This is a genomic window from Pseudomonas tohonis, assembly GCF_012767755.2.
Taxonomy (GTDB): Bacteria; Pseudomonadota; Gammaproteobacteria; order Pseudomonadales; family Pseudomonadaceae; genus Metapseudomonas; species Metapseudomonas tohonis.
On sequence record NZ_AP023189.1, the window covers coordinates 3885098 to 3940534 of the forward strand.

Here is a 55437-nt window from a genome sequence, read left to right on the forward strand (position 1 = left end):
GCATCCTCGAAGACCTCGCCACCCCGCCGCTGCAACGCCTGCGCACCCTGGTCCACGCCTTCCTCCACTCCGAATGCGAGGAGGCCGACATGCGCATCGCCCTCGACGACGCCGCCCCCCTCTACCGCGACGCCCCCGAGGCACGGGAAGCCAAGGCCGCGACCGGGCGCATCTTCGAAACCTTCATGGAAGAGGTCCTGCCCCACGCCTCCGAAGCCGCCCGCACCCTGGCCAGCGAGCTGATCACCACCACCCTCGGCACCGTGGGCAAGCGATTCTCCGAGCGTCCGCGCACGAAGGAGGAGATCGAACGCTACGCCGACGCCATGGCCGACATGTTCGGCGCCTACCTGGAAGCGGCCGCTGCGCGGGGATAGAGGGAGCGGAACACCGCAGTGCAGGGCCGGACATCGCCGCGTTGGGCCTCGCCGCGCTCGGTGGGCTGAAGCCCACCCTACGAAAGCGCCGTGCCACCGCGCGGGCATGACCACCTGTAGATACCGTCTTGATTTCTAGTGAGCAAGGGCCAGTTTTGCGTCAAATGGCCGGCCTGATTTCAAGACGCCGTAGGCGATGCTCAGCAGCTTGCGCATGGCGGCGCAGACGATCTGCTTGCCGGTCTTGCCCTTCGCCCTCAATCGTTCGCTCAGGGCCCTGACAGCCTCGTTGTACGTCAGGGCACTGATCGCGGGCATGAACAAGCCGGCCCGCAGGCGCGATGAGCCCGTCTTGGAGATACGTGTCTGTCCCCGGTGGTTCCCGGACTCCTGCAGCCGCGGATTGAGCCCGGCAAAGGCAGTGACGGCGCGGCTGTTGGCAAAGCGCAGTGGGTCGCCCAGCTCCGCCAGGAGCAGGGCGGCGGTCTTGTCGGCGATCCCGTCAATGCTGGTCAGCAGGTCGCGCTTGCCGCGCAGATCCGGGTCGTTGTCGATGTGGTCGTCGATCGCCTTGAGGGTCTCTTCGATCTCCTGACCGATATGTTCCAGCACCGACTGGATCGAGGCCTGGACGCTGGCATCGGCCACTTCCAGGCGGTTGCGCTCCATCTGCTCGATTTCGCGCAGGTCCTCCAGGCGCCGTACCAGGGCTTTCAAACGCCGCACGGCACGGGGCTCGGGTTGCCAGGGACGCAGACTGTCCTGATGGCGCTCGCCGTATTCGGCGATCAGCTTGGCGTCGACCTTGTCGGTCTTCACCCGCTGCAACTGACTACGGGCGTAGTGGGCGATTTGTGCCGGGTTGAGGACACAGACCCGATAGCCTTGCTCCAACAGCCATTCGGCCAGGGCTTCATGGTGGATGCCGGTGGCCTCCATCACGACCCAGGCTCCGGGTTCGCTGTGTTTGTTCAGCCAGTCGCGCAAGACGGCGAAGCCCGCTTTGTCGTTGGCCAGCTTGGCCTTGGTGCGGTACTTGCCGTTGGGTTGCAGGGTGGCGAGGTCAAAGGTGTGTTTGGCGATGTCGATGCCGATGACGCTGGGCATGGATTCTCCTCTCGATCCGTTCAGACGCGATCATCACTGCACCCGGCCCAACCTTGTGAATGCGAGCTCGAGGCTCTGGATACCGTTCGGGCTGTTCGAGTGAGTGTGGAGGGGCGGAGCACTATCTACGTTGCAGGCTCGTGGCCTAAGGATGGATACGACTTCCAGCCCCTCCCCCGATGATCAGTCGGGGACTATTACCCCTGTGGAGGTATTAGTCGAGATACAAGGGTGGATGGCGCTCTTTTCATCCACCAGGCGGGGTCGGTCCTGCACATCCGAATTAACCAATGAGCACCGGACGGTGGGCTGAAGTCCACTCTGCAAGAGCCGGACAGGCAACTTACGGCCGCCAACTGCCGCGCGCAGACATGCATCCGAAGTTGCCACTCTCGATGCGTTACTTGCTCAAATAATGTTGCCCCGACAACAACTTCCAGAGCGCCTATTCCATATCGATATGGCCTGCATCGTACTGTTGTATTGGTGGCGCGAGAGTTCGCTTGGATAGCATCGGCGCACTTTTCCTGCCGATGAGAACAATAAGGTGAATTTAGGAAAGATCATCAGCCGCAGCGCGCTGTACTGGCCCGACCACGAAGCGCTGATCGACAGCCGGCAACGCGTCACCTTCGCCCAGCTCGAACGCCGCACCAACCGCCTCGCCTCCGGCCTCCTGGCCCTCGGCCTGGCCGAGGGTGCGCACGTGGCGATCCTCGCGCTCAACCGCGTGGAGCTGGTGGAGGCCGAGGTGGCCTTCTACAAGGCCGGCATGGTCAAGGTGCCGATCAACGCCCGCCTCTCCCTGGACGAGATCATCCAGGTGCTCGACGACTCCCACAGCCAGGCGGTGATCGCCGACGGGCGCTTCGCCGCCGCGCTGCATGCCCGCCGTGGCGAGCTGCCGCGCCTGCGCCTGATCGTCTCGCTGGACGACGCCGCCGGCGACGCCGACTACGCCAGCGTGCTGGAACGCGGCAGCGAGACCCCGGTGCACTGCGACCCGGCCGACGACGCCCTGGCGGTGCTGCACTACACCTCCGGCAGCTCCGGCGTGCTCAAGGCCGCCATGCTCTCCTTCGGCAACCGCAAGGCGCTGATCCGCAAGAGCATCGCCAGCCCCACCCGCCGCGCCGCGCCGGGCGACGTGATGGCCCACGTCGGTCCCATCACCCATGCCAGCGGCATGCAGATCATGCCGCTGCTGGCGGTGGGGGCCTGCAACCTGCTGCTGGAGCGCTACGACGACCAGTTGCTGCTGGAGACCATCCAGCGCGAGCGGGTGACGCGCCTGTTCCTGGTGCCGGCGATGATCAACCGCCTGGTCAACGTCCCCGGCGTCGAGCGCTTCGACCTTTCCAGCCTGCGCCTGGTGATGTACGGCGCCGCGCCCATGGCACCGGCCCTGGTCAAGCGCGCCATCGCCCTGTTCGGGCCGATCCTCGCCCAGGGCTACGGCGCCGGCGAGACCTGCTCGCTGGTCACGGTGCTGACCGAGCGCGACCACCTGATCGAGGGCGACGACCACAGCCGCCTGGCCTCCTGCGGTCGCTGCTACTTCGAGACCGACCTGCGCGTGGTCAACGAGGATTTCGAGGACGTGCGCCCCGGCGAGATCGGCGAGATCGTGGTCAAGGGCCCGGACATCATGCAGGGCTACTGGCAGGCGCCGGAGCTCACCGCCGAGGTGATGCGCGACGGCTACTACCTCACCGGCGATCTGGCCAGGGTGGATGAGCGCGGCTACGTCTTCATCGTCGACCGCAAGAAGGAAATGATCATTTCGGGCGGCTTCAACATCTACCCCACCGAAGTGGAGCAGGTGCTCTACACCCTGCCCCAGGTGTTCGAGGCGGCGGTGGTCGGCGTGCCCGACGAGCAATGGGGCGAGGCGGTGCGCGCGGTCATCGTGCTCAAGCCCGGCGAGAGCCTCAGCGCCGAGCAGGTCATCGAGCACTGCGGACGCTCCCTGGCCGGCTTCAAGAAGCCGCGCGCGGTGGACTTCGTCCGGGAACTGCCGAAGAACCCCAACGGCAAGGTCGTGCGCCGCCTGATCCGCGAAGCGTACTGGCAGAACAGCGAACGACGGATCTGACGGGAAACACGCACATGATCGAACCAAGCGAAAAGGCCGCGCGCATCATCGCCGGCATCCAGGCCTTCGTCCGTGACGAGCTGGCCCCGCTCGCCGAGCGCGAAGGCATCCTCTGGGGCGAGCCGGTGCCCCGGCCGCTGCTGCGCGACATCTGGCGCCGCTCCTGCGAACTGGGCTTCTACAACGTGATGCTGCCCGAAGCCCTGGGCGGTGCCGGGCTCAACGTCGCCGAGCTGTGCGCGGTGAAGGAAGCGGCGGTGCTCACCGGCTCGCCCCTGGCCCCGCACGTGCTGGGCGAGCTCTCCGGGCCGCCGCGCATCGGCCACCTGTTCCGCGTGGCCAGCGAGCACCAGGTCGAGGCCTTCCTGCGCCCGGTCTGCCGCGCCGAAAAGGCGGTGTGCTTCGCCCTCACCGAGGCCGAGGCAGGCTCCGACGCCACCGCCATCACCACCGAGGCGCGCCTGGAAGGCGATCACTACGTGCTGCGCGGCGCCAAGCGCTACATCTCCGGTGCCTCCTATGCCGACCTCGCCGTGCTGCTCGCCGTCACCGGCCCCGGTCGCGGCCCGCAGGGCATCTCGGCGTTCTTCGTCGACCTCGCCGCGCCCGGCGTGCGCGTGGACAGCGACTATTCGGTGATGTCCGGCGGCGGCGCCCATGGCGACATCGTCCTGGAGGACGTGCGCGTGCCGGTGGCCAACCGCATCGGCGGCGAAGGCGAAGGCTTCAAGCTGGCCATGGGGCGCATCACCCTCAACCGCCTGCTGCACTGCCCCACCATGCTCGGCATGGCCGGCCTGGCCTTGCAGCTGTCGCTGGACCACGCCCGCACCCGCAAGCAGTTCGGCCAGCCCATCGCCATGTTCCAGGCGGTCAACCACATGCTCGCCGACATGGCCACAGAGCTCTATGCCGCGCGGGCCATGATGTACGCCACGGCGGCCAACAACGATGCCGGCGGCGACATCAAGGTGCAGGCGCCGATGTGCAAGCTGTACGCGTCGGAGACCGCCTTCCGCATCATCGACAAGGCCGTGCAGGTGCATGGCGGCGCGGGGCTGATCAAGGGGCATCCCGTCGAGTGGCTGTTCCGCGCGAGCCGTATGATGCGCATCCTCACCGGCACCAGCGAGATCCAGCGCAACACCATCGCCAAGGGCATCCTGATGCCGGGCTGAGCCCCGACGCGCACTCCCGGGGGCGCGCCGGCCACGAATCCGGCCGCCCCCGTGGGCTGCGCCCTTGCGCGTTTTCCGCCCTGCACGGCCCCGGGCCGTCGCAGCCCCGTCCGCCAGGGAAGCCGGACGGGCTTCCAGAACAAGAACAACGAGAGTTCCCATGACCCGAGAAGACACTGCCTTCCGCCCCGGCCCCGCCTGGACGATCGCCTTCCTGCTGGCCTTCATGATGCTGGTCAACTTCCTCGACAAGGTCGTCATCGGCCTGGTCGCCGTGCCCATGACCGAGGAGCTGGGCCTGTCGCCCACCGAGTTCGGCCTGATCGGCGGCGCCCTGCACTGGCTGTTCGCCGCTTCCGCCGTGGTCGGCGGCTTCCTCGCCAACCGCCGCCCGACCCGCACCCTGCTCCTCGGCATGGGCCTGTTCTGGGCGCTGATCCAGCTGCCCATGCTGCTGGCCAGCTCGCTGTGGATGATCGTCGCCTGCCGCGTGCTGCTCGGCATCGGCGAGGGCCCCGCGTCCCCCGTGGCCACTCACGCGCTGTACAAATGGTTCCCCGATGATCGCCGCAGCCTGCCGGTGGCCCTGCTGCACTCCGGCAGCGCCATGGGCCTCCTGGTGGCCGGCGCGATGATCCCCTGGGTCAGCCTGCACTACGGCTGGCGCACCAACTTCGCCGTGCTCGCCGTGATCGGCCTGGTGTGGTGCGGGCTGTGGCTGCTGCTGGGCCGCGAGGGCACGATCGATTCCCTGCGCCGCGGCCAGCTGGCGACGCCCGACGCTCACCGCCTGCCCTACCGCCGCCTGCTCGGCGACCCCAGCGTGCTGGGCAACTACCTCTGCCATTTCGCCGCCAACTGGTCGCTGGCCCTGACCCTGACCTGGGTGCCCAGCTACCTGCAGGTCGGCCTGGGCATGGACCCGCTGCGCACCGGGCACATGTTCGTGCTCTTCGTGGTGGTCACCACCCCGCTCAGCCTGTTCATGGCCTGGGTCTCCCAGCGCCTGCTGCGCCGCGGCCTGCCCTCGCGCCTGGCGCGTGGCGCCTTCGTCTCGCTCTGCCTGATCGCCGGCGGGCTGTTCTCCGCCTCGCTGATGCTGGAGCTGCCGGTCGCGGTGCGCATCGTCAACCTGACCCTCAGCGGCGGCCTGGCCCTGGTGATGTATTCGGTGGGGCCGGCGATGCTCGCCGAGTTCACCCCGGCCAGCCAGCGCGGCGGCATCCTCGCCATCGGCAACGCCGTGGCCTCGCTGGCGGGCCTCTCGGCGCCCGTGGTCACCGGCCTGCTGGTGAGCGGCGCGGGTGCCGCCCATCCGCAGGGCTACGCCCAGGGCTTCCTGGTCTGTGGCGCGGTGCTGGTGGTGGCGGGCCTGGTCGGCCTGGTGACCATGAACCCGCAACGCTCGCAGGAGCGCCTGGCTCAGGACGAGACGTCGGCCGCCTGCTCGCGGGCCTGATCGCCCTCCGCGCCGCGCTCGATCAGGGCGCCGCGCCAACGCCCGCTGTTCACCGCCTCCACCAGCAGCGATCGCACCAGGTCGCGCATGCAGGAGGCCGCGAAGGACAGCGGCCGGTGCACCGAATAGGCGATGGACACGGTGCGGGTGATGCGCGGCTCGACGATCAGCCGCGCGGTGGTCGGCTGGAACAGCTCCAGCAGCGGCGGCCAGTTGCTGATGGTCGCCGCCAGCCCGCTGCGCACCAGGCTGGCGATGCCCGGCGTCGACTGTTGCTCGTAGGCCACGTTCAGCACCACCCCCGCCTCCATCGCCGCCTGCTCGATGCGCCGCCGCAGGTGCAGCGCGCGCGGCGGCATCACCAGGCGCGTGGCGCCCGCCTCGGCGAGGCTGATGGGCGTCTCCTCCCCCTCGCCGTGCCCGACCCAGTAGAGGTCCTCGACGAAGATCGGCTCGGCGGCCACGTGCTGCAGTTCCTCGGCATTGGGCAGCACGCCGAAATCCACCTTGCCCAGCTCGATGGCCTGGCCGCCCTCGCGGGTCAGCCCGTCGCACACCGTCAGGGCGATGCTGGGGAATTTCTCCGCCGCCCGGGAAATGATCTCCGGCAGCAGCAGCGCCGAGGCCGTCGCCGGGATGGAGATGGACACATGGCCCTTGGGATCGCCCCGCGTGGAGGCCAACTCGTCCTTCACCGAATCCAGCTTCTGCACCACCGAACGCGCCACCTCGTAGAGCTGGCGCCCGGCACCGGTGAGCGCCACGCCGTCGTGCTGGCGCTCCAGCAATTGCACTTCCAGTTCGTCTTCCAGCAGGCCAATCTGCCGGCTCAGGGCCGGTTGCGCGATGAACGAGCGGCGCGCCGCCGCAGAGAAGCTACCCGCCTCGGCGATGGCGATCAGGTAGCGGAGCTGCTTGAGGGTCATGGAGGTCTCACCTATGCCGAACTGATATGGCTGCCATCTGGAATCGCTATGGGCGGCGTTTCTTAAGGCGCGCCTAGTATTCCTGAAAAACCGGCAAGACGGGATGCCCATGCACACAGCATCCGGCCCCCAGGGCCAACAACCCTATCGAAAAAAGCGCTGAAAGCCTTGCCAGGCAATGGACACAGATCGAAGAAGGGGAAATCCACGCCCCCCCGCACGCACCACGGGAACCTGCCCGGGAATCACACCTTCACGCCCCGGGGGGCACGCCGCAGCCCTGCGCCGGGATCGACTCCGCGAGCAAGCCATAACAGGATTGGATGGTTAACCCCGAATCACTCCGGGTGCATCGCCTCGACGCCGAAGTTACCCTTGGCGATCTCCTCCCCGAACAACTCGATGGCCCGGCGGCAAACCGGCGAGAGAAAGCCGTGGGTGCGGGTCGCCATCCCGATGTGGCGGTTCAGGTTGATCTCCCCCGGCGCCAGGTCCAGCGCCGCCATGCCGGTGCCAAGGAACTCGCGGCTATAGCGGGCCAGGGTCAGCATGCGGCTGCCAACGATCAGCTGGTAGGCGTTGGGGCTGCTGAAGTCCGCCTCCACACGCGTGGCGGGCACCGGCAGGCCGCGCTGGCTGAAGGTCTCGTCGAGCATGCGGCGTACCGTGATATGCCCCGCCGGCAGGGCCCAGTCCTCGCCCACCAGGTCCTCCAGGCGCAGCTGCTTGCGACGGCACAGCGGGTGGTCGGCGTCGGCCGCCACCACCAAGCGGTCTTGGTACAGGGGCTGGATGTCCAGGTCCGGCTCGAAGGCCTGGATCGGCACGAAGACAATGTCCAGGTCCCCCGCTCGCAGGGCGCTCAGCAGTTCCTGGGCCATGCGGCAGAAGAGCTTGAGCTTGGCCGCGGGGCGCTCGCGCAACAGCCGCTTGCAGGCGATGTGCAGCAATTGGTCGGGGAAGGTCAGCGAATAGCCGATGCGCACCATGCCCTGCTCGCCGGTGAGCAGGCAGCGCATTTCCGCCATGGCGTCGTCGTAGTCGCGGCGCAGCTTCTGGGCGCGCTCCAGAAACAGCTCGCCGGCCTGGGTGGGGCGCATGCCCTGGGGCACCCGCTCGAACAGCTGCAGGCCCAGTTGCTCCTCGACCCGGCGCACCGCCTTGGTCAGCGCGGGCTGGGAAATGCCTAGTGCCTCGGCGGCCTTGCCGATGGAGCCGCTGTGGCGGACGGCGACGACGTATTCAAGATCACGGGTGTCCAAAGGGCATTCCTTCTGGTTATGACTTCGACCTCAGAGGTTCATTGTATCTATGCCTGGTGCTGCCTAACATCCGCAAAAAAGCCCCCCGGGCACAACCCGCCAATGGGATAACAACAATGACGCCATGCCCCTCCCCGTCGCGCCAGCGGCACGCCCTCGGCCTGCTGCTGGGCACCGGCCTCCTGCTCACCTGCACCCTGCAACCGGCCCAGGCCACCACCGCGCCCAGCGCCGGTGTGATGCAGGGCTTCCCTCCCGCTCCGGAGCTCCGCGTGAACAAAGCCAACGCCTTCCTGCCGCCGTACCTGCGCTGGTCCATGACCCATGCCCGCGAAGTGTCCGCCACCCGCAATCTGGCACGGGCACGCACGCCCCTGGTTCTGGCCGCCGGCCAACCGCTGGACCTGGCCGCGCTGAGCTTCAAGGCCGGCGATGAAACCCTCGACCTCGACCGTTACCTGCAGGAAACCGTCACCGACGGCTTCATCGTCCTGCATCACGGGCGGGTGGTCTACGAGCGCCACCTGGACGGCCTGGGCGAACGCCAGCCGCATATCTGGGCCTCCATGACCAAGTCGGTCACCGGCCTGCTGGCCGCGCAGTTCATCGCCGAGGGCACCCTCGACCCGCAGGCCCGCCTGGCCCGCTACGTGCCCGAGCTCGAAGGCACGCCCTTCGGCGAAAGCAGCGTGCGCGCCAACCTCGACATGCTGGTGGAGGTGGCCTACCCGGAGAACGTGCCGCCGGACCTCGGCCTGTTCGCCGCCACCGGCCTGATCCCGCGCAAGGCGGGCATGCCCGAGGACATCTACGCCTTCCTCAAGATGGCCCAGCGCAGTGGCGACAACAGTGGCGCGGCGCCGTTCTTCTACCAGAACGGCTCCCCCGAAGCCCTGGCCTGGGCGCTGCGGCGCATCTCCGGCAAGACCTGGGCGGAACTGGTGGAGGAACGCATCTGGTCGCGCTTCGCCGAAGAAGACGCCTACGTGCAGGTGGACGCATTGGGCACAGAGATGGCCAGCGGCGGCATCAGCTGCAACCTGCGGGACACCGCGCGCTTCGCCGAGCTGGTACGCCGCGAACTGGGCCGCGAGACGCCCGGGGACAGCTTCAACCAGGCGGTGCGCAGCCTCCTCCAATCCGGTGACAAGGCAGCCTTCGACCGCGGCAACCTGGCCCCCGGCCGCCCGGGCTACACCTACCGCAACTACTGGTTCCAGAAGAACGATGGCGACGGCTCTCTCGAAGCCAGCGGGCGCTTCGGCCAGAAGATCTACATCAACCCCGCGCGCGAAGTGGTGATCGTCAAGCTCTCGGCCACGCCGGACCAGGCCCGCCGCGCCACCAGCGTCAGCGGCGAAGACCGCGCCGGCACCCGCGCCATCGACTCGGCCACCACCTTCAACAACCTGGTCAGCGCCCTGCTCGGCCAACTGCCGCACTAGACCCCACCCCGGCCACGCCAAAGGCTGCGCAGGCGACTGCGCAGCCCGGGCGGCGCTTTGCCCCGTGCACAGCCCAGGCCGGCCACCGACCCGACAACAACAACGAGAGGGTTACATGAACGATTCGACCTCACCCCAGCGCGACCGTATCCGGCGCGCCTTCCGCCCCACCGCCCTGGCCCTGGGCGTCGCCCTGGCCGCAGCGGGCCCGCTGTCCCAGGCCGCCACCTGGCAGCTGGACGACGACTGGAGCCTGACCAGCAACACCTCGCTGTCCCTGGGCACCAGCTGGTCGCTGGAGAACGCCGACAAGCACCTGATGAACAAGGCCGACGCCGCGACCATCGGCAAGACCGGTACCGGCACCAACTACAACGGTGACGACGGCAAGCTCAATTACGAAAAGGGCGACACTATTTCCACCCTGTTCAAGGGCCTGACCGACTTCGACCTCAACGACGGCTCCCAGGGCGCCTTCGTCCGCGTCAAGTACTGGTACGACCACGCCATGGAGACCGGCAACGGCGACTTCACCCGCTTCGATGATTCCGGCTGGCAGGACCTGGCCCGCTTCAAGGGCTTCGAAGTCCTCGACGCCTACCTCTGGAAGGACCTCGAGCTGGCCGGCCGCCCCCTGAGCCTGAAGCTCGGCAAGCAGGTACTGAGCTGGGGCGAGGCGCTGTTCCTGCAGAACGGCGTGAACGCCATCAACCCCCTGGACGTCTCCGCCTTCAACCGCCCCGGCACCGAGCTCAAGGAAGGCCTGCTGCCGGCGGAAATGTTCAGCTTCAACTACGACCTGACCGACGCCGTCAGCCTCGAGGGCTTCTGGCAGTACAACTTCCGCCCTTCGGTGCTCGAAGGCTGCGGCACCTTCTTCAGCTCCAACGATTCGCTGCAGGAAGGCTGCGGGGCCGACAAGCTGATCGCCGGCGGCATCTCCAGCACCGCCAACTCCAGCGTGGAGAACGCTCTCGATGTGCCCGCGGCGCTGCGACCGGCCTCCGAGCGCTACCTGCAGCGCACCGCCACCGACTGGGCCAGCGACAACGGCCAGTACGGCCTGGCCATGCACTACCTGATCGACTCGCTGAACAACGCCGACCTCGGCCTCTACTACTTGAACTACCACAGCCGCACGCCAGTGCTCTCGGGGGTGATCGCCCGCCAGGCGCCGAACGCCGGCGGCAACCCCGGCCCCAACATCAACACCGGTGACTACTTCACCGTCTACCCGGAGAACATCCGCCTGTTCGGCGCCAGCCTCAGTGCGGTGGTCGGCGACACCGCCGTGTTCAGCGAGTTGAGCTACCGCCCCAACATGCCGCTGAACCTCAATTCCTCCGACCTGGTCAACCTGCTCGCCGGCCAGGCCAACAGCTGGATCATGCCCATGAACGCGGCGCAGCTGGCCGGGGCCCGTGGCAGCCGGGTGGATGGCTACCGGCGCAAGGAAGTGTGGCAATTCAGCCTCGGCGCCGCCGACAGTCTGTCCAACGTGCTCGGCGCCCAGCGCCTGGCCTGGGCCGTGGAGGCCGGCGCCAACTGGATCGGCGGGCTCGACCCGCAGGACGAGCGCTTCGGCCGCTCCGGTGCCTTCGGCCGCACGCCCACCTCCGATGGCACGCCATGCTTCACCCCCTCGGCACAGAACGCGGCGGGCCTCACCGCCGAGGAGCTGGCCGCGGCCAACCACTGCAACACCCACGGGGTGATGACCGCCTTCTCCTGGGGCTATCGCCTGCGCATGGGCCTGAACTACGAAGGCGTGCTGCCGGCCACCGTCATCACGCCCTCGATCAACTGGCGCCACGACGTCGAGGGCTATGGCCCCAACTTCCAGGAAGGCCAGCAGGCCGTAGGCCTCGCCCTCACATTCGACTACCGCAACGACTACTCCCTCGAGCTGGCCTACAACAGCTTCTTCGGCTCGAACAAGTTCTCCGTCATCGATGACCGCGACTTCGCCTCGGTCACCCTCAAAGCGAGCTTCTGACCATGACTCCCGCCTTCAAGCACCTCACCCTGGCCATCGCCCTGCTGGCCGCCGGCTCCCTGGCCCAGGCCAAGGAAAACGACCCCGCCCGCCTGGACGGCCCGCTCACCCCGGTGGGCGCCGAACGCGCCGCCAACGCCGACGGCAGCATCCCCGCCTGGGACGGCGGCATGAAGCCTGGCGCGGCACCGGTCAGCGCCAACGGCGACTACAGCGACCCCTTCGCCGCCGAGCAGCCGCTGTACGAGATCACCCGGGCCAACCTGGAGCAGTACCGCGATCAGCTCAGCCCGGGCCAGCAAGGCATGCTCACCCGCTACCCGGACTACCGCATGCGCGTGTACCCCAGCCACCGCAGCGCCACCGTGCCACAGGCCTACCTCGACGAGACCCGTGCCAACCTCGCCAAGGTCAGCCTGACCGATGGCGGCTACGGCCTGGACGGCTACAACTTCGGCGTGCCCTTCCCCCAGCCCACCGAGGGGCTGGAGGTGATGTGGAACCACCTGACCCGCTACCGCGGCGGCTCCATCCGCCGCCAGTTCGCCTCGGCCACCGTGCAGGAACGAGGCGACTACACCCTGGTCAACTCCGACGGCCTGACCGCCTTCCGTGAACGGGTCAGCGACCTCGAACCCGGCGAGAACCTGCTGTTCTTCAACCGCGTGCGCACCACTGCGCCCTCCCGCTATGCGGGCGAGGTGACCCTGGTGCACGAGCCCATCAACCAGGTCTCCGGTCCGCGCTCGGCCTGGCAGTACAACCCCGGCCAGCGCCGCGTACGCCGCGCCCCCACCGTGGCCTATGACAGCAGCGCGCGCTACAGCTTCGGCCAGGTGGTGGCGGACAGCGTCGACGGCTACAACGGCGCGCCCGACCGCTACGACTGGAAGCTGCTCGGCAAGCGCGAAATGCTCGTGCCCTACAACGCCTACCGCATGGCCAGCAAGCAGGTGCGCTACGCCGACCTGCTCAAGCCTGGCTACCTCAACCCAGACTACGCACGCTACGAGAAGCACCGCGTCTGGGTGGTGGAAGCCACCCTCAAGCCCAACAGCCGCCACGTCTATGGCAAGCGCCGCTTCTATCTCGACGAGGACACCTGGCAGATCCTCGCCTCCGACATGTACGACGCCCGTGGCGAGTTGTGGCGCAGCTACGAATCGCACCTGGCCATGCTGCATGACATCCAGCTGCCGCTGACCGTGGCCGAAGCCACCTACGACCTGATCTCCGGCCGCTACGCGGTGAACTACCTGACCAACGAGGTCACCAGCAAGGCGCAGTATGGCGAGTCCATGTCCAAGGCCGAATTCACCCCGGCGCAGCTCAAGCGCCTGGGCAAGTGAGGGCACGCGCCATGACAGAAGCCGTCATCCTCTCCACCGCCCGTACCCCCATCGCCAAGGCCTTCCGTGGCGCCTTCAACGCCACCCGCTCGCCGAGCATGGCGGCCTTCGCCATCCGCGCCGCGGTGGAGCGCGCCGGCATCGAGGCCGGCGAGATCGAGGACCTGGTGATGGGCACGGCGATGCCCGCCGGCACTGCCGGCTGGAACCTCGGCCGCATGAGTGCCCTGGCCGCCGGCCTGCCGGTCTCGGTCAGCGGCCAGACCCTCGACCGCCAGTGCGCCTCCGGGTTGATGGCCATCGCCACCGCTGCAAAGCAGATCACCGGCGACGGCATGCAGGTGACCCTCGGCGCCGGCCAGGAGCACATCAGCCTGGTGCAGCATCGCCACAACGAGTGGATCGCCGAGTACCAGGACGAACAGGTCATCGCCCATGCGCCCCACGCCTACCTGCCCATGCTGCAGACCGCCGAGCAGGTCGCCCGGCGCTACGGCATCAGCCGCGAGGCCCAGGACGCCTACGCGCTGCAGTCCCAGCAGCGCACCGCCGCCGCCCAGCGCGAGGGGTTGTTCGCCAGCGAGATCGTGCCGGTGCGGGTGCGCAGGCAGGTCGTCGACAAGCACAGCAGTGCCACAGGCTTCGAGGAGGTTGCCCTCAGCCAGGACGAGGGCAACCGCCCGCAGACGCGCCTGGAAGACCTCGCCGCCCTGAAGCCGGTGATCGACGGCGGTTGCGTCACCGCCGGCAACGCCAGCCAGCTGTCCGACGGCGCCAGCGCCTGTGTGCTGATGGATGGGCGCCTGGCCGAACGACGCAACCTCGACCCCCTGGGTGCCTACCGCGGCATCGCCGTGGCCGGCCTGGCGCCGGAGGAGATGGGCATCGGCCCGGTGCTGGCCGTGCCGAAGCTGCTCAAGGCCCACGGCCTGCGGGTGGACGACATCGGCCTGTGGGAGCTGAACGAGGCCTTCGCCTGCCAGGTGCTGTACTGCCGGGACCGGCTCGGCATCGACAACGACCGGCTCAACGTCAACGGTGGTGCCATCGCTATCGGCCACCCCTATGGCATGAGCGGCGCGCGCATGGTCGGCCACGCTTTGCTGGAGGGCCGCCGACGCGGCGTGCGCTACGTGGTGGTGACCCTGTGCGTGGGGGGCGGCATGGGTGCCGCCGGCCTGTTCGAGGTCTACGGATGAATGCCTTTGCCGGCCACGCCTCGCTGCCCGCCGGCATCCCCTGAAGCCCCCCCTGCGACCGCTCAGCCTTGCGCCCGGCGGTCCTTCACTTTCGCCGAGTAGCCATGCCCAGATCCGCACCACGCTCCCCGCTCAGCCAGCGCCTATTGGGCGGCGACGAACCCGACCCACGCTTCACCCTGGCCAACGAACGCACCTTCCTGGCCTGGATACGCACCGCCCTCGCCCTGCTGGGCGGCGGCATCGCCGTGGAGACCTTCGCCGGGCACGCCTTCGAGCCCCGCCTGCGCCTGGTCATCACCCTCGGCCTGCTGTCGCTGAGCCTGCTCGTCAGCCTGGGCGCCTGCCTGCGCTGGCTGGCGGTGGAGCGCGCCCTGCGTCATCGCCGCGCCCTGCCCCTGCCGGCCCTGGTGCCGGCGCTGGCGCTCGGCTGCTGCGTGGCGGCGCTGATCCTGGCCGGGCTGTTCTGGCCGCGCTGGCATGCGTGAAACCCAGGCCGAACGCACCGAACTCGCCTGGCGCCGCACCCAGCTCTCGCTGCTGGTGATCGCCTGCCTGGCCCTGCGCGGAGCCGAACCGACGCTGGCCCTGCTCGCCCTCGGCAGCGCTGCCGCCCTCTGGCTCGGCCAGCGCCCGCGCTACCGCCACGGCCTCGCCATGCTCCGCGACGAACGCGGCCAACCCCGCGCCGCCGCCGTGTTCGGCACCGGCCTGGCGATGGTGGCGATGACGCTGCTGGCGATGGTGAAGGCCGTGATCACGGGCTGACCCGCATCCGCGGGCTGAAGCCCGGGCTACGCAGGCGGATGCGATGGGCAGTAACCGGACCGCGGAGCGTGCACCTGGAGCTCGCCGAAAGCAGCGTGCGGTGGTCTCGAGAACGGCGCTTTCAAGGCCATTCTGGATGCCTGGAACGCCCATCTGCGTTAAGTGTTGCTGGAAGATTTCGAGTCCAGCTGATTGCCGAGCTTTGCTGATGTTTCTGGTTTCGCCCCCCCGGGCGAGTCCCTTTTTTCAGTCGCCAAAAAAGGAACCAAAAACGCTTGCCCCTCCATACGGGTCTGGCTGAAGCCAGACTTCCCTCGCTCCATCATCATTTCAGGGGCACGGCGTAACGGGCCATCCATGGCCCGGTACGCCTTTCGCGACATCCATGTCGCTCAACCCCTGAAACGACGATTGCGCTCGGCCTCCTGAAAGGGGCGTTTGGCGATTGCTCCAACGTCGGTGCTCGATACTTCACATTGATGTGCGCGCCACCACCGAGTGAACGCTGCGGCTGGCGGCTTTCGTAGGATGGTGTAGAGCGAAGCGAAACCCATGCGGTGGGTGTGCCAGGAATCCAGAAAGGCCCTGAAAGCACCGTTCTTGAGCCTTTCGTTGAATCCGCAACAGCTAACGCAACCAACACCAGAGAATTCGCTCCTGCATGTTTCCCCAATGCGCGCAAACACCCTGCCCACCGGCCCGGCGGGCAGGCCGCGCGTTTCAGGGGGTGACGAGGTTGAACTGCGGGTTGGGCTCGTCCAGCCCGCCGAGCAGCCGCAGCAGCTTGATCCGCCCCTGGTCGATCTCGATGCCGCCGATCATTGACTCCTTGAGGAAGCCCGTCTCCTTGAGGGCGATGCGGTCGAGCAGCGCCTTGGTCATGCTCAGGCTGACGTCCGGCTTGGCGTGGCGTGCGCCGTTGCGGTGGGTGAGCACGCCGTTGCGCAGGGTCAGGGCGTAGTCCTCACCCAGGTCGCTGAAGCGCCAGTTGATCAGCAGGTCCTCGTCGGCCGCCTTCATCGCGTCGATGCGCACCGCCAGGTAGTCGAAGAACAGGCTCGGGGTCAGCGCACGGATCATGTCCGGCGCGCTGTTGCGCGCCTTGGCCCGGGCCACGCCCTGGCGCAGTTCCAGCGCGCCGCTGAGGTAGACGTTGCGCCAGGTGGCGTTCTCGCTCTGGTAGCCGAGCTGTTCCAGGGTGTCGGCCTGCAGCTCGCGCGCCGCCTGGTTGTCCGGTTCGGCGAAGACCAGGTGGTTGAGCAGTTGCGCCGCCCAGCGGTAGTCGCCGCCTTCGACCGCCTTGCGGGCGCCGGCCAGCACCGCGTCAGGGCCGCCCATGGCCTCGACGTAGCGCTTGCCCGCCTCTTCCGGCGGCAGCGGGTCGAGGTTGGCCGGGTTGCCGTCGTAGAAGCCCATGTAGCGCTGGTACACGGCGCGCACGTTGTGGCTGAGGGAGCCGTAGTAGTCGCGGCTGTACCACTTGCCGGCCAGGCGCGGCGGCAGGGTGGCGAGCTTCGCGGCGATCTCGGTGGGCGTCAGCCCCTGGTTGATCAGACGCAGCGTCTGGCTGTCGAGGAAGGCGTACATGTCGCGCTGGTCGGCCAGGTACTCGCGGATGCGCGCGCCGCCCCAGGTCGGCCAGTGGTGCTGGGCGAACAGCACCTCGGCCTTGCCGCCGTAGCGCACCAGGGCATCGTCCAGGTACTGCGCCCAGACCTTGGCGTCGCGCACCAGGGCGCCGCGCAGGGTCAGCACGTTGTGCTGGGTGTGGGTGGCGTTCTCGGCCATGCACAGGGTCTTGAACTGCGGGAAGTACATATTCATCTCGGCCGGCGCCTCGGTGCCGGGGGTGAGCTGGAATTCGATCTCCACGCCGTCGACGGTGCGGGTCTCCAGCGCCTGGCCGATGACCTCGCTGGGGGCGATCAGGGTCACCGTGGCGTTGCTCGGCGTGCCCTTGCCCAGGCCCGCGTCCACCTGGCCCCGCTCGCCACGTGGCAGCAGCGAGCCGTACATGTACTGCGCCCGGCGCATCATCGCCGGGCCGGCCAGCACGTTCTCGCTGACCGCGTGCTCGAAGAAGCCGTCCGGGGCGATCACCCGCACCTTGCCGGCCTTCACGTCGGCCTCGTCGATCACCCCGCGCACGCCGCCGAAGTGGTCGACGTGGGCGTGGCTGTAGATCACCGCCACCACCGGCTTGCGCGGGCGGTGCCTGTAGTACAGCTCCAGGCCGGCGCGGGCGGTCTCGGCGCTGATCAGCGGGTCGATGAGGATCAGCCCGCTGTCGCCCTCGATGACGGTCATGTTCGACAGGTCCAGCCCCCGCACCTGGTAGATGCGCTCGCCGACCTGGAACAGCCCGGCGATGTTGTTCAGCTGGGCGATGCGCCACAGGCTGGGGTTGGCGCTGGCCGGCGCGGCGTTGCCATCGAGGAAGTCATAGGCCCGGCGGTTCCATACCTCGCGGCCCTCGGCGTTGGCGATGACGCCCCCGAAGGGCTCCAGCAGGCCGCGCCGGGCGTCGTCGAAATCGGCGGTGTCGGAGAACGGCAGGCGCTGCAGCCAGGCCTGGTTCAGCTCGGCGGTGATGGCCGTGGCGGGCTTGCCGGGGGCGACGGAGTCGGCGTGCACGGTGCCGCAGGACAGGAGCGCCAGGGCGACGGCGCTGAGACGGGAAATGGGCATGAAGGGGCTCTTTCTGGTCTTGTTGGAATGAGCGACCGCAACGGACGCCGCCCGACTGTAGGGAGCACGGCGCGCGCCGACCAATACCAGAGGCGCATGCCCCCCATGCCGCACCGCGATGGCCCGCAATGCACGACGCCTCCCGAAGGAGGCGTCGTGGTCAGGCCCTGGCGATGTTCAGCGCAGGTCGAAGCGGTCGAGGTTCATCACCTTGGTCCAGGCCGCGACGAAGTCCCTGACGAACTTGTCCTTCGCATCGGCGCTGGCATACACCTCGGCGATGGCGCGCAGCTGCGCGTGGGAGCCGAACACCAGGTCGACGCGGGTGCCGGTCCACTTCAGCTCGCCGGTCTTGCGGTCGCGCCCCTCGTAGCTGTTCGCCGAGGCCGGCTTCCACTCCACGCTCATGTCCAGCAGGTGGGTGAAGAAGTCGTTGGTCAGGGTTTCCGGCCGCTGGGTGAACACGCCGTGCCGGCTCTGCCCGACGTTGGCGCCGAGCACGCGCAGGCCGCCGACCAGCACGGTCATCTCCGGCGCGGTGAGGGTCAGCAGTTGCGCCTTGTCCACCAGCAGCTCCTCGGCGGAGACGCTGTAGCGCCCCTTGAGGTAGTTGCGGAAGCCATCGGCGATGGGCTCGAGGAAGCCGAAGGACTCGACGTCGGTCTGCTCCTGGGAGGCGTCCATGCGCCCCGGCGCGAACGGCACGGTGATGCTGTGCCCGGCGTTCTTCGCCGCCAGCTCGACGCCGGCGCCACCGGCCAGGACGATCAGGTCGGCCAGGGAGATCTTCTTGCCACCGGCCTGGGCGGCGTTGAACTCCGCCTGGATGCTTTCGAGGACGGCCAGCACGTTCTTCAGCTGCTCCGGCTGGTTGGCTTCCCACGAGCGCTGAGGCTCCAGGCGCAGGCGCCCGCCGTTGGCGCCGCCACGCTTGTCCGAACCGCGGAAGGAGGACGCGGCGGCCCAGGCGGTGGACACCAGTTGCGACACCGAGAGCCCCGAGCCCAGCACCTTGGCCTTGAGCGCGGCGACGTCGGCATCGTCCACCAGCGGGTGGTCGACGGCCGGGATCGGGTCCTGCCACAGCAGTTCCTCGGCGGGCAGCTCCGGGCCCAGGTAGCGGGCCATGGGGCCCATGTCGCGGTGGATCAGCTTGTACCAGGCGCGGGCGAAGGCATCGGCGAGCTGGTCCGGGTTGGCCAGGAAGCGCCGCGAGATCTGCTCGTAGGCCGGGTCGAAGCGCAACGCCAGGTCGGAGGTGAGCATCGAGGGCGCGCGGCGCTTGGCCGGGTCGTGGGCGTCGGGGATCTTGCCGTCGCCGGCGCCCCCCTTGGGCCGCCACTGGTGCGCGCCGGCCGGGCTCCTGGTCAGCTCCCACTCGTAGCCGAAGAGGTTCTCCAAGTACTCGTTGCTCCAGCGCGTGGGCGTCGAGGTCCAGGTCACCTCCAGGCCGCTGGTGATGGTGTCGCCGCCCTTGCCGCTGCCGAAGGCGTTCCTCCAGCCCAGGCCCTGCTCCTCCAGGCCGGCCGCTTCGGGCTCGGGCCCGACGTTGTCGGCCGGGCCGGCGCCGTGGGTCTTGCCGAAGGCGTGGCCGCCGGCGATCAGCGCCACGGTCTCCTCGTCGTTCATCGCCATGCGGCCGAAGGTCTCGCGGATGTCCCGCGCGGAGGCCACCGGGTCCGGGTTGCCTTCGGGGCCTTCCGGGTTCACGTAGATCAGGCCCATCTGCACGGCGGCCAGGGGGTTCTCCAGGTTGCGCTGGCCCTGGTCGGTGCGGCTCTCTTCCTGGCCGTGCTTCCCGGGCTCGGCCACCAGGGTGCCGTCACCCGGCTCCTGCACCGCCTTGGTGTTGCCGTAGCGCTCGTCACCGCCCAGCCAGACGGTCTCGGTGCCCCAGTAGACGTCCTCGTCCGGCTCCCACACATCGGGGCGGCCGCCGGAGAAGCCGAAGGTCTTGAAGCCCATGGACTCCAGCGCGACGTTGCCGGTGAGCACGATCAGGTCGGCCCAGGACAGGTTGCGCCCGTACTTCTGCTTGATCGGCCAGATGAGCCGGCGCGCCTTGTCCAGGCTGACGTTGTCCGGCCAGCTGTTGAGCGGGGCGAAGCGTTGCTGGCCGGTGCCCGCGCCGCCACGGCCGTCACCGGTGCGGTAGGTGCCGGCGCTGTGCCAGGCCATGCGCACGAACAGCGGGCCGTAGTGGCCGAAGTCGGCGGGCCACCAGTCCTGGGAATCGGTCATCAGCGCGTGCAGGTCGCGCTTCACCGCCTGGAAGTCGAGGCTCTTGAAGGCCTTGGCGTAGTCGAAGTCCGGGTCCATCGGATCGGACAGGGAGGAATGCTGGTGGAGGATCTTCAGGTTCAGTTGCTTCGGCCACCAGTCACGGTTGCTGGTGCCGCCGCCAGCGGCATGGTTGAACGGGCATTTCGATTCGGTCGACATCTGGATCCACCTCGGGTCGCGTGTGCCCCTCTGCCCGGAGGGGTCGGAACGGGCGCGCCGGCCACCGCCTGCGGAGCGGCGGTCGACGGATCGCCACGGCTCCACGGATGCACGGCACAGCGATGTTCCAACAGCGGGCAGCAGGGCTCTGTTGTTATCCCTTCATCAGGTTTGGCGCGGGACCGAGCCCAACGCTAGAGCAAGACTAGACCTCCATTGGAGGAGGTCTAATAGAGGCAGCGTTGGGGGTCGATAGTCTGGCTCTTTCAGCCGTCCCGCCCGTGAAGTCGGGCCTTGGGCCGGGCGCCGACGAGCGGCCACCGGCATGCCGATGGTGGGCCGTCCCGGTGCCGGTAAATTGTACCGTTGTGCGGTTTTTCGCGACGCGCCCTTCAGGCCGCCCCGCTCCCCGCCCGTTGCGTGAGTCGCACCCCCGCGCGCGCCTTCAGGGCCAGCGACAGATCCAGGAGCAGCGCCAGGACGATGGCGCCCAGGGCGACGGCGAACAGCGCCGGGTACTGGCCGCCGCTCGCCGAGAACAGCATCGAATAGCCATAGCCGGCCAGTGCCTGGAAGGTGGCGAAGGACACCGTCGCGCGGCTCCAGGTGGCGGTCTGCCGAGGGTGGTCGGCCACCAGCTGGTGCACCCGCGCCAGGGCCAGCGGCACGATGCCCGGCGGGAAGGAGCCGATCAGCAGCGCCGCCCCTGCCAGCACGCGCAGATCGCCGGACGCCAGCAGCACGCCGAGGGCGACGGCCTGCACCGCCAGCACCAGGCGGATGGCCCTGCGCGCGCCCAGGTGGTCGGCGAGGAAGCCGTACACCACCGGGCCGAGCGTCGCACCCAGGCCGTACAGCGTCCACAGCAGCGCCCCGGCGTGGTGGCCGGCCCCCAGGCTGCGGCTCACGTAGTCCACCAGGAACATCATCGGCGCCACCAGGCCGACCGCCATCAGCGCGTACTGCGCGAACAGCAGGTGGACGCCGCCTGCGCCACCGGGTGCGGGCGACGGCGCCGCGTCGGCCAGGTGCACCCCCTCGCGAGGCCAGGCCCACCAGCTGGACAGCGTCAGCAACGCCGCCACCGCGCCGAGCCCGACCCAGGCCTGGCGCAGGCCGGAGGACAGCAGCAGCGGCACCAGGGTCCCGGAGCCGGCGATGCCCAGGCCCAGGCCGAGAAAGATCGCGCCCCCCGCCACGCCCCGGCGCTGCGGCGGCACCCGCGGCAGGATGGTGCTGGCGGCCAGCACCATGATCACGCCACCGGAAATGCCGGAGAACAGCCGCCAGGCGAAGAACCAGCCCAGCGACAAGGGCACCGCGCAGGCGAAGAACGACAGGGTCACCAGCAGCATCATCGCGCGCAGCACGGCAGGGCTGGAGAAGCGCCGGGCCAGCGGCCGGCCGGCCAGGGCACCAACCAGATAGCCCGCGAGGTTCGCCGCGCCGAGGTAGAACACCGCCGAGGCGGAGAACCAGTGCGCCTCGATCAGCGAAGGCACCAGCGGTGTGTAGGCGAAGCGGGCGAGCCCGATGCCCACCAGGCTGGCGCACATGCCCGCCCAGATGGGCAACCAGGGCGAGCGGCGGGAGGATGCGTGAGACGGGGCGGAATCCATGATGACCTCTCAGGTGACGGAGTCGCGATGAGAGGAGGATAAGCGCGCGGAAAGATGAAATAATGCAGCGTTTTCAAACCACTGCAATGCATTTTTGCATCACACAGGAGCCCCGGATGAACTGGGACGACGCCCGCATATTCCTCGCCCTGTGCCGCGAACAGACGTTGCGCGGCGCCGCCCGCGCGCTGGTGGTCGACCAGGCCACCGTCGGCCGCCGGCTCGCCTCGCTGGAACAGTCCCTGGGCGCCACGCTGTTCCTGCGCACCTCCGCAGGCTACGCCCTGACCGCCGCCGGTGAGGTGGCGATGGCCGCCGCCCTGGACATGGAAGCCTCAGCCGCCGACCTGCAGCGGCGCATCCTCGGCATGGACGACCGCCTGGCCGGCGTGGTGCGGGTCACCACCACCGAGTCCTTCGCCGCCGACTTCATCATTCCGGCCATGGCGCGCATGCGCCTGGAGCACCCGAACATCGAAGTGCAGCTGCAGGCCTCGACGCAGATGCTCAACCTGACCAAGCGCGAAGCGGACATCGCCGTGCGCAACCAGAAGCCGGACAACCCCGACCTGGTGGTGCGCCGGGTGGCGCGCTGGAGCGCAGGCCTGTTCGCCACGGCGGGCTACCTGCAGGCACGCGGCACCCCCGAGCCGGGAGCGGCCTTCGCCGGCCACGACCTGGTGCTCTACCAGCCCTACCTGGACAGCGGCAAGGACGTGACCCTGGCGTCCGAGCCCATCAGCCACGGCCGCATCGCCATCACCTGCACCTCGGGCCTGATGGTGCGCCATGCCGTCGCCAGCGGCCTGGGGCTGGGCGAGATTCCCCTGCCGCTCGGCGCGCGCGATGGGCTGGTGCGGGTTTGGGAAGAACGCGAGATCCGCCCCTACGACGTCTGGCTGGTGACGCACAGGGACGTGCGCCACACCGCGCGGGTGCGGGTGGTGATCGACGCCATCGCCGAGGCCTTCGCCACGGTGACGGCCTGAAGCCCCGAGGGCCGGCCACCCCTGCGGGCGGCCGGCGGCAGGGTCACTGCGCGAGGAACGCCAGCAGGTCCTCGTTCAACTGCTGCGCGTGGGTCACGGCGAAGCCATGGGGGGCGCCTGCGTAGACCTTGAGCACCGCGCCGGGGATCGACTCCGCCGCCAGTTTGCCGGTGGCCTCCAGCGGCACGATCTGGTCGTCGTCGCCATGGATCACCAGGGTGGGTACATCGACCTTGGCCAGGTCGCCACGGAAGTCGGTGCCGGCGAAGGCGGTCACGCAGTCGATAGTGCCCTTGAGCGACGCCAGCAAGGCGATGTTCAGGGTCTGGGTGAGCACGCCCTGGGAAACCTGCTGGCCGTGGTTGATGCCGTAGAACGGCGCGGCGAAGTCGGCGATGAACTGTGCGCGGTCCTTCAGCAGGCCGTCCTTGATGCCATCGAACACGGCCTGCTCCACGCCCAGCGGATGGTCGGCGGTCTTGCCGAAGATCGGCGTCACCGCGCCCAGCAGCGCCAGCTTGGCGACCCGCCCGGTGCCATGACGGCCGATGTAGCGGCTGACGTCGCCACCGCCCATGGAGAAGCCCACCAGGGTCACCTCGTGCAGGTCCAGGTGCTCGATCAGCTGGGCGATGTCGTCGGCGAAGGTGTCGTAGTCGTAGCCGTTCCACGGCTGGCTGGAACGACCGAAGCCACGGCGGTCGAAGGCGATGGTACGGTAGCCGCGGCTGCTCAGGTACTGCATCTGGTATTCCCACATGTCGGCATCCAGCGGCCAACCGTGGCTGAACAGCACGGGCTTGCCGCTGCCCCAGTCCTTGTAATAGATCTCGGTGCCGTCACGGGCCACGAACGTCGTCATGCAAACCTCCAGGAATGGTCATAGGTGGGCTTGGAGCGGGCCATGTCCGGCCCTCCAAGCCCACACTATCCCCCCGCGAGCCACGCCGGGATTGCACGGATGTGCTGTGCTCGCCAGCATCCCGACCCGGCCCAGGCAACCTGCCCCGGCGCCCTGCAACGGGGCCCCAGCGGGTGCTTGATGGCCGATGAGCTCGGCACCGGTGGCGGCCAGGGTCTCGCGACGCCAACCCAAGAGCGGGTTGAATCGCGAATGAATTCGCTCCCACAGGCAATCCTCACCGTGGCACTGCCCTGTAGGGGCGACTTCAGTCGCCAAGCGGCGCGCAGCGCCGCCGGCTGGACCACGCTCTACGGTCCACCAACCGGAGCCATGCCGGGTACCGCCGATCAACCCCGGTTGCGCTGCCTGTACCCCGCCGGTGATTCGCCCAGGTGCTGGCGGAACACGCGGCTGAACGACGCCTGGCTGGGGTAACCGACTTCCAGCGCGATGGCGCCGATGCTCATTGCCGTGCCTTGCAGCAATTGCTGCGCGCGCTCCAGGCGCAGGCGCGTCACCAGGCTGGCGGGCGGGGTGCCGGCGAGCTGGGTGAAGGCGCGCATGAAGCTGGAGCGCGACATGTTCGCCTCGGCCGCCAGTGCCTCCACCGGCCAGTCGCGCGAGAGGTCCGCCAGCAGCGCCAGCGCCGCCTTGCCCAGGCGCCGGTCGCGCAGCAGGGCGAAGATGCCCGGCAGGTCCTGGCGCTGCCGCAGGTAGGCGCGCATCACCAGGGTGAAGAGGATCACCGAGAGCCCGTCGACCATCGCCTGGTTGGCCACCTCTTCGCCCTCGGCCTCCAGCCGCATCAGTTCCACCACCGCAGCCAGGCGGCCCTCCGAGGTGGCGCCGGCCTGCACCACCAGCACATCGGGCAAGGCCTCCAGCAGGGTCGCGCGCGGGTTGTAGTGGATGCGCCCGCAGAGCATCTCGAAGCCCTCCCCGCCCTGGCCGATGCGCAAGAGCGGAATGCGCCCGGGCTCTTCGTGCGGGGGCGTCGGAGTGGGCAGGCGGCCCGGCTGGCCGGCCTGCAACAGGTGCGAATCGCTGCGCGGCAGCAGCAGGATCTCCCCCGCGTGCAGGCGTCGGGGCGGCTGGCCGGCGAGTTCCAGGCGGCACTCGCCGCGCAGCAGGATGTGGTAGCTGGCCTGGCCGGCCGGCAGGCGCGGGTGGTCGAGGGACCAGTTGCCGTGCAGCTGGCAGCGCAGGTCCAGCACGCCACGGAGGTTGGCCAGGTCGATCAGGTGGTCGAATGCGTGCATCGGGACGTTTCGGCAAAGGGATGGGCAGGAATGCAAAACGCCGGGAACGCGCCGGCGGGACACTCTCCTCACCGGCCGATGACCGGCACCGTGCAAAGCTAGGAGAAGCCATCATGCTGTTCAACTGGTCCGACTACGTTCCCGCCGTGAAGAAAGCCTTCGGCAAGCTCGGCAAGTCCCACCCGAAGATGCTCGCCGCCTACCAGGCCCTGGGCGCCGCCGCCAGCGACGGCGACGCGCTCGACGCCAAGACCCGCGAACTGATCGCCATGGCCGTGGCCATCACCACTCGCTGCGACGGCTGCATCGGCGTGCATGCCGAAGCCGCGCGCAAGGCCGGCGCCACCGAGGCCGAACTGGCCCAGGCCCTGGCCACCGCCATCTCGCTGAACGCCGGCGCGGCCTACATCTACTCGCTGCGCGCCCTGGAGGCCTTCGAGCAGACGGCCTGAGGCCCGGCGCGTCACCCGCGCTAGAGCAGCACGCCCTTCACCGGCTGTGCCGGCTCGGGCGCGGGTTCGCCCAGCAGCTCCAGCACCGTGATCTCGATGTTGCGACACATGGCGTTCAGCGGCAGGTCGTTGGGCTGGGTGTCGAAGGGGTCGGAAATCTGGTCGCCGAGGGCATCCAGGCCGAAGAAGGTGTACGCCAGCACGCAGACCGCGAAGGGCGTGAACCAGCCGATGGCGTCCACCAGGCAGAACGGCAGCAGGAAGCAGTACACGTGGACGATGCGGTGCAGCATGAGGATGTAGGGATAGGGGATGGGCGTGTTCTTGATGCGCTCGCACCCACCCAGCACATAGGACAACCGGGTCAGTTGCTCGTCGAGGGTCGCCTGGACCCTCTCGCCCGCCCCCGCCTCGCGGCTCGCCGCCATCACGCGCTGGCCGATCAGCCCCAGCAGTGCGCTGGGCACGTTGCCCTTGCCGGCCAGCTGCGCGCGGGCCGGCGCGTCCAGCAGGCGCTGCACGTCGGCGCCATCGCCCGCGCCACGCAGGTGATCGCGCAACGCATGGCTGAAGGCGGCCAGCGCATCCACCAGCCGGCGGCGCTCGGCTGGCGGCATGGCCGGGGTCAGGCTCAGCAGTTGCCGGGTCAGGTTGCGGGTGACGATCAGCAGCTCGCCCCACAACGTGCGTGCCTCCCAGAAGCGCTGGTAGGCCACGGTGTTCCTGAAGCCGAGGAAGATCGCCAGCGTCAGCCCCCAGAGGGTGAAGGGCGTGGCCGTGAGGATCACCTTGTAGTGATAGAGCGTGCCGTGGGTGGCCACCACCACCGAACTGATCAGCACGGTGAACACCACCTTGCGCCAGATGGCCGGGATGATCGACCCCTTGAGGGAGAACAGCAGGACCGGGATCGAAGGATTCTGGGGACGGGTGATCATCGGCTAGGGCTCGGCAGGCAGGACGGGGATGGGCGCAACTATAGAGCCTGGCGACCCCGTTTGGCCTGCGCCCCACAGCAAATACCAGCCCGCTCGCAACCCTGTGCCGGCGGCAGGTCCTTCGCAGCTGAAGCCGCTCCCACAAGGAGAGCCTCTGCGGTTGGGCCCGATATCGCCGCGTTGGGCCTCGCTACGCTCGGCACCGACCTACGACGCCGTGCCCAACTCGAACCAGGGCGCCAACCGGTGTGGTGGATGACGCTCCTTTCATCCACCAAGCGACCTTGCAGCACACACGCATGCCTGCCTCAGAAGTCGTACCGCGCCGTCATCCCCAGCGTCCTCGGGGTGCCGAGCACGCCGGTGTAGGCGCCGTTCGGCGAGTTCCACAGGGTGGTGTAGTAGGTCTTGTCGAAGGCGTTCTTCAACCACAGCGACACGTCCCACTGGCCGTCCCCGAGGTCGCCGCGCACGCCGGTGGCGAGGTTGACCAGCGCGTAGCTGGGCAACTGGGCGTAGCGCGAGTCATCGATGGTGCCCACCGCGTGGGAGCGGAAGGCGTAGCTGGCGTTGAGGTACGGGCGCACCGTCTCCAACTGCCACTCGTAGGTGCCGTTACCGTTGAAGATCCACTTCGAGGCGCCGACCACGTTGTGCCCGCTGAGGTCGCACGAGGCCGGGGCGCCGGGGCGCAGGGCCACTTCCGCCGGGCAGGGAGCGTCCTCGTAGGCGAGGTAGCGCACGTCGTTGTACGAGCCGTTGGCGTTCAGGGTCAGCCCGCGAATCGGGCGCAGGGTCGCCTCGAACTCCACGCCCCGGCTGCGCACGCTGCCGGCGTTGGTGAGGTAGCTGGTGAGGTTGGCGTCGTCGTAGGCGTTGGCCTGGTAGCCGTGGACCACCGTCCAGAACAGGTTGGCGTTGAGCTGCAGGCGGTTGTCCAGCAGCGTGCTCTTGACGCCCAGCTCGGCATCGTTGGCGCGCTCGGTGCCGATCAGCAGCGAGTCCGCCCCCGCCACCGGGGCGCTGGCGACGCTGAGGTTCACGCCGCCGGATTTCTCGCCGTGGGACAGCGAGGCGTAGCCCAGCACCCGGTCGTCGAAGCGGTAGGCCAGGCTGAGCAGCGCCGAGGGGCTGAAGCTGTACTGCGCCAGGTCGCCCGAGTCGTAGGCGCCGACCCGCGCATTGCGTACCGAGGCCGCCGCACCGCTCACGGCAGCGCCGCCCACGGGGGCATTGCGCCCGACCCGCGCCTGCTTCTCCTCGTAGGTGCCGCGCACCCCGGCGGTGAAATCGAGGCGCTCGGTGAGGTGCCAGGTGCCCTGGGCGAACAGCGCGAAGCTGTCGGTATCGATCCGGCCCTTGCCGATGCTGGTGACGTCGTTGAGCGCGCCGGCCGGCGTGCCGTTCCAGGTGTCGGCCAGGGGATCGTAGTACGTGAACACCTCGTTGCGCATTTCCTGGCGGAAGTAATAGGCGCCGAGCACGTAGTCGAAGGCGCCGCCGGTGGGCGATGCCAGGCGCAGTTCCTGGGAGTACTGCTTGTCGCGGGCGGACTGGCCGACGTTGTCCATCACCCGCACATTCAGCTCGTCGTCGTTGCGCGGGGTGAAGTCCCACCAGCGGTAGGCGCTGATGGAGGTCAGGGTGAAGTCGTTGGGCAGCGTCCAGTTGGCCTCCAGCGAAGTGCCGCCCTGGAACACCTTCACGCTCTGGTCCGCGTCCAGGTTGACGTGGCGCCCGCGCACCAGGGTCGCGCCCACGGCGGCGGCGCGCTGCTCGTAGCGGTTGACGCCGTTGATGGTCGGCCCGGTGCTGAACAGCGAGCGCGTCCCGGCGCTGGAATCTTCCTCGTTGTAGTCGGCGATCCAGCGCAGGTTGAAGGCCTCGTTCGGCTCGAACAGCAATTGCCCACGGAAGCCCTGGCGGGTGCCGCCGCCCAGGGTGTGGCCATCGTGCTCGTTCTCCACGTAGCCGTTCTCGCGGGTGCGGTAGGCCGACAGGCGCCCGGCCAGGGTCTCGCTCAGGGGGCCGGAGAAACTGCCCTGGTTCTGCACGTAGCCGTCCTCGCCTAAGGAGGTGGAGACGCTGCCCTCGGCGGTGAAGCTCGGCTTGCGGGTGCCGATGTTGAGCACGCCGGCGGTGGTGTTCTTGCCGAACAGCGTGCCCTGCGGGCCGCGCAGCAACTCCAGCTGCTCGATGTCCAGCAGGTCGAACACCGCCATCCCCGGGCGGCCCAGGTAGACGTTGTCCAGGTAGATGCCGGCGCTGCCTTCCAGGCCGTCGCTGGCCGGGTTGTTGCCCAGGCCACGGATGGACAGGCTCGACTGCCGCGCATGCATGAAGGCGACATTGAGGCTGGGCATCGCCTGCTGCAGGTCCTGCACGCGGTACAGGCGCTGCTCTTCCAGGGTCTGTGCCGAGAGCACGGTCATCGGTGTCGGCACCGACTGCGCCTCCTCGGTGCGGCGGCGGGCGTTGACCGTCACCGCTTGCAGGGTGGTGTCATCGGCCGTGGCGCCGGGCGTGCGCTCGGCCGCCGAGGCCTGGCCCGGCGCGCAGGCCAGGGCGACGAGGGTGGGAACCAGCATCCGCAGGGCGGACGCGCAGGGGGGCCGGTTGAAGGGCGTGGTCATCATGGACTCCGGTCATGAGTGGACCCTCGCTGCGCGTGGTCTGCGTAAGCGTGATCGGGTGGTGGTCGTGGGTGGGTGGGTGAAGCCGCGCGGTCAACTGCGCAGCCAGGGGATGTCCCGCGCCAGGTAGCGGTGCGCGCGGAAGATGGCGTTGTTCTCGCCCGGCAGGTAGGCCCGCGAGGCGGCGTCCGGGTAGGCGGCGAAATGCGGGTTGATGTACTCCCACACCACGGCGCCTTCGCGGGTGACCTCGAACAGCCGGCCGAAGTTGGCCTCGGTGATCAGCGTGTTGCCGTTCTCCAGGCGCTGGGCACCGCCCATGAAGGGGGTGAAGAAGGCGTAGCCGGGGGTGTCGGCGTACTGCCATTCGATGCGCTGGGCGATGGGGTCGACCTCGATCACCCGCGAATGGGGCATGGAGATGTGCGGGCGCGAGATGCCGTTGTCGAACACCAGCACGCGGCCGTCCTCCAGCTCGCTGGGGCAATGCTGCTGGGCGACGATGTCGTGGCCCAGGCGCCAGAGCACGCGGCCGCTGGCCCGCTCGACGGCGATCACCGAGGAGACGCTGCGCAGGCTGAGGATCACCTTGCCGTCGCGCCCCGGGGTCACCGCGTTGGTCATCGGCCAGTGGTAGCGCTCGAAGCAGTCGTGCAGCGGGTAGTCCTCCGGCGCCAGGTGCTCCCAGCTGCGCCATTCCCAGAGGGTGGCGCCGGTGCGGTCGACCTCCTTGACCACGTCGCCATAGATCACCCCGCCCGGCGCCTCGCTGCCGGGAATGCCGCCCAGCACGCGCGCGGCGATGGCCTTGGGCAAGGGCTCGGCGGTGGTGTAGAGCAGGTTGCCGTTGGCCAGCCACTGGGCGTCGTGGTGGTGGGCGAGATCGGTGTGCTGCCAGACCACCTCGCCCTCCGGGGTCACCTCGGAGAAGGCGCCGCCGTGCCACACCGACCAGCCTGGGAACAGCTCGGGCGAGTCCGGGTGGTTGCCGTTGTAGCCGAGGTTGCCGTTGGCCAGCAGCACCGCATCGCGGCCGGGGCGCTGCGGCAGTTGCCAGCGGTGCACCTCGTTGCCGTCGATGTCGATGAGGAAGACCTTGCCGCCGGCGGTCTGCGGGGCGAACAGGGTGTAGCCGCCGGCGGAGCGCTCGCGGTCGACGGCGATCAGGCCGGTGGCGTGGCGGCGCAGGGTGGTGGAATCGAGTGGGGGCATGGGGTTTCTCCGGGTGAGCGCCGCCCTGCCGGCGGGTGCGGCATGGCGGTCGGGCTGGGGGTCAGTGGGCGCTGGGCAGCAGGCGGTTGTAGCGGTCGTCGAAGGCCTCGCCCACCTGCAGCGGCCGGGGGATCAGCCGCGCCTCGGCGAAGGCGTCGGCCAGGCGCTGCTGCAGGGCGCTGACGCGGCCGTCCAGGGGCACGTAGCGCAGGCTCTGCTGCTGCAGCATCTCCTGCACCAGGGGCAGCGGCAGGCGGGTGACGCCGGCCAGGTGCTCCGCCCAGGGGCCGGGGTTGGCAGTGGCCCAGGCCTGGGCGCGGGCCAGGCGCTGGACGAAGTCGCCCAGCAGGTCGGCCTTCAGCGGGTCGTTCAGGGCAGCCAGGCTGGCGACGGTGAAGTTTAGGCCAGTCTCGGGCCAGGGGCTGCCATCCACCAGGCGTCGCGCGCCCCGCGAGGTGGCCTGGCCGACGAAGGGGTACCACACCGCCCAGGCGTCGAGGCGGCCGCTGGCGAAGGCGTTCTGCGCATCCACGGGGCTGGCGTAGAGCACCTGGATATCAGCGGTCTTCAGCCCCGCGCCGGCCAGCGCGGCCAGCAGCAGGTAGTGCCCGCTGGAGCCCTTGGCCACGGCGACGCGCTTGCCCTTGAGCTCGGCGACGCTGTGCAGGGACGAATCCGCCGGTACCAGCAGCGCGTTGTTGTTCTGCGCGCCTTCGGCGGCGGCGATGATGCGCACGTCGAAGCCACCGGCCTGGGCGAACACCGGCGGCGCATTGCCCACCACGCCCACGTCCACGGCGGCGGCGTTGAGCGCCTCCATCAGCGCCGGCCCGGCGGTGAAGGGGTGCCAGTCGAGGCGGTACGGCAGGTCGCGGTCCTCACCCGCCGCCGCCAGCAGCGCCTGGACCAGGCCGCTCTGGTCGCCCACCTCCAGCTCGGCGCCGGCCAGTTCGGTGGCAGGCCGGGCCGCCAGGGGCGACGGCTCGGCGTGGGCCGGCCCGGCGCACAGCAGGGCGAGCAGCGGCAGGTGCTTGGCAGCGGAAAGGAATCGGCGCATCGTCGCGGGTCTCTGAATCAAGGCTGGCTCCAGTATGTCGACGCCCCGCGCTCGCCTCCATGTCAAACACCCCACCTTTTCTGCCATCGCGGCGCCCCGCTCCGTGCTGGTCCTGGCCTTCCCCGGCGCCCTGCTGCTGAATGCCGCCGGGCCCCTGGAGGTGTTCGCCGCCGCGCCCCGCGTGCTCGGTGGCGAGCTGGCCGAGCACCCGCCCTACCGCGTGGTGCTGGCCTCCCCCGAGGGCGGCGAGATCGAGACCATTTCCGGCATCCAGGTGTGCACCCGCTCGCTGGAGCAGGTGGCGCGCGAGGTGCCGGACATCGACACGCTGATCGTCATCGGCGGCCCGGGCGTGTCGCGGCTGGAGACCGATGCCGACGCCATCGCCTGGCTGCGCCGCCATGCCCCCAGCGCCCGCCGCCTGTGCTCGGTGGGCACCGGCGCCTTCGCCCTGGCCGCCGCCGGCCTGCTGGACGGACGCCGCGTGGTGACCCACTGGAAGTTCGCCGAGGACCTGCAACAGGGCTACCCGGCGCTGCGCGTGGAACGCGACGCGCTGTACCTGCACGACGACAACCTGTGGACCTGCGGCGGCGCCTCGGCGGGCATCGACCTCGGCCTCGCCCTGCTGGAGCAGGACCTCGGCCCCCACGCCGCCCTGGCGCTGGCGCGCTACTTCACCCTGTTCATCCACCGTTCGGCCGAGCAGCCCCAGCTCAGTGCCTCGCTCAAGGCGCAGAGCGACGCCCTGCGCAGCGACCGTGACCTGCGCCTGGTGCGCCTGCACGCCTGGATGGCCGAGAACCTCGACGCCGATTTGCGCGTCGAACGCCTGGCCGAACGCATCGGCATGAGCCCGCGCCACTTCGCCCGTGCCTATGCCGCCGCCACCGGCGGCACCCCGGCCCAGGCCGTGGAGACCCTGCGCCTGGAAGCCGCCTGCCGGCTGCTGGAAACCAGCGCCGAGCCCATCAAGCGCATCGCCGAGACCACCGGTTTCGGCAACGAGGAACGCATGCGCCGCAGCTTCCAGCGCCAGCTCGGCACGAGCCCCCTCGCCTACCGCGCCCAGGCCCGCGCCCCGCAACAGACCGACAGCCTCCCCGCCCAGGGCCAGACCGGCTACCGCCATGACAACCGCCTCGCCATCGCCCTGGAGCAGCTGGCGCAATAGGGGCCGGCAGCGGCAGCACCCCGTGGGAGCGAATTCGTTCGCGAAGGAGCGGCCAGCCACTCGCGGCCCCGTGCCTGCGGGAAATCTTTCGCGGCTGAAGCCGCTCCCACAGGGCGGACGCCGACCTACGGCACGTGCGCAACCCGAGCCACGGAGCCAACCGGTGTGTAGGGTGGATGGCGCTCTTTTCATCCACCAGCGGGGTGGCCGGCGAGCACCCGCAATGCCTCGGGGAACACCGTGGGAGGGCAGCCCTGCGGGCTGCTTGGCGACTGAAGTCGCCCCTACAGTCGCCCCGGCAGACGCCCCGGCAGTCGCCGTACGATCGCCCCTGCGCGGCACGTGGCGGTAACAGCGAACCATTATGCGCTAACGATCTATCAATCTAATTTTTACATCCTTCAGGGAATTAAAGCGGCGCTCTATAGTGCGGGTCCCAACCCTCCCGCACGTCCGGAAGCGTGCTCGCACAAGGATTCCCGCATGTCCCCTCGCCTGTTGTTCCCCGCCCTCCTCCTGGCCCTGGCGGGATGCGCGGCGACGCCGCCCGCGTCGGTCCACACCACCAACCCCACCAGCTCCACCCTGCAGGGCGACGCCTCGCGGCCGGCGCAGGCGCATTGGCTGCGCACCGAGCTGTATTTCTCCGTGGGCCCGCTGGAGGGTGGTCCGGGCAGCGTCAGCCCGGCGCGCTGGCGCGAGTTCATCGACCAGGAGGTGACGGCGCGCTTCCCCGACGGCTTCACCGCCTATGACGCCTACGGCCAGTGGCGCGACAAGGGCGCGGCGCAGCCCGAGCGCCTGAGCACCAAGGTCATCGTCATCCTCCACGAGGACACCCCGCGCCACGACGCCGATATCGAAGCCATCCGCCTGGCCTGGAAACGCATCACCGGCGACCTCTCGGTGCTGCGCCTGTCGCAACCGGCGGACGTGTCGTTCTGATGGCCGACTACCGGGAAACCCTCTACGAGGGCTACGGCCAGCAGCTGCGCATCGACGAGCTGCTGCATGAAGGCCATACCGACCAGCAGCACCTGGTGATCTTCCGCAACGCCCGCTTCGGCCGCGTCATGGCCCTGGACGGCGTGGTGCAGACCACCGAGGCCGACGAATTCATCTACCACGAGACACTGGCCCACGTGCCGATCCTCGCCCACGGCGCGGTGCGCCGGGTGCTGGTGATCGGCGTCGGGGACGGCGGCATACTGCGCGAGATCGTGCGCCATGCCGGCATCGAGGAAATCGTCGCGGTGGAGATCGACGCCGAGGTGATCGCGCTGTGCCGCGAGCACCTGCCGCAGCATTCGGCCGGCGCGTTGGACGACCCGCGCCTGCGCCTGGTGATCGGCGACGGCCTGGATTTCGTCGCCACCACCGAGGAGCGCTTCGATGTGATCATCAGCGACTCCACCGACCCGGGCGGCCCCGCCAGCAGCCTGTTCGGCGCCGACTTCTACCGCAACTGCCAGCGCTGCCTGAACGCCGACGGCGTGCTCGCCACCCAGAACGGCGTACCCTTCCTGCAGCCGGACGAGCTGAGCGGCACCGCGCGCCACCTGGCGGCCACCTTCGCCGACTGGGGCTTCTTCCTCGCGGCGGTGCCCACCTACATCGGCGGCGCCATGAGCTTCGGCTGGGCCAGCAACAGCCAACGCGCCCGCGCCACCGACCTCGCCACCCTGCAGCAACGCTTCGCAGCCAGCGGCCTGCGCACCCGCTACTACAACGCCGAGGTGCACCAGGCTGCGTTCGCCTTGCCGCAGTACATGCGTGAGTTGATCGACGGGTGAATTTCCCCGCGCAGGCGCCAGGCCGGGCGTAGGGTGGACCGCGCTTCATCGGCCCACCGTTCGTACTCGCCGGTCACTCCGCCTGGTGGATGAAAAGAGCGTCATCCGCCCTACCCACGGGCAACCTCCATGCCTTGCCTTCAGGGCGCCAGCTGGCGGTTCTTCACGCGGTCGTCGGTCCAGTCGGGGTCGCTGGCGGTGACGGGGCTGGAGACCTTGAGCACCGCCATGCCGTGACGGGCGAGGAACAGCGCGCCGATCTCGGCCAGGGCCTCGCGGTTGGCGGCGTTGTCGGCGTGGATCAGCAGGAGGATGCGCGAGGGCAGCTTCTCCGGCTTGCCGCTGGGCCCGCGCCACTGGCCATTGACGTCGTACCAGCTGAGGCCGTCGGGGAAGCGCGGCGTCACCTCCTCGGCGAGGAAACGCTCCCACGCCGCAGGCTCGATGGCGCCGAAATAGAGCTCGGTGCGCAGCATGGCGTGCTCCCGTGGGTGGCCATCGCCGGCCAGCGGGCTGCGGCTTGCCAGCAGCAGTGCGGCACCGGCCAGGGTCGCCACCAGGGCGATCACCACCGGCCCGCGCAGCAATTTCCAGACAGTCATGAGAGCACCTCGCCTTCGCCAGCCACCGAACCACCGCGCCAGGCCAGCAGCCCCTGCAACAGCGCGCCCAGGGCGAGCACGGCGACGCCGACGAAGGCGCCATAGCCGACATAGGCCAGGCTCGACCAGAGCATGTACAGGCACAGGGCGAAGAACAGCAGCGGCAGCAGCGGATAGAGCGGCACCCGCACCGGCCTCGGCACCTCGGGGTGGCGACGGCGGAGGATGATCAGCGCCAGGCTGCTGAGGGCCATGAACAGCCAGTAGACCGGGGTCATGTATTCCACCATGGCGTTGAAGCCGCTCTCGGCGAAGCTGCCGAAGGCCACCAGTAACAATGCCACGCCGCCTTCGGCGAGCAGTGCACGGCGCGGCACGCCGTGGCTGTCGTCCCAGTGGCCGAGGCGGTGCAGCGAGGGCACATCGCGGGCAGCGGCGTAGGTGGTGCGGGCACCGACCATCAGCGTGGAGTTGATGCTGGCCACGGCGGAAACACCCACCACCAGCAGGATCACACCGACACCCGGTGCGCCGAAGGCGCGGCCCAGCAGCTCCACCGCCGGTGCGCCGCTGGCCGCCAGGCCATCGAACCCCAGGCCCTGGATGAAGGCCCAGTTCAGCGCCAGGTAGATGCCCAGCAGGAGCAGCAGCGCGCCGAGCATGGCGATGAAGAGGCCGCGCCGACCGTCACGGATCTCCGCCGACAGCGTGGCCGCGTCGCTCCAGCCGCCAAAGGCGAGGAAGACGAAGATCATCGCCGCCGAGAAGCCCGCCACCCCGCCGCTTTCCGGCGGCAGCGGATTGCTCGGCGGCGGCACCGCGACGCCCTGCCAGGCCAGCCAGGCGCCGCCGGAGACGATGGTCAGGAAGCCCAGGGTGAGCAGGCTCACCAGCAGCGTCTGGGTGAGGAAGCCGACCCGCACGCCGAGCAGGTTGACCAGCACCAGGGCGACGATCAGCGCCCCGGCGAACAGCCCTGCGCCGTGGTGCCCGAGGGGCAGCACGGCGGTGAAGTAGTCGGCGAAGAGAAAGGCCGAGAGCGCGATCCAGCCGGTGTGCAGCACGGCGAAGCGCGACCAGGCGAAGAGGAAGCCCACCCGCTCGCCGTAGGCGCGGTGGAGGAAGTGGTAGTCGCCGCCGGGGTGGGGAAAGGCCGTGGCCATTTCGGCGAAGCACAGCGCGCCGACCATGGACAGCAGGCCGCCGAGCACCCACACCAGGTAGAAGTGCTCGGCGCCGACGTTGAGCGCCACGGTGGGCGCGGTCTTGAGGATATCGGTGGTGATCACCATGCCCAGGGTCACCAGCAGCGCCTGCAGCACGCCGAGGTGACGCCGTGGCCCGGCGCTTGGGGTGTCGCTCATGCCCGCCTCCGGCAGGGGCCTGGCCGCCCGGGTGGGCGGCCGGCTCGGTCAGAAGCCGTAGGTGGCGCGGGCGTAGTAGTACGCGCCGTTGGAGCCGACCGGCGAGAGCACGTCGTACGGCAGGTTGCCGCCGTAGTTGATCTCCGAGCTGGAGCGCTCCGGGTACTGGTCGGTGAGGTTGTTGCCGCCCAGGGCGACGCTGAACTGCGGGGTGAACTTGTATTGCACCTCGGCATCGAGCTGCCACACGGCGTCGTAGGTCTGCTCCGGCTGCGAGGTGCCGAAGTCGAACACGCGGGTGGTCTCGCCCTGGCGGGTGAGGCGGCCCAGCAGGCTCCAGTTGGCGTTGCTCCAGGTGGTGGAAAGGACGAAGCGATCACGCGGTGCGGCGTCAGTGAGGGTGTTGCGCTCCTCCACGCCCACCAGCGCGTCGTTGCCGATGCCCAGGGCGGCGAGCTGCGACGGCGTGCCCTTGGTGGCGGTGACCTTGGTGTGGTTGTAGGTGTAGGCGGTGGTCACGCCCAGTTGGCCGTCGGCGAAGGGCTGGTGGTAGTTGAGCACCAGCTCGGCACCATCGGTGCGGGTGTCGGCGGCGTTGGTGAAGAAGTTGACGTCGTGCACCCCGGCCACGCCGAAGTTGTCCAGCACGTACTGCTCCAGGGCGTCGCTGCCGATGCGCTGGGACAGGGTGATGCGGTCCTTCACGTCGATGCGGAACACGTCGAACGACAGGTCGAAGCGCTCGCTCAGCTGGGCGGTGAGGCCGATGCTGAAGTTCTTCGAGGTCTCCGGGTCCAGGTCCTCGGCCCCCAGGGCACGGGCGATGGGGTCATTGACCGAGAGCACGCGGATGTCGGTGAGGGTGCCGCCGGTGCCGAAGTTGCTGGTGGTGTGCTGGAAGCCCACCTGGGCCAGGGACGGCGCGCGGAAGTTGTTGGACACGGCACCACGCAGGGCCACGGCATCGGTCAGGCGGTAACGGCCGCTGAGCTTGCCGGTGAGCTTGCTGCCGGCGTCGTCGTAGCGCTCCCAGCGGGTGGCGGCATCGACGAACAGGCGGTCGGTGAGGTCGCCCGAGAGCTCGGCGTAGGTGCCGAACACGTTGCGGTCCAGGTCCACTTCCTCGCTGGGGCGCAGGCCGCTGGCACCGTCGGCGCCGGTGCCCACGTAGGAGGCCTCGTCGCCGGCGCGGGTCAGGTAGTTCTCGTAGCGGTACTCGCCGCCCAGGGCCAGGGCGAAGGACGTGCCCAGCAGGCTCAGCTCGCGGGTGAAGTCGAGGTTGCCTACGGTCTGGCGCAGCTCGTACTCGCCGGTGTCGAAGCGGGTCGGTGAGGCGGCGCCGAGGGAGGCGTTGAGGGTGCGCTTGGTGGCGGATTCGAACAGGTTTCGGCCGTGGGTGAGGCTGGCATCGTAGTCCCAGTCTTCGCCGATCAGGCCCTTGAAGCCGCCGGTGAGGGACAGGTCCTGGTTGGTGCCGAGGGACTGCGGCAGGAAGCCGTTGGGGTAGAACGCCGGCTGCTCGCTGGGGTAGCGGTAGAATTCGGCACCGGTGGTGGTGCGGTGGTTGTAGGTGCCGAAGGTGTAGGCCTCGATGTCACCCAGGGCCAGCTTGCCGTTGAACCAGGTGTTGATGTCGCGGGCGTCGCCGTCGCCCATCACGTAGTTGCGCTGGCCGGGGGTGTCGGCGAAGCCGTCGAAGCCGGCGCGGTTGGTGGGGTTGCGGTCCTTGTATTCGGCGCCGCCGCGGATGAAGCCGTCCTCACCCAGGCGCGTGCCGATCTTGGCCGTGGTGGCGCTGTTCTGGCCGTCGGTGGTGGTCTCGTGGATGGCGCTCTGGTGGGTGTGGTAGGCGCCGTAGGTGGTGGAGACCTCGCCGCCTTCGGGGGCGTCGTCGAGGATGATGTTGATCACCCCGGCGATGGCATCGGAGCCGTACTGGGCGCCGGCGCCGTCACGCAGCACTTCGATGCGCTTCACCGCGCTGATGGGGATGGAGTTGAAGTCCACCGGGGCGGTGCCACGGCCGATCTTCGAGGAATCGTTGACCAGCGCCGAGGTGTGGCGGCGCTTGCCGTTGACCAGCACCAGCACCTGGTCCGGGCTCATGCCGCGCAGCTGGGCGGCACGCACGTGGTCGGCGCCACCGGAGTTGGACTGGCGCGGCAGGCTGAAGGACGGCAGCAGCGTCTGCAGGGCCTGGCCCAGTTCGCCGTTGACCGCGCCGGTGGACTTCAGGTCCTCGGCGGTGAGCACGTCCACCGGCACGGGCGAATCGAGCACGGTGCGGTTCTTGGCGCGGGTGCCGGTGACCAGCACGGTGCCGAGGCGGGTCGAATCGTCGGCGCTGCTGGTGGCTTCCTGGGCGTGTGCGGGGGCTTGCGCCAATGCCGTGAGCACGGCGGCGCCCAACAAGGGGAAGGAACGGCGATGCATGCGAATTACTCCTTGGTCGCACTTTTGACGGGCAGTTGGCCAACCCCTGGAAGTTGCCGTCCCGACAGATGGATGCTGTTTTAAATGGTCTTCAAGTTGCCATCGCGAAGTTGAACGGAAGCGCCCGCCTAACAGCGGCGGCACGTTCTGATTCGTCGTGCAACGGGGGCAGTGCCGACCGGGTCCTGCCTCTTTGCGAGGTGGCCTGGTATCTCGTTCTTGGGCGGCATCCATGCCTGATGGGGTGTCCTGGGGGCCGATCCTAGACGAGCCCGACGGACGGGCAAAATAACGAATAACACTTAGGTTATATCGCACAGCCGGCTTATAAGCGGAATAAATAAAGTTGCTACTACAGCAGCAATAGATGTTGCTGGAGCAGCACTGAAAATACAGTTCAAGTTCAGTTCCTGGTTATTGAACCTGGCAATTAATGGAACTTTGCTTGGCAAGTTTCTTGGGCGCGCAAGAGCACGTTTCAATAAGGGGGACTGGAAGTTGAGCCCACCTTCGCTGGTGGAGGTAAAAAGCGACCTCCACCCTACGCCAGGCTCTGGCCCCGGAGCACGACGTATTGCCGGTTGTAGGGTGGACCACGCTTCACCGGTCCACCATGCGGGGGTGGGTTTGACTCCGCTGCCGGTTGCCGCTCCCACAGAACGCCCCCGCCCTTCCCCGCTCAGTCATAGGCCTTGCGTTGCCACTCGTCCTCGGGGATGTCCAGCGCCTCGCCGGAGAAGCGCTGTTCGAGGAAGGGGTCGGCGTGCAGGTGGAAGCCATTGCGCTCCCAGAAGCCCGGCGCCTCCTCGGTGGTGAACTCCAGGGCGCGCAGCCACTTGGCGCTCTTCCAGAAGTAGCGCCCGGCCACCAGCAGGCGCAGCGGCCAGCCGTGCTGGGGCGTCAGCGGCTGGTCGTCGTAGGCCAGCGCCAGCAGGCTGTCGGGATGTAGCAGGTCGGCCAGGGCGAGGTTGGTCTGGTAGTCCGTGTCGGCGTGGGCCATGACGAAGGCGCCCTGCGGCTCGATGCCGTGGGCCTGCAGCAGGTCGCCCAGGTGCACGCCGCGCCAGCGGGTGTCGAACTTCGACCAGCGGGTGACGCAGTGGATGTCGCAGCGCACCTCACGCTGCGGCAGCTGCAACAGGTCGTCGAAGCGCAGCTCCAGGGGCCTGGACAGCGCGCCGTGCAGGCGCAGCGACCAGTCGGCCAACGCGTACCTGGGCACCTCGCCCTCGTGAAGGATGGGGAAGCGCTCGGTGAGCACCTGCCCCGGCGGCAGGCGCGTGCCGTGGGCCGGGTCGTTCTTCACCGCCCTCGCCTTGCGCAACCGCGATGCCTTGTCGTGCATGGCGCTCGCCTCAGTCGGCCAGGGGAATCCACGGCGAGCGGGCGACGCTGGCCGACTCGCCGAAGGCCGGCAGCTTCTGCGCCAGGTCGCGCACGTTCTTCACATCCAGGTCCAGCAGCTGCTGGCGGGTAATCAGGGTGGCGGGCACCTGCACGCGGGGGCCGGTCTCTTCCCCGGCGATGCGCTGGGCCAGGGTGCGCACGCTGATGGCGCCGGCCACTTCCGGGTTCACCGCGGCGGTGGCGGCCCAGGCGCTGCCCGGCTCCTTCATGATCTGGATGTCGGCGGTGGAGATGTCGGCGCTGTAGATCTTCACCTGCTCGCCCAGGCCGGCTTCGTCGACAGCGATCTTGGCGCCTTTGGCGAACTCGTCGAAGGGCGCGAAGATCACCTGCAGGCCGGGGTTGGCGCGCAGCACGGCGCTGGCCTGGTCCGCCACCGAGTTGGCGATGGGCGGGTTGAGGGTGCCGAAGCGGGCCTTCTCGACGATGCCCGGGTTGGCCGCCTTGACCTGGCGCCAGATCTCGTCGCGACGCTCCATGGGCGTGAAGCCGCCGATGAACACGTAGCCGGCCTGGAAGGCGTTGCCGTTGTCCTTCAGCGCCTGGTCCAGGGCCAGTTGCGCCAGGGCGTGGTGGTCCTGCTCGATCTGGGTCACGCCGGGGTTGCCCAGCTCGACGTCGAAGGCCACCACCTTGATGCCCTTGGCCACGGCCTTGTCGACGGTGTCCTTGAGGGTTTCCGCCAGGCCGAGCTGGACGATGATGCCGTCCACGCCCAGGTCGATCGCCTGCTCCAGCTGCTCGCGCTGGGTCGCTGCCCGCTGGCGGGCATCGAACAGGCGCAGGTCGACGCCCAGGGCCCTGGACTGCTTCTCCACGCCGCGCAGGTAGGCCTCGGGGAAGTCGCCGGAGAACAGGTAGCCGACCAGGGCGATGCGTACGCCGCCCTTGTCGAAGGGGGCCGGGGCACCGTCGATGCCGGCGGCGCTGGCGCCGGAGGCGAGGGACAGGGCCAGGGCGCCGGCCGCGAGGCGACGCAGGGCGCGGTTGATCAATGCAGGCATGTCGGGTTCCTTTTTCTGAAGAGGGTTCAGCGCGCGCGTTGGGCGAGGCCGAAGGTGAACATCAGCGCCAGCACCAGCACCGCGCCCTTGACGAAGTCCTGGGCGTAGTAAGGCGCGTTGAGCATGGTCAGGCCGTTGAGCAGGGTCGCCACCAGCAAGGCGCCGACCAGGGTGCCGAAGGCGTTGGGCTTGCGCGCGCCGAGCACGGCGAAGCCGATCAGTGCGGCGCCCAGGGCGTCGAGCACCAGGCCGTTGCCGGAGCTGACGTCGCCACGCCCCAGGCGCGCCGCCAGCAGCAGCCCGCCGAGTGAGGCCAGGGAGGCGGAGAGCACGTAGGCCAGCAGCTTGTAGCGCTCCACCGGGGCACCGGCCAGGCGCGCCGCCCGCTCGTTGCCGCCGATGGCGTAGAACACCCGGCCGAAGCGCGTGCGTTCGAGGAATGCCCACACCAGCAGCGCCACCACCAGCATTACGACCACGGGCACCGGCACCGTGTCCCACAGCCGCGCGCGGCCGAGGGCGAGGAAGGCGGCGCTGAAGCTGCCTGCGGCCTCGTCGCCGTTGGGCAGGGTCATGCCGACAGCGATGGAGCGGCCGCCGGTGGGGATCAGTTGCAGGCCGATGACCAGGAACATGCTGCCGAGGGTGGCGAGGATGTCCGGCACGCCCAGGCGCACGATGAGAAAGCCGTTGAGCAGCCCCACCAGCGCGCCGCAGGCCAGGCTGATGGCCACCGCCGGCAGCGGCCCCCAGCCGAGCACCACCATCACGTAGCTGGCGCACATCAGGCTCATGGCGGCCACCGCGCCGATGGACAGGTCCAGCCCGCCCACCGCCATGGTCAGGGTCACGCCCAGGGCCAGCAGCGCGACGATGGACACCGACTGCAGGATGATGAACAGGTTGCCCACCCGCAGGAACGCCGGCTCCAGCACGGCGAACAGCACCAGGATCAGCCCCAGCACCAGCAACAGGCCGTAGTGGATGGCCAGGCGCAGCAGCGTCGCCCCCAGGGGCGGGGTGAAGGTCGAGGGCGAAGAGGATTCAGGCACGCGCGGCTCCTTGGCGATGCGGGTAGTCGGAAAGGGGGTGCGCGGGGACGCCGGCCAGCTGCGCCACCAGGTCGGCGCGTTGCAGGCCGTCGTTGGCGTGGCCACCGACCACGGCGCCATCGCGTACCACCAGGATGCGGTCGGCGATCTCCAGCGCCTCGTCGGGGTCGGTGCAGATCACCAGGGTGGCGCGGCCGGCGGCGCTGGCGCGGATGCGCGCACCGATCTCGCGGCGGGCGCGGATGTCCACGCCCTGGAAAGGCTCGTCGAGGATCAGCACACGGCCCTCGCCGAGCAGCCAGCGGGCCAGCACCACCTTCTGCTGGTTGCCGCCGGAGAGGGTGTCCATGGGCACCTCGATGCCCGCGCACTTGATGCCCAGCGCCTGCACCTGGGCTTGCACCGCGTCGCGTTCGGCGCGGCGGTCGATGAACCCGGCGCGGCTGAAGCGCGCGAGAAACGGCAAGGTCAGGGTGCGCGCCAGGGAGAAGCCCGGCACCAGGGAACCGCGCGTGCGGTCCTCGGTGGCCATGAACACGCCCCCGGCGATGGCCTGGCGTGGCGAGGCCGGCGCCCAGGGCCGGCCGTCGAGGGTGATGCGCCCGGCAGCGGCGCGGCGCAGGCCGAACAGCAGCTCGGCGATCTCGCTCTTGCCGGCACCGAGCAGGCCGGTGAGCGCCACCACCTCGCCCTCGTGCAGGCTGAGGTCGAAGGGCGCGCCGCGCGCATCGAGCCGGCATCCGCGCACCGCCAGCACCTCGCGGCCGGGGGCGTGGCGCTCCAGCGTGACCGCCGCCAGGGCCGAGCCGAGCATCGCCACCACGGCGGCGGCAAGGTCCAGCGGCGCGGCGAACTCGCCGGCCAGACGCCCATCGCGCAGGACGATGGCGCGGTCGGCGATGCGCTGCAGGTCGGACAGGCGATGGGAGATGTAGAGGATCGCCACGCCGCGCTGGCGCAGGCTGTCGATCAATGCGAACAGGCGCTCGGCCTCGCTGGCCGACAGCGATGCGGTGGGCTCGTCGAGGATCAGCAGGCGCGGCTCCAGCGCCAGGGCGCGGGCCAGCACCACCAGTTGCCGCTCGGCGGTGCCCAGCGATTCGATGGACGCATCCAGCGGCAGGTGCAGATCGAGCCCGGCGGCGATGTGCGCGGCGCGCTCACGCAACCGCCCCCGCCCGGCCCAGACGCCGTTGCCGGGCTGGCAGAGTTCGTCCAGCACCAGGTTCTCCGCCACGCTGAGGCCCGGCACCACCGCATCGTCCACGTGCTGGTGTACGGCGACGATCCCGGCACGGCGCGCCGCCTGGGGGGAGGCGAAGCGCACCGCCCTGCCCTGCACCCGCAACTCGCCGGCGTCGTGGCCATGGCTGCCGGCGAGCACCTTGACCAGGGTCGACTTGCCGGCACCGTTGGCCCCCAGCAGCGCCACCACTTCCCCGGGAAACAGGTCGAGGTCGATGCCCTGGAGCACGGGGCTGGCGCCGAACGACTTGCCCAGTGCCCGGGCGCTGACCAGGGCACTGGCCAAGGCATCAGGGCGGGCGGCTATCGAAGCGGTCATGGAGATCTCGGCAGGCAACGGAAGGAATGCGTCAGGGACGGCGCTTTCAGCGGCACCGCCTGGTTGATCGCATATAGCCTAAATAACCATTAATCCGATAAATAAATAACCGATTCGCATATGGATATAAGAGGCGCACGGGTGGCCGAGGCATCGGCAGGAACCGGAGTGATCCGTAGGTTGGGTTGAGGTACGAAGCCCCCCGCGAGGCCGGGTTCTGTCGTTGGTCGCAGCCAAGCGAAGCCGCGGAAAAAGTCGACTAATCTGCATAATCGAAGACCGCGACATCACGGAGCTACTCACCGGGAAGGAGGTTGAGCAACAATTCTCGCCGTCATGCGCCAGTGAAGTTCAGCATGGAAAACCTACTGTCTCTTCTTTCTGAAACCGTTCCAGAAGCCAAGACGGTCGAGCAATTGACCCGTCCGTTGCTGACGCTGCTCAGCCGCGTCACCGGCATGGAATCGACCTACCTCACCACCATCGACCTCGACGCCGGCACCCAGCGTGTGGAGTTCGCCCGCAATACCGGGGAGATGGAGATACCCGAGGGGCTTTCAGTGCCCTGGGACGACACCCTCTGCAAGCGAGCGCTGACCGAGAACCGCCTCTTCTCGAACGACGTGTCCGAGTGCTGGGGGGATTCGGACGCGGCCAGGGCGCTGGGCATCCGCACCTATGCCAGCGCGCCGCTGCGAGCGCGCGACGGCCGTCTCCTGGGGACCATCTGCGCCGCCAGCTCCAACCAGATCGAGCATGCCCCGGAAGTACAGCCGACGCTGATGCTGCTGTCCGGGCTGCTGAGCATTTCCCTGGAGCGGGAAATGCTCGTCGAGCAGTTGCAGAACAGCAACGCGGAGCTCGCCAGGCTGGCCCTGACCGACGCGCTGACCGGGCTGTGGAACCGCCGGGCCATCCTCGCCGAGATCCCGCGCCTGCTGGCGCTGGCCCAGCGCGAGGAGCGCTACCTGCTGGTGGGCGTGGTCGACCTCGACGGCTTCAAGTCGATCAACGACACCCACGGCCACCAGGCGGGGGACCTGTTCCTCGCCCAGGTGGCCAGGAACCTCCAGGGCAGCCTGCGCACCAGCGACATGCTGGGCCGCACCGGGGGCGACGAGTTCGTCGTCGTCGCCCTGGGCCCGCGTTCCGAGCAACTGGACCTGGCGAGCGAGATGCTCCGCGCCGCCGAGCACCTGCAGCAGCGCCTGGCCAAGGCGACCCTCGGCCACTACGACATGGGCGGGGAGCAGGAGCGGCTCGACTACGCCGGTGCCAGCGCGGGCGTGGTGGCGTTGTTGCCGAACGGCATCGATGCCGAAGAGGCCATCCGCCGCGCGGACCGCGAGATGTACCGCATCAAGCAGCAACGCAAGCGCGACACCACCCCCACCCGCCACTGAAAGAAGGCTGCGCTCAGATCTTCGGGCCGATATGCCGGCGCAGCACCGCCAGTTCGATGAACTCCGGTGCCTGCACGGCATTGGCGCTCAACCCGGTGGCGGCCTCGCGCTTGGCCGCGCGGAGCAGCTGCTCGCGGTCCAGCCCCGCGTCCAGGGCGGCGGCCAGCACGGCCTCGAGGGCCACCCAGAGGGCATCGTTCACGGCGGTGTGGCGAATGTCTTCCATCGGTCTCGTCCTTTGGCTGGAGAGAAAAAAGAGTAGACCAGTCGAGGTATCCCGCCCCTCGCCTTGCCGCCGGCCGAAGCGGCTGCTTTCTTCATACCGGCGCGCGGTACCGTGCCACGCGAACGGAACGCCCTGGCCGCTTTGCCGCTCATAGTTGTTGACCGCACACGCGCAGAACATGACCCGAACCATGGAATCGCCCCACGACACCGACCGCAACGACACCCCACCCGCTGCCCTCGGCTTCCTGCACAACGGAGGCGACATCGGCGCCCGGCTGCAGGCCGGCGACTTCGACCCGGCCTTCCTCGGCCCGCCGCAGGAATGGTCGGCCGCCCTGAAGACGCTGATGGCCATGGTGCTGCCTGCCCAGGCGCAGATCGTGCTGTTCTGGGGGCCCGAGTTCGTGGCGCTGTACAACGACGCCTATGCACCGAGCATCGGCGCCAAGCACCCACGTGCACTGGGGCGACCGGCGCGGGAAAACTGGAGCGAGCTGTGGGACGACCTCGGCCCCCTGCTGCGCGGCGTGCTGGAGACCGGCGAGACCTTCGCGGCCAAGGACCGCCCCTTCTACATCGAGCGCCACGGCCTGGGCGAGACGGTGTATTTCGACGTGTCCTATTCGGCGGTGCGCGAGGCCGACGGCTCGGTGGGCGGCGTGCTGTGCATCGTCAGCGAGACCACCGAGCGCGTGCGCTTCGAGCGGCGCCAGGCCTTTCTTCTCGAACTCGGCCAGACGCTGCCTTCCATCAGCGACCCGGAGCAGATCGCCGCCACCACGGCGCGCCGGCTCGGCGAAGAACTGGGCGCGACCCGGGTGCTGTTCGGCGAGGACAACAGCGACGGCCAGACCTTCAGCGTGCGCCAGGAATACCTGAACGGCGCGCGCTCCGCGGCCGGCCACCACCGCTACCGCAATTTCGGCGCCTCGCTGCTGGCCGCCCTGCAGGCGGGCGACAGCGTCGCGCGTGAGGACATCCGCCAGGAAACCGGCCTCGCGTCCGGCGAAACGGCGCTGGCCCTGGAGCTGGGCCTGGCCGCCACGCTGCATGTGCCGGTGATGCGCCACGGCCAGTTGGAAGCCGTGCTGGCGATCCACCACGACCGCCCCCACGCCTTCTCGGAACCCGAGCAACGGCTGGTCGAGGAAGCCGCCAAGCTGGCCTGGGTGCTGATCAACCACCTGCGCGCCGAACGCGCCCTGCATGCCAGTTCGGCACAGCTGTCGGCGATGTTCGACCAGGCCAGCGCGGGCATCGCCGTGTACGACCGCAACTGGAACTTCACCCGCGTCAACGACCGCTACTGCCAGATCGTCGGCCGGCCACGCGAGGCCCTGCTCGGCTTGCGCCAGCAGGACATCACCCACCCCAACGGCCCCTCGTCGATCCTCCACCAGCGCGCCCTGGAGGCCGGCTCGCCGGTCGAGCTGACCGAGCGCTACCGGCGCCCCGACGGCCGGCCCGCCTGGGTGCACAGCCAGATCACCCCGCTGGTGGACGAGCACGGCCGCGTCAACGGCATGCTCTGCGTGTGCATGGACATCAGTTCGCGCGTGCATGCCGAAACCCAGTTGCGGGAACTGAACGAGGGCCTGGAGGCGCGTGTCGCCGCCATGGTCGCGCAGCGTGAAGCGGCGCTGGCGCAGCTGCACGAAGCCCGCAAGATGGAAACCATCGGCCAGCTCACCGGCGGCATCGCCCACGACTTCAACAACCTGCTGACGCCGATCATGGCCTCGCTGGAGCTGATCCGCCGGCGCCTAGACGACGACCGCAGCCGCAGCCTCATCGACGGCGCGCTGCAGGCGGCGGACCGCGCGCGCATCCTGGTCGGGCGGCTGCTGACCTTCGCCCGCCGGCAGACCCTCAAGCCCCAGGCGGTGGCCCTGCGCACGCTGGTCGAAGACATGCGCGACCTGCTGGAGCGCTCGCTGGGGCCGATGATCGACGTGGCGCTGGACATCCCCGAGCGGCTGCCGGCGGTGACGGTCGACCCGCACCAGCTCGAACTCGCCATCCTCAACCTCGCCGTCAACGCCCGCGACGCCATGAACGGCCGTGGCCGGCTGGTGATCAGCGCCACCCGGGACGACCTCGCCGAGGGCCAGGTGAGCGGCGTGCCCGCCGGGCAGTACGTGAGCCTGAGCGTGGAGGACAACGGCAGCGGCATGAGCGCGGACGTGCTCGGGCGCTGCCTGGAACCCTTCTTCTCCACCAAGGGCGTGGGCAAGGGCACGGGCCTCGGCCTGTCCATGGTCCAGGGCCTGGCGGCGCAGTCGGGTGGCGGCATCGGCATCGACTCGACGCCGGGCAACGGCACGCGGGTGACCATCTGGTTGCCGCTCAGCCACACCCGGGCGGAGGACGAGGAAGCCGCTCCCGTGGACGAACCCCAGGCGCCCCGGCCGACCCATGTGCTGCTGGTGGACGATGAGGAAATGGTCCGCCATACCACCGCCCTGCAGTTGCGCGACCTGGGCTACCGGGTCACCGAGGCCGACTCGGCCAGCACCGCGCTGCGCCTGCTCGACGACGGCCTGGAGCCGGACATCCTGGTCACCGACCACCTGATGCCGGGCCGTACCGGCGCACAGCTGGTGGAAGACCTGCGCCAGCGTGCCCCTGCGCTGCCGGTGCTGGTCATCACCGGCTACTCGAACCTCACCCCTGCGCAGATGGAGGGCATCGAGGTACTGGCCAAGCCCTTCCGCCGCGCGGAACTGGCCGAGCGCGTGGCGCAACTGGTCGGAAAGGAAAGGTGACGCCTCGACGAGGCGCGGGGTGATCAACCCTGGCGGGCGGGGGCGCTGCCCGGCGGGACGCGCGGGTCGGACGTGGACGCGATGGCGGTGCCCTGCCGATGGATACGCCCGATGGGGACGCCGGCCTTGAGCAGCACCATGTCTTCGAAAATCTGCTTGCCCAGCTTCGCCAGGCGCCGACGGCTGCCGTACTCGGCGAGGGGTAACCCGGGGACCGAGAAGGCTTCGCCGGTCGCACCGTTGAGGATGTGCAGGGCGAAGCGGTCGTCACCCTCGAACGCCACGCTGACCTCGCAGCCCGGCAAGCGGCCCTGCAGGGTCATCTGGATATCCAGTGCGCTCGGTTGTCCGTGCATGGAACCTGCTCCATCCCGATGAAGCGAGGACCCGCCGCAGCGGGCCCCCTCTGCTGCATCAGCTACGGCCACCATGGCTGTGCTGACCACCCTTGCGACCGGCCTCGGAAGCCTTCTCGCGGTCGTTGGCAAAATTGCCACCGCTGTTCTGGCCACCCTTGCGGCCCGCTTCGGATGCTTTCTCGCGGTCGTTGGCGAAGTTGCCGGGGTTCTTGTTGGAAGTCATGGAATGTCTCCTTCTGTGAACGGCCGGAATTGGCCTTCATGAGTTCTGATGGAGCCTGTCGCGAACAGTTCGCACTGATTTCCGCTTCGCTAAGCCATTGATGGATAAACGGTAATTCTGATGGGAAGGCGATATCAGGCCGGGTCCCCGACCTTGTCCTGCGGATAGGCCAGCTCCTGCTCGACGGTTCCATCCGGGCGATGGACCCATACGCGGGCCGCATGGCCATCCAGCAGCTTGCCGGCCAGGGCCAGGATCTGCTCCCGGGTTTCGGTGGTGACGATGGTGCTGCCACTTCGTTCTTCCCGCAGGACCCACCCGTTGATGACGGGCAGGATGTGATAGCGGTTCATGGTCTTCTCCTCAGCATTGCGCTGTGGGTGAAGCGCGCCAGCCAAAGCACGGACGCGCGATTCGGTAACAGGAAGGATCGGGAAGGACGCGAGCGAAGACTGCGGTACGCACCGGCGAAGGACTGATCGGCCCTGCCACCCCAGGCGGTTCCAACCGGCACCGGCGCCTTGACGAAGGTGAGCGCACTGCTCGGCGGGAAGAGGCAGGCCGGGATGGGGCTTGCATCAGATGGGAACCGGATGGGCCCAACTCGTTCAGGTCGATGACACCCGGGCCGGCAACGCAGCGACCGACGGTGGGCACCGGAGGGATCACGCTCGGGGCGCAGTGGCTTGCGCAGGGCGGCGTAGAGCGAAGCGAAACCCACGCGGTGGGCGTGACGGGGCGCGATCAATGCCCGAAAGGCACCGTGACCGAGGCTGCGCATCACGTTCCCAACAGCCAACGCAGACAGAGCCCATGCGTTTGACAGCGAATGGCGGCAGCTCCTTGATATGCCCAGGAGTAACCCTGCACGACCGCCACCGCGACCCGGATGCCACCCCGCTACGCGCCCGCATGACCTGGACCAGCCAGCAGGTGAACGTGCTCAAGTGGCAGGGCGACCTGTGGATCGCCCGGCGTGACCTGCCGGTGTTCCTCGCCGCCCACGATCACCCCGCGTTGAGCGACGAGCCGAGCTGGATGCGGATGCGCTGATTGCCAGCACGGACGCCACCAAAAAAAATCCACCGCGGGCCAAGTGGAGTGCCCGGGGTGGATAAGGAGGTGAAGGTGACACACCCGGCTCGGCTCATCGCCGAGCGGGTGGAATTCCGGCTACTTGCTGTGCTCCGGCGACGAGGGGCCGCTGACCACGCCGCGAGGCCCGGCGATGCCCCAGTAGACCAGGCCGAGTATGGGGAAGATCGAGATGCCCAGCGCCCACAGGGCCTTGGTGCCCACGGTCTTGTCGCTGCGGAAGACGCTGATGATGGCCCACAGGTCCAGCAGGATCAGGATCGCCGCCATGGCGATCCAGAAGTAGGAAAAGGGTTCTGACATGAGAGGGTCCTCCGTCGTGGATCGATGAGCTGTCGGAGGCAACGCCGTGCCATCCACATACCCGGTTGGAAGGCCCATCCGCCTGCAGGTTCAGGAAATCGACCCGTCCCGGACGCTCGCGACATCCTCCGCACATCACCGCGCCATCGCCCAGCCATCAGAAAAACCGCTTGTCGATCAGTGGGTTAGCGAAGCGCGAAGCGAGTCGAACAATTTCCGCCGGCCCCGCTCAGAACTCAGGTAAGGCCAACCCCGGCCTGCCACCTAAGGAGTAGAACCATGAGCAACAAGAACCCTGGCAACTTCAGCAACGACCGTGAAAAAGCCTCCGAAGCCGGCCGCAAAGGCGGGCAGAACAGCGGCGGCAATTTCGCCAACGACCGCGAGCGCGCTTCCGAGGCGGGCCGCAAGGGCGGCCAGAAGAGCCACGGCGGTGGTCGTAGCTCGTAATCCGTAGTACGGGCCCAGGCTCCGCTCAGGCGGAGCCCGGGCCGCATTCAGCCCGCCCTCGTCTGTTGCAGCAACTCATCCACCAGGTCCACCAGCGCCTCGCGCTCGCCCCGTCCCTCGGCGCATCGTCGCGCCTGGAAGCCGAGCTGGAACTCCGCCCCACTGCCCGCCTCTGCCAGCCAGCGTGCCCGCTCCAGCGCCGCGCCATCACCGGCCGCCTGCGCCTCGGGGCCGATGAGCCCGAGCACCTGTTCCAGCCATTCACGCAGGCCGGTCGAGGTACGGGTGAGTGGATCGAGGAAGCGGCCGTGACGGCCATGACGCATGGCCTGCCAATGGTTCTCGCGGGTGATCAGCCGGGTGAGCGGGTCGCGCACCCAGGCCGGTTCTTCGCCGCTGGAGGCGAAGGCCACCATGGCGCGGAACAGGCCGGCGATGCACAGCACGTCTTCGAGCCTCGGGCAGGCATCGGCGATGCGCAGCTCCAGGGTCGGGTAGCGGGCCGAGGGCCGCAGCGTCCACCAGACGTCGGCCTCGTCACGAACCAGCCCGGCCTCCAGCAGCAGCCGCCGGTAGGCGCCGTAGGCGGCCTCGTCCTCGAAATGCTCGGGAATGCCCATGCGCGGCCATTCCCCGCAGGCCGCCTGGCGGTAGCTGAGCAGCCCGGAAGGACGCCCCTCCCAGAACGGCGAGGAGGCACCGAGCACCAGCAGCAACGGCAGCCAGGGCGTCACGCGGTTCATCACGCGGATGCGGTCCAGCCCCTCGGCGATGCCCACGTGCACGTGCAGCCCCGACAGCAGGCTGCGCCTGGCCACCAGCTGGTAGTCCTCGAACAGTTCCTGGTAGCGGGGCGAGGCGCTGCCCTGCTGCTGGCGCCAGCCACCCAGCGGATGGGTGCCGACCGCGAGGATGCCCAGCCCATGGGGGCGGCCCAGCTCGTCGAGGGTGGCGCGTGCCCGGGCCAGGCAACCGCGCGCCTCCTCCAGGCCGTGCAGCACCGGCGTGGCGATCTCGATCTGGGTGGTGAACATTTCCGTGGCCAGTTGCGCGCCGAGCGCCTGCCGGCAGGCCTCGACGTAGTGCTGCAACGGGCCCCGGGCCAACTCGCGCGTCTCCAGGTCGACGACGAAATACTCCTCTTCTATCCCGAAACCACTGGGCGGACCGTTAGTCATCGAGCCTTCTCCGTCAGGTATGCACCCCATGAGGACGCCCGCAGCGCCCGCCCGGTTCCAGTCGTTTCGCCAGGCGAATTAAGTCGGAATCTTTTCCGCCGCACGCCCCTCACAACCAAGAGGTGCGCAAGCGCCCGCACGAGAGCAGCGATGCGCCCGCTTCGCGAAGTCATGCCCGTCCTGGAGATACTGCCGATGTCCGTCCTCAGCCCCGTCGATACCACGCAGGCCGATGTGCCCCTGCCGATGGCCCCGCTCGGCCCTGCCCAGCACCTTTACCAGGAGTTGCTGCAGCGGCCGGCGCAGAACCTGGACGAAGCCCGTGCCTTTTTACAGGAGCAACTGCGCCAGGCGGCCGCCCTGCCCTGCGACCTGCCGGCCTCGCCCGAGGACCTTTCGGCCTGGTCACGCCGCAACGCGGCCGAGGTCACCCACCAGTACGCCACCTACCTGGAGGAGCGCCGCCATGGCGCGGGCCGCCGCTACTTCGGCGACCGCTCCCACGCGCTGTATTTCCTTCGCGGCGTCGCCCCCACCAAGCTGGTGGACGGTGCCTGGCTCCACGGCACCCTGCGCCACTGGCGCGACACCCGCTTCACGCCGCTGGTGCGTACCTTCCTCGAAGAGCTGGGCGATGGCGTCGCCGCGCAGAACCACGTGCTGCTGTACCGCCGCCTGCTGGCCAGTCAGGGCTGCGACGACCTCGCCGGGCTGGACGACGAGCACTACCTGCAGGGCACCACCCAGCTGGCGCTCGGGGCGCTGGCGGAAGAGTTCCTGCCGGAGGTGATCGGCTACAACCTGGGCTACGAACAGCTGCCGCTGCACCTGCTGATCAGCGCCTTCGAACTCGACGAGCTGGACATCGATCCCTACTACTTCCAGCTCCACGTCACCATCGACAACAGCGCCACGGGCCATGCACACAAGGCCGTGCAGGCGGTGCTGGACAACCGTCCGCAGGTGGCCGACGCGGAGGACTTCTATCGCCGCGTCACCCTCGGTTATCGCCTCAACGACCTGGGCAAGGGCTCCCGCGCGGTGATCGCCGACTTCGACCTGGAGCGCGAGCTGCTGGAGATGTTCGAACGCAAGCGCGGGGTCGCCGGGCAGGTGCACTCCGACTACTGCCGCATCGAAGGGCGCACGGTGAACCAGTGGCTGGCCGCCGACGAGGGCATCGCCGGCTTTCTCGCCGCCCTGCAACGTCGCGGCTGGATACGCCGCCACCAGGACCCGGCCGAAAGCCGCTTCTGGCAACTGGTGCAGGGCGAGCGCGCCGCGATGTTCGGCGTGTTCTCCGCCTACGAGCAGCAATTGCTGCACGACTGGATCGCCGGCACCTGGGAGCGCCCCGGCACCGCGCCGCTGTCGCGCAACGGCGTGTTCCGCAGCCGCCACCGGCAGCCGCACATGCCCAGCCAGGAGCACCAGCGACCCTCGCTGCAACCCCTGGAGAACTCGGAACAGCGCCACTTGCTGGACGAGCTGCAGCAACTCGACGACGCCCGCCACGAGGCGCGGCTGATCGAGCTGCTGGGCCCGGCCAGCCACTGGACCCCGGCCGGGCTGCTGGCCACCCGCCTGTTCTCCGCCATGACCCGCTGAGGAGCACGCCGTGCCTGCCCCCCTGGATCACCTCGACATCGCGGCCGACCACCCGCTGCTGCGCCTGGGCCGCCTGCTGGCCGCTCGCGGCTACCGCTTCACCACCCTCACCCCGCTCTCCCACCAGCGGGTCAACGCGCGGCCGGGCAACGCCGAGGCACGCACCCTGGAGGACGTCTTCGGCTGGAGCCGCCCCTTCCGCCAGGAGGTGGTCGGCGAGGAGGTGTTCGCCCTGCTGCGCGAAGCCTGCGCAGTCGAGGCACAAGGCGAGCTGTGGTCGAGCCGCATCCGCTGGTCCAGCCTCGACGGCCAGCTCTTCGTGCACTCGCGCTACCCCACCGTGGACGCCGATGCGGTGTTCTTCGGCCCCGACACCTACCGCTTCGCCCAGGCGCTGCACCAGCACCTGGCCCGCGACGCACGCCCACTGCGGCGCATCGCCGACATCGGCTGTGGCGCCGGCCCGGGCGCCGTGCTCGCGGCCCTTGCCAGGCCGCGGGCCCAGGTGCTGGCCCTGGACATCAACGACCGCGCGCTGGCCTTCACCGCCGTCAACGCGCGGCTCGCCGGCGCGGCCAACCTGATCCCGCGCCACAGCGACCTGCTGCACCAGGTGGAGGGGCCGCTCGACCTGATCATCGCCAACCCGCCCTACATGCTCGACCCGGCCGGCCGCGCCTACCGCCACGGCGGTGGCGAACACGGCGCCGGCCTGTCCCTGGCGATCATCGAGGCCGCCTTGCAACGCCTCGCCCCCGGCGGCTCCCTGCTGCTCTACACCGGCGTGGCGATGTTCGACGGTGCCGACCCCTTCCGCGATGCCTTCCAGCCGCTGCTCGATGGCCACGCCTGGACCTGGCGCTACCGGGAAATGGACCCGGACGTGTTCGGCGAGGAACTGGACAACCCGGCCTACGCCCGCGCCGACCGCATCGCCGCCGTGGTGCTGGAGGCGACGCGCCCCGCCCACGACTGACCCCTGACGAGAGGACTCCACCATGCACGACGATGACGACGACCTGATCAACGACCCCGGCAACGAAGACCCGGGTTCCGCCGTGGAGCGGCTGCCCGAAGACGAGCCCGAGGTGCAGCCGGACGACCCGGACATCCAGGGCGACGACGGCTCGGGCGACCCCGAGTGAAGACGAAGGCCACCTGAAGCCGGCGCCCCCCAGGACGCCCCCTGCCCGACCATGGAGCCCAGACGATGCCGATGCCCTTGCCGACCCAACCCGCCCACGGATACGGGGAACCGACGCCGGAGCGACGGCCCTGTGCCGCCACCCACCGCCCGCTGCCCGCCTCCGGTGAGCACGCGGGCTCGCCCACCGCGCTCCCCGAACGGGCGGCGCCGGCCTTCGGCCCGGGTGCCCGGGGATGAACGAGCGCCCGCCCTTCAACGGTCCGCCGAGCCCCCGAGAGGACTGCCAGATGCGCATCATCACGTGCGAGCCGGACCAGAAATTCCACATCGGCAGCGATGTGGTGATCACCGTCACCGAGATCCGCGGCTTCTCGGTGAAGCTGGCGATCTCCGCCCCGCGCGAGGTGCCGGTGCATCGCGAGGAGATCTACCGGCGCATCCAGGCCGGCCAGCGGCCTGGCGAGCAGGCAGGCCCGCCACTGGAGCCGAAGACCTGAACGACCGCTCGGCAGTGGACTCCCAATGGGGTCGACCGAGGAGAACAGACCATGACGAACATGCAGGAACTCAAGGGCAAGGTGGTGGTATTGACCGGCGCATCCAGCGGCATAGGCCGAGTCGCTGCCTATGCGTTCGCCGCTCGCGGTGCCCGGCTGGTACTGGCGGCGCGCGACGGTGCAGCGCTGGAGGAAACGGCGGAACAATGCCGCCGCCTGGGGGGCGAGGCCCGGGCCGTGCCGACCGATGTCACGCAGGGTGAGGCGGTGCAGGCGCTGGCCGACACGACCGTCGAACATGAAGGGCGGATCGACGTCTGGATCAACAACGCGGGGGTGGGCAGCGTCGGCAGTTTCGAGGAGACACCCCTCCAGGCACACGAACAGGTGGTGCAGACCGACCTGCTGGGTTACCTGCGGGGGGCGCATGCCGT

47 protein-coding genes and 2 pseudogenes (2 of these 49 only partly in view) are annotated in these 55437 nt (G+C 69.2%); 24 read left to right on the plus strand and 25 right to left on the minus strand.

The genetic code is table 11. The features are described from left to right. Positions 1 to 377, plus strand: the 3' portion of a protein-coding gene (locus tag HSX14_RS17565) for a TetR/AcrR family transcriptional regulator (RefSeq protein ID WP_173180285.1). It extends 259 nt beyond the left edge of the window; only the last 377 of its 636 coding nucleotides appear in the window; the start codon falls outside the window, past its left edge; it ends in the stop codon at positions 375 to 377. A gap of 135 nt (positions 378 to 512) precedes the next feature. Here the strand turns inward: HSX14_RS17565 and HSX14_RS17570 are convergent, their stop codons facing one another. Then, positions 513 to 1484, minus strand: coding sequence for an IS110 family RNA-guided transposase (locus HSX14_RS17570; protein WP_116858044.1), 972 nt, complete (start codon positions 1482 to 1484; stop codon positions 513 to 515). A gap of 547 nt (positions 1485 to 2031) precedes the next feature. On the opposite strand from HSX14_RS17570, the gene HSX14_RS17575 reads away from it, so the two are divergent. The 3 genes from HSX14_RS17575 (at position 2032) to HSX14_RS17585 (ending at position 6216) form a co-directional block, all read left to right on the plus strand. After that, entirely contained in the window at positions 2032 to 3579 is a 1548-nt protein-coding gene (locus tag HSX14_RS17575) for an AMP-binding protein (RefSeq protein WP_173180348.1), read from the plus strand. Between the two features lie 14 nt (positions 3580 to 3593). Beyond that, entirely contained in the window at positions 3594 to 4757 is a 1164-nt protein-coding gene (locus HSX14_RS17580; protein ID WP_173180347.1) for an acyl-CoA dehydrogenase family protein, read from the plus strand. A gap of 160 nt (positions 4758 to 4917) precedes the next feature. Then, positions 4918 to 6216: an MFS transporter gene (locus HSX14_RS17585; RefSeq protein ID WP_173180346.1), complete on the plus strand. Its 1299-nt coding sequence runs from the start codon at positions 4918 to 4920 to the stop codon at positions 6214 to 6216. On the opposite strand, the gene HSX14_RS17590 is transcribed toward HSX14_RS17585, so the two are convergent. Both HSX14_RS17590 and HSX14_RS17595 read right to left on the minus strand, forming a co-directional pair. After that, positions 6180 to 7142: a LysR family transcriptional regulator gene (locus HSX14_RS17590; protein ID WP_173180345.1), complete on the minus strand. Its 963-nt coding sequence runs from the start codon at positions 7140 to 7142 to the stop codon at positions 6180 to 6182. The two genes, HSX14_RS17585 and HSX14_RS17590, sit on opposite strands and share 37 nt — an antisense overlap. Before the next feature lie 338 nt (positions 7143 to 7480). Further along, positions 7481 to 8404 carry a LysR family transcriptional regulator gene (locus HSX14_RS17595; RefSeq protein ID WP_173180344.1) on the minus strand — a complete coding sequence of 308 codons (924 nt, stop codon included), beginning with the start codon at positions 8402 to 8404 and terminating at the stop codon, positions 7481 to 7483. A gap of 116 nt (positions 8405 to 8520) precedes the next feature. Between HSX14_RS17595 and HSX14_RS17600 the strand changes: the two genes are divergently transcribed. From HSX14_RS17600 to HSX14_RS17625, 6 genes are all read left to right on the plus strand, one after another. After that, positions 8521 to 9849 carry a serine hydrolase domain-containing protein gene (locus HSX14_RS17600; RefSeq protein ID WP_173180343.1) on the plus strand — a complete coding sequence of 443 codons (1329 nt, stop codon included), beginning with the start codon at positions 8521 to 8523 and terminating at the stop codon, positions 9847 to 9849. 115 nt (positions 9850 to 9964) lie between these two features. Next, a complete protein-coding gene (locus HSX14_RS17605; protein WP_173180342.1) occupies positions 9965 to 11845 on the plus strand; it encodes a DUF1302 domain-containing protein in 1881 nt (626 codons plus the stop codon). Between the two features lie 2 nt (positions 11846 to 11847). After that, positions 11848 to 13194 (plus strand): DUF1329 domain-containing protein, encoded by a 1347-nt coding sequence (locus HSX14_RS17610; RefSeq protein ID WP_173180341.1) that lies wholly within the window; start codon positions 11848 to 11850, stop codon positions 13192 to 13194. A gap of 11 nt (positions 13195 to 13205) precedes the next feature. Continuing rightward, complete coding sequence (locus HSX14_RS17615; protein ID WP_173180340.1) at positions 13206 to 14393, plus strand: acetyl-CoA C-acyltransferase; 1188 nt, start codon at positions 13206 to 13208, stop codon at positions 14391 to 14393. Positions 14394 to 14497: 104 nt separating this feature from the next. Beyond that, entirely contained in the window at positions 14498 to 14881 is a 384-nt protein-coding gene (locus HSX14_RS17620; RefSeq protein ID WP_173180339.1) for a YidH family protein, read from the plus strand. Further along, positions 14874 to 15161: a DUF202 domain-containing protein gene (locus HSX14_RS17625; protein ID WP_173180338.1), complete on the plus strand. Its 288-nt coding sequence runs from the start codon at positions 14874 to 14876 to the stop codon at positions 15159 to 15161. Before HSX14_RS17620 ends, HSX14_RS17625 begins: the two co-directional genes overlap by 8 nt. 720 nt (positions 15162 to 15881) lie before the next feature. On the opposite strand, the gene HSX14_RS17630 is transcribed toward HSX14_RS17625, so the two are convergent. The 3 genes from HSX14_RS17630 to HSX14_RS17640 all read right to left on the minus strand — a co-directional run bounded on the left by HSX14_RS17630 (position 15882) and on the right by HSX14_RS17640 (position 21910). Then, positions 15882 to 17849: an alkyl/aryl-sulfatase gene (locus HSX14_RS17630; RefSeq protein ID WP_173177220.1), complete on the minus strand. Its 1968-nt coding sequence runs from the start codon at positions 17847 to 17849 to the stop codon at positions 15882 to 15884. Between the two features lie 177 nt (positions 17850 to 18026). Further along, complete coding sequence (gene katG / locus HSX14_RS17635) at positions 18027 to 20291, minus strand: catalase/peroxidase HPI (protein ID WP_173177222.1); 2265 nt, start codon at positions 20289 to 20291, stop codon at positions 18027 to 18029. A gap of 392 nt (positions 20292 to 20683) precedes the next feature. Then, positions 20684 to 21910 (minus strand): YbfB/YjiJ family MFS transporter, encoded by a 1227-nt coding sequence (locus tag HSX14_RS17640; protein ID WP_173177224.1) that lies wholly within the window; start codon positions 21908 to 21910, stop codon positions 20684 to 20686. A 116-nt stretch (positions 21911 to 22026) separates the two neighbouring features. Between HSX14_RS17640 and HSX14_RS17645 the strand changes: the two genes are divergently transcribed. Continuing rightward, complete coding sequence (locus HSX14_RS17645) at positions 22027 to 22899, plus strand: LysR family transcriptional regulator (RefSeq protein WP_173177226.1); 873 nt, start codon at positions 22027 to 22029, stop codon at positions 22897 to 22899. 43 nt (positions 22900 to 22942) lie between these two features. Here the strand turns inward: HSX14_RS17645 and HSX14_RS17650 are convergent, their stop codons facing one another. Then, a complete protein-coding gene (locus HSX14_RS17650; RefSeq protein ID WP_173177228.1) occupies positions 22943 to 23761 on the minus strand; it encodes an alpha/beta fold hydrolase in 819 nt (272 codons plus the stop codon). 389 nt (positions 23762 to 24150) lie between these two features. Continuing rightward, entirely contained in the window at positions 24151 to 25062 is a 912-nt protein-coding gene (locus HSX14_RS17655) for a cupin domain-containing protein (protein ID WP_173177230.1), read from the minus strand. 113 nt (positions 25063 to 25175) lie between these two features. On the opposite strand from HSX14_RS17655, the gene HSX14_RS17660 reads away from it, so the two are divergent. Then, positions 25176 to 25514: a carboxymuconolactone decarboxylase family protein gene (locus HSX14_RS17660; RefSeq protein WP_021220047.1), complete on the plus strand. Its 339-nt coding sequence runs from the start codon at positions 25176 to 25178 to the stop codon at positions 25512 to 25514. Positions 25515 to 25534: 20 nt separating this feature from the next. Here HSX14_RS17660 and HSX14_RS17665 read toward each other — a convergent pair whose 3' ends face one another. The 4 genes from HSX14_RS17665 to HSX14_RS17680 form a co-directional block, all read right to left on the minus strand. Then, entirely contained in the window at positions 25535 to 26452 is a 918-nt protein-coding gene (locus HSX14_RS17665) for a bestrophin family protein (RefSeq protein ID WP_173177232.1), read from the minus strand. Between the two features lie 308 nt (positions 26453 to 26760). Further along, positions 26761 to 29085: a TonB-dependent receptor gene (locus HSX14_RS17670; RefSeq protein WP_228723456.1), complete on the minus strand. Its 2325-nt coding sequence runs from the start codon at positions 29083 to 29085 to the stop codon at positions 26761 to 26763. A gap of 93 nt (positions 29086 to 29178) precedes the next feature. Continuing rightward, complete coding sequence (locus HSX14_RS17675; RefSeq protein ID WP_173177236.1) at positions 29179 to 30297, minus strand: aryl-sulfate sulfotransferase; 1119 nt, start codon at positions 30295 to 30297, stop codon at positions 29179 to 29181. A 61-nt stretch (positions 30298 to 30358) separates the two neighbouring features. Further along, entirely contained in the window at positions 30359 to 31354 is a 996-nt protein-coding gene (locus HSX14_RS17680; protein WP_173177238.1) for an ABC transporter substrate-binding protein, read from the minus strand. 103 nt (positions 31355 to 31457) lie between these two features. Here HSX14_RS17680 and HSX14_RS17685 point away from each other — a divergent pair, with 103 nt between their 5' ends. From HSX14_RS17685 to speE, 3 genes are all read left to right on the plus strand, one after another. Further along, positions 31458 to 32528: a GlxA family transcriptional regulator gene (locus tag HSX14_RS17685; protein ID WP_308196936.1), complete on the plus strand. Its 1071-nt coding sequence runs from the start codon at positions 31458 to 31460 to the stop codon at positions 32526 to 32528. A gap of 483 nt (positions 32529 to 33011) precedes the next feature. Then, the gene (locus HSX14_RS17690) at positions 33012 to 33473 is read left to right on the plus strand and encodes a DUF3574 domain-containing protein (protein ID WP_111262524.1); all 462 of its coding nucleotides are present in this window, start codon (positions 33012 to 33014) and stop codon (positions 33471 to 33473) included. Further along, positions 33473 to 34321: a polyamine aminopropyltransferase gene (speE, locus tag HSX14_RS17695; RefSeq protein ID WP_173177242.1), complete on the plus strand. Its 849-nt coding sequence runs from the start codon at positions 33473 to 33475 to the stop codon at positions 34319 to 34321. Before HSX14_RS17690 ends, speE begins: the two co-directional genes overlap by 1 nt. A gap of 140 nt (positions 34322 to 34461) precedes the next feature. On the opposite strand, the gene HSX14_RS17700 is transcribed toward speE, so the two are convergent. From HSX14_RS17700 to HSX14_RS17730, 7 genes are all read right to left on the minus strand, one after another. After that, entirely contained in the window at positions 34462 to 34923 is a 462-nt protein-coding gene (locus HSX14_RS17700; RefSeq protein ID WP_173177244.1) for a DUF3574 domain-containing protein, read from the minus strand. Beyond that, the gene (locus HSX14_RS17705; RefSeq protein WP_173177246.1) at positions 34920 to 36287 is read right to left on the minus strand and encodes an APC family permease; all 1368 of its coding nucleotides are present in this window, start codon (positions 36285 to 36287) and stop codon (positions 34920 to 34922) included. The genes HSX14_RS17700 and HSX14_RS17705 overlap by 4 nt, the downstream gene beginning before the upstream one ends. A gap of 48 nt (positions 36288 to 36335) precedes the next feature. Further along, the gene (locus tag HSX14_RS17710) at positions 36336 to 38720 is read right to left on the minus strand and encodes a TonB-dependent receptor plug domain-containing protein (RefSeq protein WP_173177248.1); all 2385 of its coding nucleotides are present in this window, start codon (positions 38718 to 38720) and stop codon (positions 36336 to 36338) included. A 679-nt stretch (positions 38721 to 39399) separates the two neighbouring features. Continuing rightward, positions 39400 to 40065: a sulfite oxidase-like oxidoreductase gene (locus HSX14_RS17715; RefSeq protein WP_173177250.1), complete on the minus strand. Its 666-nt coding sequence runs from the start codon at positions 40063 to 40065 to the stop codon at positions 39400 to 39402. 10 nt (positions 40066 to 40075) lie between these two features. Next, positions 40076 to 41131: a substrate-binding domain-containing protein gene (locus HSX14_RS17720; protein WP_173177252.1), complete on the minus strand. Its 1056-nt coding sequence runs from the start codon at positions 41129 to 41131 to the stop codon at positions 40076 to 40078. A 26-nt stretch (positions 41132 to 41157) separates the two neighbouring features. After that, complete coding sequence (locus tag HSX14_RS17725) at positions 41158 to 42183, minus strand: ABC transporter permease (protein WP_173177254.1); 1026 nt, start codon at positions 42181 to 42183, stop codon at positions 41158 to 41160. Then, entirely contained in the window at positions 42176 to 43747 is a 1572-nt protein-coding gene (locus tag HSX14_RS17730) for a sugar ABC transporter ATP-binding protein (protein ID WP_173177256.1), read from the minus strand. The genes HSX14_RS17725 and HSX14_RS17730 overlap by 8 nt, the downstream gene beginning before the upstream one ends. Positions 43748 to 44103: 356 nt before the next feature. Between HSX14_RS17730 and HSX14_RS17735 the strand changes: the two genes are divergently transcribed. After that, positions 44104 to 45150, plus strand: a complete 1047-nt coding sequence (locus HSX14_RS17735) for a sensor domain-containing diguanylate cyclase (RefSeq protein WP_173177258.1) — start codon at positions 44104 to 44106, stop codon at positions 45148 to 45150. A 13-nt stretch (positions 45151 to 45163) separates the two neighbouring features. Here the strand turns inward: HSX14_RS17735 and HSX14_RS17740 are convergent, their stop codons facing one another. Continuing rightward, positions 45164 to 45376, minus strand: a complete 213-nt coding sequence (locus tag HSX14_RS17740; protein ID WP_111262531.1) for a hypothetical protein — start codon at positions 45374 to 45376, stop codon at positions 45164 to 45166. Between the two features lie 178 nt (positions 45377 to 45554). Here HSX14_RS17740 and HSX14_RS17745 point away from each other — a divergent pair, with 178 nt between their 5' ends. After that, positions 45555 to 48143 carry a PAS domain-containing protein gene (locus HSX14_RS17745; protein ID WP_173177267.1) on the plus strand — a complete coding sequence of 863 codons (2589 nt, stop codon included), beginning with the start codon at positions 45555 to 45557 and terminating at the stop codon, positions 48141 to 48143. Between the two features lie 23 nt (positions 48144 to 48166). Here HSX14_RS17745 and HSX14_RS17750 read toward each other — a convergent pair whose 3' ends face one another. The 3 genes and pseudogenes from HSX14_RS17750 to HSX14_RS17760 all read right to left on the minus strand — a co-directional run bounded on the left by HSX14_RS17750 (position 48167) and on the right by HSX14_RS17760 (position 49078). Further along, a complete protein-coding gene (locus tag HSX14_RS17750) occupies positions 48167 to 48499 on the minus strand; it encodes a hypothetical protein (RefSeq protein WP_173177269.1) in 333 nt (110 codons plus the stop codon). A 58-nt stretch (positions 48500 to 48557) separates the two neighbouring features. Beyond that, positions 48558 to 48704 (minus strand): annotated as a pseudogene (locus HSX14_RS17755) (con-10 family general stress protein); the annotation flags it as partial. Between the two features lie 155 nt (positions 48705 to 48859). Then, complete coding sequence (locus HSX14_RS17760; RefSeq protein ID WP_173177272.1) at positions 48860 to 49078, minus strand: DUF2188 domain-containing protein; 219 nt, start codon at positions 49076 to 49078, stop codon at positions 48860 to 48862. Positions 49079 to 49538: 460 nt separating this feature from the next. Between HSX14_RS17760 and HSX14_RS17765 the strand changes: the two genes are divergently transcribed. Continuing rightward, positions 49539 to 49778, plus strand: coding sequence for a hypothetical protein (locus HSX14_RS17765; RefSeq protein WP_175384273.1), 240 nt, complete (start codon positions 49539 to 49541; stop codon positions 49776 to 49778). Between the two features lie 120 nt (positions 49779 to 49898). Here the strand turns inward: HSX14_RS17765 and HSX14_RS17770 are convergent, their stop codons facing one another. Further along, positions 49899 to 50123, minus strand: a complete 225-nt coding sequence (locus HSX14_RS17770) for a PLD nuclease N-terminal domain-containing protein (RefSeq protein ID WP_173177274.1) — start codon at positions 50121 to 50123, stop codon at positions 49899 to 49901. Between the two features lie 294 nt (positions 50124 to 50417). Here HSX14_RS17770 and HSX14_RS17775 point away from each other — a divergent pair. Next, positions 50418 to 50573: pseudogene (locus HSX14_RS17775) on the plus strand (con-10 family general stress protein); the annotation flags it as partial. Positions 50574 to 50620: 47 nt separating this feature from the next. Here HSX14_RS17775 and HSX14_RS17780 read toward each other — a convergent pair. Further along, complete coding sequence (locus HSX14_RS17780; protein WP_173177276.1) at positions 50621 to 51751, minus strand: carboxylate-amine ligase; 1131 nt, start codon at positions 51749 to 51751, stop codon at positions 50621 to 50623. Between the two features lie 195 nt (positions 51752 to 51946). Between HSX14_RS17780 and HSX14_RS17785 the strand changes: the two genes are divergently transcribed. The 5 genes from HSX14_RS17785 to HSX14_RS17805 form a co-directional block, all read left to right on the plus strand. Next, positions 51947 to 53359, plus strand: a complete 1413-nt coding sequence (locus HSX14_RS17785; protein WP_173177278.1) for an iron-containing redox enzyme family protein — start codon at positions 51947 to 51949, stop codon at positions 53357 to 53359. A 10-nt stretch (positions 53360 to 53369) separates the two neighbouring features. Then, complete coding sequence (locus HSX14_RS17790; protein WP_228723457.1) at positions 53370 to 54335, plus strand: methyltransferase; 966 nt, start codon at positions 53370 to 53372, stop codon at positions 54333 to 54335. Between the two features lie 22 nt (positions 54336 to 54357). Next, positions 54358 to 54504: a hypothetical protein gene (locus HSX14_RS17795; protein ID WP_173177279.1), complete on the plus strand. Its 147-nt coding sequence runs from the start codon at positions 54358 to 54360 to the stop codon at positions 54502 to 54504. Between the two features lie 289 nt (positions 54505 to 54793). Next, positions 54794 to 55003: a carbon storage regulator gene (locus HSX14_RS17800; RefSeq protein WP_173177281.1), complete on the plus strand. Its 210-nt coding sequence runs from the start codon at positions 54794 to 54796 to the stop codon at positions 55001 to 55003. A gap of 51 nt (positions 55004 to 55054) precedes the next feature. Further along, a protein-coding gene (locus HSX14_RS17805; RefSeq protein ID WP_228723458.1) for an SDR family oxidoreductase crosses the window boundary here: on the plus strand, positions 55055 to 55437 show its 5' portion. The gene runs 589 nt beyond the window's last position; only the first 383 of its 972 coding nucleotides appear in the window; its start codon is at positions 55055 to 55057; the stop codon falls past the right edge of the window.

What these genes read in the sequence shown, in the direction of transcription:
- HSX14_RS17650 (WP_173177228.1), bottom strand. Translation starts at nt 23,761, where the DNA reads ATGACGACGTTCGTGGCCCGTGACGGCACCGAGATCTATTACAAGGAC.
- HSX14_RS17615 (WP_173180340.1), top strand. Translation starts at nt 13,206, where the DNA reads ATGACAGAAGCCGTCATCCTCTCCACCGCCCGTACCCCCATCGCCAAG.
- HSX14_RS17720 (WP_173177252.1), bottom strand. Translation starts at nt 41,131, where the DNA reads ATGCCTGCATTGATCAACCGCGCCCTGCGTCGCCTCGCGGCCGGCGCC.
- HSX14_RS17625 (WP_173180338.1), top strand. Translation starts at nt 14,874, where the DNA reads ATGCGTGAAACCCAGGCCGAACGCACCGAACTCGCCTGGCGCCGCACC.
- HSX14_RS17740 (WP_111262531.1), bottom strand. Translation starts at nt 45,376, where the DNA reads ATGGAAGACATTCGCCACACCGCCGTGAACGATGCCCTCTGGGTGGCC.
- HSX14_RS17680 (WP_173177238.1), bottom strand. Translation starts at nt 31,354, where the DNA reads ATGCGCCGATTCCTTTCCGCTGCCAAGCACCTGCCGCTGCTCGCCCTG.
- HSX14_RS17670 (WP_228723456.1), bottom strand. Translation starts at nt 29,085, where the DNA reads ATGACCACGCCCTTCAACCGGCCCCCCTGCGCGTCCGCCCTGCGGATG.
- HSX14_RS17750 (WP_173177269.1), bottom strand. Translation starts at nt 48,499, where the DNA reads ATGCACGGACAACCGAGCGCACTGGATATCCAGATGACCCTGCAGGGC.
- HSX14_RS17700 (WP_173177244.1), bottom strand. Translation starts at nt 34,923, where the DNA reads ATGACTGTCTGGAAATTGCTGCGCGGGCCGGTGGTGATCGCCCTGGTG.
- HSX14_RS17745 (WP_173177267.1), top strand. Translation starts at nt 45,555, where the DNA reads ATGACCCGAACCATGGAATCGCCCCACGACACCGACCGCAACGACACC.
- katG (WP_173177222.1), bottom strand. Translation starts at nt 20,291, where the DNA reads ATGTCGACCGAATCGAAATGCCCGTTCAACCATGCCGCTGGCGGCGGC.
- HSX14_RS17730 (WP_173177256.1), bottom strand. Translation starts at nt 43,747, where the DNA reads ATGACCGCTTCGATAGCCGCCCGCCCTGATGCCTTGGCCAGTGCCCTG.
- HSX14_RS17665 (WP_173177232.1), bottom strand. Translation starts at nt 26,452, where the DNA reads ATGATCACCCGTCCCCAGAATCCTTCGATCCCGGTCCTGCTGTTCTCC.
- HSX14_RS17580 (WP_173180347.1), top strand. Translation starts at nt 3,594, where the DNA reads ATGATCGAACCAAGCGAAAAGGCCGCGCGCATCATCGCCGGCATCCAG.
- HSX14_RS17705 (WP_173177246.1), bottom strand. Translation starts at nt 36,287, where the DNA reads ATGAGCGACACCCCAAGCGCCGGGCCACGGCGTCACCTCGGCGTGCTG.
- HSX14_RS17655 (WP_173177230.1), bottom strand. Translation starts at nt 25,062, where the DNA reads ATGCACGCATTCGACCACCTGATCGACCTGGCCAACCTCCGTGGCGTG.
- HSX14_RS17600 (WP_173180343.1), top strand. Translation starts at nt 8,521, where the DNA reads ATGACGCCATGCCCCTCCCCGTCGCGCCAGCGGCACGCCCTCGGCCTG.
- HSX14_RS17735 (WP_173177258.1), top strand. Translation starts at nt 44,104, where the DNA reads ATGGAAAACCTACTGTCTCTTCTTTCTGAAACCGTTCCAGAAGCCAAG.
- HSX14_RS17640 (WP_173177224.1), bottom strand. Translation starts at nt 21,910, where the DNA reads ATGGATTCCGCCCCGTCTCACGCATCCTCCCGCCGCTCGCCCTGGTTG.
- HSX14_RS17675 (WP_173177236.1), bottom strand. Translation starts at nt 30,297, where the DNA reads ATGCCCCCACTCGATTCCACCACCCTGCGCCGCCACGCCACCGGCCTG.
- HSX14_RS17620 (WP_173180339.1), top strand. Translation starts at nt 14,498, where the DNA reads ATGCCCAGATCCGCACCACGCTCCCCGCTCAGCCAGCGCCTATTGGGC.
- speE (WP_173177242.1), top strand. Translation starts at nt 33,473, where the DNA reads ATGGCCGACTACCGGGAAACCCTCTACGAGGGCTACGGCCAGCAGCTG.
- HSX14_RS17645 (WP_173177226.1), top strand. Translation starts at nt 22,027, where the DNA reads ATGAACTGGGACGACGCCCGCATATTCCTCGCCCTGTGCCGCGAACAG.
- HSX14_RS17585 (WP_173180346.1), top strand. Translation starts at nt 4,918, where the DNA reads ATGACCCGAGAAGACACTGCCTTCCGCCCCGGCCCCGCCTGGACGATC.
- HSX14_RS17785 (WP_173177278.1), top strand. Translation starts at nt 51,947, where the DNA reads ATGTCCGTCCTCAGCCCCGTCGATACCACGCAGGCCGATGTGCCCCTG.
- HSX14_RS17660 (WP_021220047.1), top strand. Translation starts at nt 25,176, where the DNA reads ATGCTGTTCAACTGGTCCGACTACGTTCCCGCCGTGAAGAAAGCCTTC.
- HSX14_RS17800 (WP_173177281.1), top strand. Translation starts at nt 54,794, where the DNA reads ATGCGCATCATCACGTGCGAGCCGGACCAGAAATTCCACATCGGCAGC.
- HSX14_RS17765 (WP_175384273.1), top strand. Translation starts at nt 49,539, where the DNA reads ATGCGTTTGACAGCGAATGGCGGCAGCTCCTTGATATGCCCAGGAGTA.
- HSX14_RS17795 (WP_173177279.1), top strand. Translation starts at nt 54,358, where the DNA reads ATGCACGACGATGACGACGACCTGATCAACGACCCCGGCAACGAAGAC.
- HSX14_RS17715 (WP_173177250.1), bottom strand. Translation starts at nt 40,065, where the DNA reads ATGCACGACAAGGCATCGCGGTTGCGCAAGGCGAGGGCGGTGAAGAAC.
- HSX14_RS17690 (WP_111262524.1), top strand. Translation starts at nt 33,012, where the DNA reads ATGTCCCCTCGCCTGTTGTTCCCCGCCCTCCTCCTGGCCCTGGCGGGA.
- HSX14_RS17605 (WP_173180342.1), top strand. Translation starts at nt 9,965, where the DNA reads ATGAACGATTCGACCTCACCCCAGCGCGACCGTATCCGGCGCGCCTTC.
- HSX14_RS17590 (WP_173180345.1), bottom strand. Translation starts at nt 7,142, where the DNA reads ATGACCCTCAAGCAGCTCCGCTACCTGATCGCCATCGCCGAGGCGGGT.
- HSX14_RS17710 (WP_173177248.1), bottom strand. Translation starts at nt 38,720, where the DNA reads ATGCATCGCCGTTCCTTCCCCTTGTTGGGCGCCGCCGTGCTCACGGCA.
- HSX14_RS17780 (WP_173177276.1), bottom strand. Translation starts at nt 51,751, where the DNA reads ATGACTAACGGTCCGCCCAGTGGTTTCGGGATAGAAGAGGAGTATTTC.
- HSX14_RS17630 (WP_173177220.1), bottom strand. Translation starts at nt 17,849, where the DNA reads ATGCCCATTTCCCGTCTCAGCGCCGTCGCCCTGGCGCTCCTGTCCTGC.
- HSX14_RS17570 (WP_116858044.1), bottom strand. Translation starts at nt 1,484, where the DNA reads ATGCCCAGCGTCATCGGCATCGACATCGCCAAACACACCTTTGACCTC.
- HSX14_RS17760 (WP_173177272.1), bottom strand. Translation starts at nt 49,078, where the DNA reads ATGAACCGCTATCACATCCTGCCCGTCATCAACGGGTGGGTCCTGCGG.
- HSX14_RS17610 (WP_173180341.1), top strand. Translation starts at nt 11,848, where the DNA reads ATGACTCCCGCCTTCAAGCACCTCACCCTGGCCATCGCCCTGCTGGCC.
- HSX14_RS17770 (WP_173177274.1), bottom strand. Translation starts at nt 50,123, where the DNA reads ATGTCAGAACCCTTTTCCTACTTCTGGATCGCCATGGCGGCGATCCTG.